At 63.7% G+C, this 57,671-nt stretch carries 51 protein-coding genes, 1 tRNA gene and 1 rRNA gene (1 of these 53 running past the window's edge); 19 read left to right on the top strand and 34 right to left on the bottom strand.

The features are described from left to right. The 3 genes from BUA41_RS15865 to ilvC all read right to left on the bottom strand — a co-directional run. Window positions 1-148 (bottom strand): 16S ribosomal RNA (locus BUA41_RS15865); the annotation flags it as partial. 248 nt (window positions 149-396) lie between these two features. After that, complete coding sequence (gene pssA / locus BUA41_RS15870) at window positions 397-1,236, bottom strand: CDP-diacylglycerol--serine O-phosphatidyltransferase (protein ID WP_072824641.1); 840 nt, start codon at window positions 1,234-1,236, stop codon at window positions 397-399. A gap of 159 nt (window positions 1,237-1,395) precedes the next feature. Further along, a complete protein-coding gene (gene ilvC / locus BUA41_RS15875; protein WP_072824643.1) occupies window positions 1,396-2,412 on the bottom strand; it encodes a ketol-acid reductoisomerase in 1,017 nt (338 codons plus the stop codon). Between the two features lie 165 nt (window positions 2,413-2,577). On the opposite strand from ilvC, the gene ilvY reads away from it, so the two are divergent. Next, entirely contained in the window at window positions 2,578-3,459 is an 882-nt protein-coding gene (gene ilvY, locus BUA41_RS15880; RefSeq protein ID WP_072824645.1) for an HTH-type transcriptional activator IlvY, read from the top strand. Window positions 3,460-3,524: 65 nt separating this feature from the next. On the opposite strand, the gene ilvN is transcribed toward ilvY, so the two are convergent. The 5 genes from ilvN to rluD all read right to left on the bottom strand — a co-directional run bounded on the left by ilvN (window position 3,525) and on the right by rluD (window position 10,649). Continuing rightward, a complete protein-coding gene (ilvN, locus tag BUA41_RS15885; RefSeq protein ID WP_072824647.1) occupies window positions 3,525-4,016 on the bottom strand; it encodes an acetolactate synthase small subunit in 492 nt (163 codons plus the stop codon). Then, window positions 4,016-5,740, bottom strand: a complete 1,725-nt coding sequence (locus tag BUA41_RS15890) for an acetolactate synthase 3 large subunit (RefSeq protein ID WP_072824649.1) — start codon at window positions 5,738-5,740, stop codon at window positions 4,016-4,018. Before BUA41_RS15890 ends, ilvN begins: the two co-directional genes overlap by 1 nt. Before the next feature lie 448 nt (window positions 5,741-6,188). Continuing rightward, window positions 6,189-8,774: an ATP-dependent chaperone ClpB gene (clpB, locus tag BUA41_RS15895; RefSeq protein WP_072824651.1), complete on the bottom strand. Its 2,586-nt coding sequence runs from the start codon at window positions 8,772-8,774 to the stop codon at window positions 6,189-6,191. Window positions 8,775-8,937: 163 nt separating this feature from the next. Next, window positions 8,938-9,693 carry a peptidoglycan editing factor PgeF gene (gene pgeF / locus BUA41_RS15900; RefSeq protein WP_072824653.1) on the bottom strand — a complete coding sequence of 252 codons (756 nt, stop codon included), beginning with the start codon at window positions 9,691-9,693 and terminating at the stop codon, window positions 8,938-8,940. Next, window positions 9,690-10,649 (bottom strand): 23S rRNA pseudouridine(1911/1915/1917) synthase RluD, encoded by a 960-nt coding sequence (gene rluD, locus BUA41_RS15905; RefSeq protein ID WP_072824655.1) that lies wholly within the window; start codon window positions 10,647-10,649, stop codon window positions 9,690-9,692. The genes pgeF and rluD overlap by 4 nt, the downstream gene beginning before the upstream one ends. A 110-nt stretch (window positions 10,650-10,759) precedes the next feature. On the opposite strand from rluD, the gene BUA41_RS15910 reads away from it, so the two are divergent. After that, complete coding sequence (locus BUA41_RS15910; RefSeq protein WP_084671714.1) at window positions 10,760-11,557, top strand: outer membrane protein assembly factor BamD; 798 nt, start codon at window positions 10,760-10,762, stop codon at window positions 11,555-11,557. A 60-nt stretch (window positions 11,558-11,617) separates the two neighbouring features. Here the strand turns inward: BUA41_RS15910 and BUA41_RS15915 are convergent, their stop codons facing one another. Then, a complete protein-coding gene (locus BUA41_RS15915; protein ID WP_072824659.1) occupies window positions 11,618-13,249 on the bottom strand; it encodes an NAD+ synthase in 1,632 nt (543 codons plus the stop codon). A gap of 123 nt (window positions 13,250-13,372) precedes the next feature. Here BUA41_RS15915 and BUA41_RS15920 point away from each other — a divergent pair, with 123 nt between their 5' ends. Both BUA41_RS15920 and BUA41_RS15925 read left to right on the top strand, forming a co-directional pair. Then, window positions 13,373-13,633: a PP0621 family protein gene (locus BUA41_RS15920; RefSeq protein WP_072824661.1), complete on the top strand. Its 261-nt coding sequence runs from the start codon at window positions 13,373-13,375 to the stop codon at window positions 13,631-13,633. A 95-nt stretch (window positions 13,634-13,728) separates the two neighbouring features. After that, window positions 13,729-14,220 carry a GspH/FimT family pseudopilin gene (locus tag BUA41_RS15925; RefSeq protein WP_072824662.1) on the top strand — a complete coding sequence of 164 codons (492 nt, stop codon included), beginning with the start codon at window positions 13,729-13,731 and terminating at the stop codon, window positions 14,218-14,220. A gap of 325 nt (window positions 14,221-14,545) precedes the next feature. Here BUA41_RS15925 and BUA41_RS15930 read toward each other — a convergent pair whose 3' ends face one another. From BUA41_RS15930 to rplU, 16 genes are all read right to left on the bottom strand, one after another. Continuing rightward, window positions 14,546-14,956 (bottom strand): type IV pilin protein, encoded by a 411-nt coding sequence (locus tag BUA41_RS15930; protein WP_072824664.1) that lies wholly within the window; start codon window positions 14,954-14,956, stop codon window positions 14,546-14,548. A gap of 1 nt (window position 14,957) precedes the next feature. After that, entirely contained in the window at window positions 14,958-19,214 is a 4,257-nt protein-coding gene (locus tag BUA41_RS15935; protein WP_175546995.1) for a pilus assembly protein, read from the bottom strand. 4 nt (window positions 19,215-19,218) lie between these two features. Next, the gene (locus tag BUA41_RS15940) at window positions 19,219-19,722 is read right to left on the bottom strand and encodes a pilus assembly PilX family protein (protein WP_072824668.1); all 504 of its coding nucleotides are present in this window, start codon (window positions 19,720-19,722) and stop codon (window positions 19,219-19,221) included. A 41-nt stretch (window positions 19,723-19,763) separates the two neighbouring features. Then, window positions 19,764-20,492 carry a PilW family protein gene (locus BUA41_RS15945; protein WP_175546996.1) on the bottom strand — a complete coding sequence of 243 codons (729 nt, stop codon included), beginning with the start codon at window positions 20,490-20,492 and terminating at the stop codon, window positions 19,764-19,766. Window positions 20,493-20,521: 29 nt separating this feature from the next. Continuing rightward, a complete protein-coding gene (locus BUA41_RS15950) occupies window positions 20,522-20,980 on the bottom strand; it encodes a type IV pilus modification PilV family protein (protein ID WP_072824673.1) in 459 nt (152 codons plus the stop codon). 126 nt (window positions 20,981-21,106) lie between these two features. Continuing rightward, on the bottom strand, window positions 21,107-22,060 hold the full coding sequence (gene ispH / locus BUA41_RS15955; protein WP_072824675.1) for a 4-hydroxy-3-methylbut-2-enyl diphosphate reductase: 954 nt from the start codon (window positions 22,058-22,060) through the stop codon (window positions 21,107-21,109). A 62-nt stretch (window positions 22,061-22,122) separates the two neighbouring features. After that, entirely contained in the window at window positions 22,123-22,569 is a 447-nt protein-coding gene (gene fkpB / locus BUA41_RS15960; protein WP_072824677.1) for an FKBP-type peptidyl-prolyl cis-trans isomerase, read from the bottom strand. A gap of 24 nt (window positions 22,570-22,593) precedes the next feature. Next, a complete protein-coding gene (lspA, locus tag BUA41_RS15965; protein WP_072824754.1) occupies window positions 22,594-23,118 on the bottom strand; it encodes a signal peptidase II in 525 nt (174 codons plus the stop codon). A gap of 46 nt (window positions 23,119-23,164) precedes the next feature. Next, window positions 23,165-26,017 carry an isoleucine--tRNA ligase gene (gene ileS / locus BUA41_RS15970; protein WP_072824678.1) on the bottom strand — a complete coding sequence of 951 codons (2,853 nt, stop codon included), beginning with the start codon at window positions 26,015-26,017 and terminating at the stop codon, window positions 23,165-23,167. After that, window positions 26,014-27,063 carry a bifunctional riboflavin kinase/FAD synthetase gene (gene ribF, locus BUA41_RS15975; protein WP_072824680.1) on the bottom strand — a complete coding sequence of 350 codons (1,050 nt, stop codon included), beginning with the start codon at window positions 27,061-27,063 and terminating at the stop codon, window positions 26,014-26,016. Before ribF ends, ileS begins: the two co-directional genes overlap by 4 nt. Window positions 27,064-27,133: 70 nt before the next feature. Further along, window positions 27,134-28,657 carry a murein biosynthesis integral membrane protein MurJ gene (gene murJ / locus BUA41_RS15980; protein WP_281247858.1) on the bottom strand — a complete coding sequence of 508 codons (1,524 nt, stop codon included), beginning with the start codon at window positions 28,655-28,657 and terminating at the stop codon, window positions 27,134-27,136. Between the two features lie 266 nt (window positions 28,658-28,923). After that, entirely contained in the window at window positions 28,924-29,190 is a 267-nt protein-coding gene (rpsT, locus tag BUA41_RS15985) for a 30S ribosomal protein S20 (protein ID WP_072824682.1), read from the bottom strand. 188 nt (window positions 29,191-29,378) lie between these two features. Further along, window positions 29,379-30,515 carry a glutamate 5-kinase gene (gene proB, locus BUA41_RS15990; protein ID WP_072824684.1) on the bottom strand — a complete coding sequence of 379 codons (1,137 nt, stop codon included), beginning with the start codon at window positions 30,513-30,515 and terminating at the stop codon, window positions 29,379-29,381. A 193-nt stretch (window positions 30,516-30,708) separates the two neighbouring features. Beyond that, entirely contained in the window at window positions 30,709-31,902 is a 1,194-nt protein-coding gene (cgtA, locus tag BUA41_RS15995; protein WP_072824686.1) for an Obg family GTPase CgtA, read from the bottom strand. Between the two features lie 85 nt (window positions 31,903-31,987). Continuing rightward, window positions 31,988-32,245 carry a 50S ribosomal protein L27 gene (gene rpmA, locus BUA41_RS16000; RefSeq protein ID WP_072824688.1) on the bottom strand — a complete coding sequence of 86 codons (258 nt, stop codon included), beginning with the start codon at window positions 32,243-32,245 and terminating at the stop codon, window positions 31,988-31,990. Between the two features lie 34 nt (window positions 32,246-32,279). Further along, on the bottom strand, window positions 32,280-32,591 hold the full coding sequence (rplU, locus tag BUA41_RS16005) for a 50S ribosomal protein L21 (RefSeq protein WP_072824690.1): 312 nt from the start codon (window positions 32,589-32,591) through the stop codon (window positions 32,280-32,282). Between the two features lie 274 nt (window positions 32,592-32,865). Here rplU and ispB point away from each other — a divergent pair, with 274 nt between their 5' ends. Together ispB and BUA41_RS16015 are read left to right on the top strand one after the other, a co-directional pair. Next, window positions 32,866-33,840, top strand: a complete 975-nt coding sequence (gene ispB / locus BUA41_RS16010; protein WP_072824692.1) for an octaprenyl diphosphate synthase — start codon at window positions 32,866-32,868, stop codon at window positions 33,838-33,840. 72 nt (window positions 33,841-33,912) lie between these two features. Continuing rightward, window positions 33,913-33,989: transfer RNA gene (locus BUA41_RS16015), tRNA-Pro, on the top strand. 140 nt (window positions 33,990-34,129) lie between these two features. Here the strand turns inward: BUA41_RS16015 and BUA41_RS16020 are convergent. The 3 genes from BUA41_RS16020 to BUA41_RS16030 form a co-directional block, all read right to left on the bottom strand. Continuing rightward, window positions 34,130-34,534, bottom strand: coding sequence for a DUF2177 family protein (locus BUA41_RS16020; RefSeq protein ID WP_072824694.1), 405 nt, complete (start codon window positions 34,532-34,534; stop codon window positions 34,130-34,132). A gap of 126 nt (window positions 34,535-34,660) precedes the next feature. Next, window positions 34,661-36,703 carry a CocE/NonD family hydrolase gene (locus BUA41_RS16025; RefSeq protein ID WP_072824696.1) on the bottom strand — a complete coding sequence of 681 codons (2,043 nt, stop codon included), beginning with the start codon at window positions 36,701-36,703 and terminating at the stop codon, window positions 34,661-34,663. 61 nt (window positions 36,704-36,764) lie between these two features. Then, window positions 36,765-38,066, bottom strand: coding sequence for an ATP-grasp domain-containing protein (locus tag BUA41_RS16030; RefSeq protein WP_072824698.1), 1,302 nt, complete (start codon window positions 38,064-38,066; stop codon window positions 36,765-36,767). A gap of 264 nt (window positions 38,067-38,330) precedes the next feature. Here BUA41_RS16030 and BUA41_RS16035 point away from each other — a divergent pair, with 264 nt between their 5' ends. Next, window positions 38,331-38,729 (top strand): VOC family protein, encoded by a 399-nt coding sequence (locus BUA41_RS16035; RefSeq protein ID WP_072824700.1) that lies wholly within the window; start codon window positions 38,331-38,333, stop codon window positions 38,727-38,729. A gap of 32 nt (window positions 38,730-38,761) precedes the next feature. Here BUA41_RS16035 and BUA41_RS16040 read toward each other — a convergent pair whose 3' ends face one another. Beyond that, entirely contained in the window at window positions 38,762-38,998 is a 237-nt protein-coding gene (locus BUA41_RS16040) for a hypothetical protein (RefSeq protein WP_072824702.1), read from the bottom strand. 183 nt (window positions 38,999-39,181) lie between these two features. Here BUA41_RS16040 and BUA41_RS16045 point away from each other — a divergent pair, with 183 nt between their 5' ends. Beyond that, window positions 39,182-39,931, top strand: a complete 750-nt coding sequence (locus tag BUA41_RS16045) for a FadR/GntR family transcriptional regulator (protein WP_072824704.1) — start codon at window positions 39,182-39,184, stop codon at window positions 39,929-39,931. Between the two features lie 25 nt (window positions 39,932-39,956). On the opposite strand, the gene BUA41_RS16050 is transcribed toward BUA41_RS16045, so the two are convergent. Genes BUA41_RS16050 through BUA41_RS16060 form a run of 3 tightly spaced genes read right to left on the bottom strand, consistent with a single transcriptional unit; the run spans window position 39,957 to window position 43,344 of the window. Next, on the bottom strand, window positions 39,957-41,201 hold the full coding sequence (locus tag BUA41_RS16050) for an allantoate amidohydrolase (protein WP_072824706.1): 1,245 nt from the start codon (window positions 41,199-41,201) through the stop codon (window positions 39,957-39,959). 30 nt (window positions 41,202-41,231) lie between these two features. After that, entirely contained in the window at window positions 41,232-41,936 is a 705-nt protein-coding gene (locus BUA41_RS16055; RefSeq protein ID WP_072824708.1) for a DUF1028 domain-containing protein, read from the bottom strand. Between the two features lie 13 nt (window positions 41,937-41,949). Further along, entirely contained in the window at window positions 41,950-43,344 is a 1,395-nt protein-coding gene (locus BUA41_RS16060; protein WP_072824710.1) for a YfcC family protein, read from the bottom strand. Between the two features lie 329 nt (window positions 43,345-43,673). Here BUA41_RS16060 and BUA41_RS16065 point away from each other — a divergent pair, with 329 nt between their 5' ends. Both BUA41_RS16065 and rapA read left to right on the top strand, forming a co-directional pair. Beyond that, on the top strand, window positions 43,674-44,471 hold the full coding sequence (locus BUA41_RS16065; RefSeq protein WP_072824756.1) for a TlpA disulfide reductase family protein: 798 nt from the start codon (window positions 43,674-43,676) through the stop codon (window positions 44,469-44,471). Between the two features lie 108 nt (window positions 44,472-44,579). After that, window positions 44,580-47,516: an RNA polymerase-associated protein RapA gene (gene rapA / locus BUA41_RS16070; RefSeq protein WP_072824712.1), complete on the top strand. Its 2,937-nt coding sequence runs from the start codon at window positions 44,580-44,582 to the stop codon at window positions 47,514-47,516. A 3-nt stretch (window positions 47,517-47,519) separates the two neighbouring features. On the opposite strand, the gene BUA41_RS16075 is transcribed toward rapA, so the two are convergent. Then, window positions 47,520-48,416 carry a TIGR01777 family oxidoreductase gene (locus tag BUA41_RS16075; RefSeq protein WP_072824714.1) on the bottom strand — a complete coding sequence of 299 codons (897 nt, stop codon included), beginning with the start codon at window positions 48,414-48,416 and terminating at the stop codon, window positions 47,520-47,522. A 111-nt stretch (window positions 48,417-48,527) separates the two neighbouring features. Between BUA41_RS16075 and BUA41_RS16080 the strand changes: the two genes are divergently transcribed. The 9 genes from BUA41_RS16080 (at window position 48,528) to BUA41_RS16120 (ending at window position 57,377) form a co-directional block, all read left to right on the top strand. Further along, the gene (locus BUA41_RS16080) at window positions 48,528-49,562 is read left to right on the top strand and encodes an NAD(P)/FAD-dependent oxidoreductase (protein ID WP_072824716.1); all 1,035 of its coding nucleotides are present in this window, start codon (window positions 48,528-48,530) and stop codon (window positions 49,560-49,562) included. Beyond that, entirely contained in the window at window positions 49,559-49,939 is a 381-nt protein-coding gene (locus BUA41_RS16085; RefSeq protein ID WP_072824718.1) for a sirohydrochlorin chelatase, read from the top strand. The genes BUA41_RS16080 and BUA41_RS16085 overlap by 4 nt, the downstream gene beginning before the upstream one ends. Before the next feature lie 149 nt (window positions 49,940-50,088). Next, window positions 50,089-51,000, top strand: a complete 912-nt coding sequence (locus BUA41_RS16090) for a MerR family transcriptional regulator (protein WP_072824720.1) — start codon at window positions 50,089-50,091, stop codon at window positions 50,998-51,000. Window positions 51,001-51,020: 20 nt separating this feature from the next. Beyond that, window positions 51,021-52,442 (top strand): deoxyribodipyrimidine photo-lyase, encoded by a 1,422-nt coding sequence (phrB, locus tag BUA41_RS16095; RefSeq protein ID WP_072824722.1) that lies wholly within the window; start codon window positions 51,021-51,023, stop codon window positions 52,440-52,442. Between the two features lie 224 nt (window positions 52,443-52,666). Continuing rightward, window positions 52,667-53,449: an SDR family NAD(P)-dependent oxidoreductase gene (locus BUA41_RS16100; protein WP_072824724.1), complete on the top strand. Its 783-nt coding sequence runs from the start codon at window positions 52,667-52,669 to the stop codon at window positions 53,447-53,449. A gap of 13 nt (window positions 53,450-53,462) precedes the next feature. Then, window positions 53,463-54,821: an NAD(P)/FAD-dependent oxidoreductase gene (locus BUA41_RS16105; protein ID WP_072824726.1), complete on the top strand. Its 1,359-nt coding sequence runs from the start codon at window positions 53,463-53,465 to the stop codon at window positions 54,819-54,821. After that, window positions 54,818-55,594: a DUF1365 domain-containing protein gene (locus BUA41_RS16110; RefSeq protein ID WP_072824728.1), complete on the top strand. Its 777-nt coding sequence runs from the start codon at window positions 54,818-54,820 to the stop codon at window positions 55,592-55,594. The genes BUA41_RS16105 and BUA41_RS16110 overlap by 4 nt, the downstream gene beginning before the upstream one ends. Next, on the top strand, window positions 55,591-56,859 hold the full coding sequence (locus BUA41_RS16115) for an SAM-dependent methyltransferase (protein WP_072824730.1): 1,269 nt from the start codon (window positions 55,591-55,593) through the stop codon (window positions 56,857-56,859). The genes BUA41_RS16110 and BUA41_RS16115 overlap by 4 nt, the downstream gene beginning before the upstream one ends. Window positions 56,860-56,864: 5 nt before the next feature. Beyond that, entirely contained in the window at window positions 56,865-57,377 is a 513-nt protein-coding gene (locus BUA41_RS16120; protein ID WP_072824732.1) for a DUF2878 domain-containing protein, read from the top strand. Here the strand turns inward: BUA41_RS16120 and BUA41_RS16125 are convergent. Next, a protein-coding gene (locus BUA41_RS16125) for a putative bifunctional diguanylate cyclase/phosphodiesterase (RefSeq protein WP_072824734.1) crosses the window boundary here: on the bottom strand, window positions 57,347-57,671 show its final stretch. 1,508 nt of this gene lie beyond the right edge of the window; the window shows 325 of its 1,833 coding nt (coding positions 1,509-1,833); its start codon lies beyond the right edge, outside the window; the stop codon is at window positions 57,347-57,349. The genes BUA41_RS16120 and BUA41_RS16125 overlap by 31 nt on opposite strands.

A 57,671-nucleotide genomic window follows, 5' to 3' on the forward strand; every position in this document is an offset into this window, starting at 1 on the left:
ATCCCCCACTACCGGGCAGATTCCTATGCATTACTCACCCGTCCGCCGCTCGCCACCAGGGAGCAAGCTCCCCGTGCTGCCGCTCGACTTGCATGTGTTAAGCCTGCCGCCAGCGTTCAATCTGAGCCATGATCAAACTCTTCAGTTAAAGTCTGATAGTCCTTGTCCTGCAATACAGGCAGCGGACCAAACTGGTCCAAGGTCAAACGTGCTTGACGCGTCGCTTGCCTCGAGTTAGGTGACTGCGTCACCCCTCGCCGACAAGCGCCCACATGAATTACCTGATCGATTGTTAAAGAGCGATGCGGGGCCTGGGAAGCGTGTCCTCGTCGGCGCCAGCGGATGCGTACTTTACGGATCTCGGCGGACGCTGACAAGCCCCCGCGGTGAAAAAATTCATCCTGCCGGCTTGTTGTCACGACGCATCTTGCGCATCAGCGCCATGACTGGCCCCGAAGCCACATAGCAGCCGAAAAGGGTCAGCAGCATGACCGAGGGCTCGAGCGAGATGACCACGAAACCCAGCACGATGATCAACAGGGTCACGAAAGGCACTGGCCCTTTCACATCGACATCCTTGAAGCTGTAGTAGCGGATATTGCTGACCATCAACACACCGGCAGCAGCCACAACCAGCGTCATGAGCACCTTGAAACCAAAAGCTTCGGCATCGAAGTTGTGGAAGACCCAGACACAGCCGGCTACCAGTGCAGCTGCGGAGGGGCTGGGCAGGCCGATGAACCACTTCTTGTCGACCGAGCCGATCTGCACGTTGAAACGCGCCAACCGAAGCGCCGAACAGGCAACATAGACGAAGGCGGCGATCCATCCGATCTTGCCGATGTCCTGCAGTATCCAGGCAAACGCCACGACGGCCGGAGCCACTCCGAAGGAGAGCATGTCGGCCAGGCTGTCGTACTGGGCGCCGAACTCGCTCTGGGTGTTGGTCAGTCGAGCAACTCGACCGTCCAGTCCGTCAAGCACCATCGAGACGAACACGGCGATGGCCGCCGCAGCGAAATCGCCATTGATCGAGGCGACGACGGCAAAAAAGCCGGAAAACAGGGCCGAGGTGGTAAACAGGTTGGGCAGCAGGTAAATGCCACGTCGGCGGGTTTTCTTGCCGTCCTCGATCGTCTCTTCGACGATATCGGTCTCCCGGGCGAAGTCGGAGAACTCGGAGCCGGGCGTCGTCGATGCCGAGGATGGTTCTTCCTGATTGGGGTGTTGAGTCATAGACCTCGTTCCATTGCCGTAGGGCATGAGCCATCATTCTACATCGTGTCATCGGTAACGATAGGCATACACCCGAGGCGATTGCCAGCGCCGAAACGTCAAAGGCGCGGAAAACCGCGCCTTTGACGTGCTGGACATTGCCGTTTTCGATCGAGCCGATCAGTTCTTGCTCTTGTCGACCAGCTGGTTGGCGGCGATCCACGGCATCATGCCGCGCAGCTTGGCGCCGACCTGCTCGATCTCGTGCTCGGCGTTGAGGCGGCGACGCGCGGTCATCGACGGATAGTTGGTGTTGCCTTCCTGGATGAACATCTTGGCGTACTCGCCGGTCTGGATGCGCTTCAGGGCGTTGCGCATCGCCTCGCGCGACTGCTCGTTGATCACCTCGGGGCCGGTCACGTACTCGCCATACTCCGCGTTGTTGGAGATGGAGTAGTTCATGTTGGCGATGCCGCCCTCGTACATCAGGTCGACGATCAGCTTGAGCTCGTGGAGGCACTCGAAGTAGGCCATCTCCGGGGCATAGCCGGCCTCCGTCAGAGTCTCGAAACCGGCCTTGACCAGCTCCACGGCGCCGCCGCACAGCACGGTCTGCTCGCCGAAGAGGTCGGTCTCGGTCTCGTCCTTGAAGGTGGTCTCGATGATGCCGCTGCGCCCGCCGCCAATGGCTGCCGCGTAGGAGAGCGCGATCTCCTTGGCCTGGCTGGAGGCGTCCTGCTGAATGGCAATCAGGTCGGGAATGCCACCCCCTCTGACGAACTCGGAACGCACGGTGTGGCCGGGCGCCTTGGGGGCAATCATGATCACGTCCAGGTCTTCCCGAGGCATGATCTGGTTGTAGTGGATATTGAAACCGTGGGCGAAGGCCAGGGTCGCGCCCTGCTTGAGGTTGGGCTCGATGTCACGCTCGTAGATGGCCTTCTGGTTTTCGTCCGGCGCCAGCACCATGACCACATCCGCTTCCTTGCTGGCCTCGGCCACAGAAGCCACCTGGAGGCCAGCGGCCTCGGCCTTGGCCGCGGAGGAGGAACCCTTGCGCAGCGCCACCGTCACGTCCACGCCGGACTCCTTGAGGTTGTTGGCGTGTGCATGGCCCTGGGAGCCGTAGCCGACGATGGCGACCTTCTTGGCCTGGATCAGGGAAAGGTCACAATCCTTATCGTAATAAACGCGCATGTTGAACTCCGTCATTGAGGGTGAGAGTGGTCGTGACGGCCTTGATGGCCACAGGTGCTGGGCAGCATTGTCGATTCGTCATGTTGGCAGCCAAGATACGCCAGGCGAGACGTTGCGTAAAACGCTATATTTGCAACACCATAATTCACCAGATGAAATGCGCACATGGACTTCAGGCCCCTGAAACACTTTCTTGCCCTTGCCGAGACCCTGCATTTCGGGCGTGCCAGCGATAGCTGTCACGTGAGTCCCTCGACCCTGAGCCGCACGATCCAGCAACTGGAGGCGAGCCTCGGCGTCAGGCTTTTCGTGCGAGACAACCGCAGCGTCCATCTCACCCGAGAAGGCCGTTTATTCCAGCGCTATGCCCGGGATGCCCTGGAGCAGTGGGAGCTGATGCGACACTCCCTGATGAGCGAAGCCGGTGAACTAGCAGGGGAGATCAGCATCTACTGCTCGGTCACCGCCAGCTACAGCTTCCTCTACGAGCTGCTCAGTGAATTTCGTCTACGCCACCCGCGCATCGAACTCAAGCTGCATACCGGCGATCCGGCGGACGCCATCCACCGGGTACTCGGGGGCGATGAGGACATAGCGATCACGGCGCGCCCCGAAACGCTGCCTCGGCAACTCGCCTTCAAGCCCATCGCCCGATCGCCTCTGGTCTTCATTGCCCCGGACGAACCGGCGGGCTGGGTGCCTTCCACGGCCTTTCCACCTCAAGCGAGCGAATGGGCGCGGGCTCCGATGATCCTCTCCGAGACGGGGCTGGCCCGGGAACGCACCGATGCCTGGTTTGGCGCGCTGGGCATCAAGCCGCACATCTATGCCCAGGTGGGAGGCAACGAAGCCATCGTCAGCATGGTCGGACTGGGTTTCGGCATCGGCGTGGTGCCCAAGATCGTGCTCGACAACAGCCCCCTGGCCGACCGCGTGCGACTGCTGGACATACAGCCCGCGCTGTCGCCCTTCGACGTGGGGTTATGCGTCACGGAAAGGAAGCTCAGGAATCCGTTGATCCATGCGTTATGGGGTCAGGCTCACTGAACGGCCACAAGAGCAGGCAAGAGAAAGCCGCTCCGGGGAGCGGCTTGGAGGGTGCCAATAGACGCTCACAGGCTGAGCATCTTGTCGCCGCGGGCGATGCCCGACACACCGGTACGGGCGACTTCCAGAATGCCGATCGGCGCCATGGCCTGGACGAAGGCGTCCAGCTTGCCGGCATCGCCGGTAATCTGGACAGTGTAGACACTGGGGGTGACATCGACCACCTGGGCTCGGAAGATGTCCGCCGTGCGCTTGACCTCGTCACGCTGCGCACCCAGAGCCTTGACCTTGACCAGCATCAGCTCCCTTTCGATGTGGTTGCCTTCGGTCAGGTCCACCAGCTTGACCACGTCGATCAACTTGTTGAGCTGCTTGGTGATCTGCTCGATGATCCGGTCGTCGCCTATCGTGGTCACGGTCAGCCGCGACAGGGTTTCGTCCTCCGTCGGCGCCACGTTGAGCGACTCGATGTTGAAGTTGCGCTGGGAGAATAGCCCGACCACCCGGGACAGGGCACCGGGTTCGTTTTCCAGCAGGATCGAAATGATATGGCGCATCAGGTCCGCTCCGTCTTCGAAAGCAGCATGTCACGCATGGAGCCGAGAGGCACATGCATCGGATAGACGTGTTCGCGCGGATCGACATAGACGTCCAGGAACACCAGCTCGTTCTTGTTCGCGAAGGTCCGCTCGAGCGCCGGCTCCAGGTCCTCGTAGCGTTCCACCCTGAGCGCGGTGAAGCCGTAGGCCTCGATCAACTGCTGAAAGTCCGGCAATGACTCCATGTAGGAGTGGGCATGGCGCGACTTGTAGTTCAGGTCCTGCCACTGGCGCACCATGCCCAGCGAGCCGTTGTTGAGATTGACGATCTTGACGCCGATGCCGTACTGCTTACAGGTCGACAGCTCCTGCATCATCATCTGGAAGCTGCCTTCCCCGGTGACGCAGATCACGTCGTCGTTCGGGTAGCTCTGCTTGATGCCCATGGCCGCCGGGAAACCGAAGCCCATGGTACCCAGCCCCCCGGAGGTGATGAAACGGTTGGGCTTGTCGAACTTGTAGTACTGACCGGCGAACATCTGGTGCTGACCGACATCGGTGGTGACGAAGGCCTCGCCGCGCGTCATCCGGCAGATCTCCTCGATCACCTGCTGGGGCTTGATCGGCTCGCCTGGCTCCGCGGGTTCGTACAGCTTGCCACGACGCTCCTCTCGCCAGCCGTCGATCTTTTCCCACCACTCGGCGAGCGCCTCCGGGTTGCCCGGTTCGCGTCCCTGGACCAGGCTGATCATCTCGTTGATGACGCTGCCGGCGGGCCCCACGATCGGCACATCGGCCCGCACGGTCTTGGAAATCGAACTGGGGTCGATGTCCACATGCACGATCTTCGCCGTGGGGCAGAACTTCGAGGTACTGTTGGTCACGCGATCGTCGAAGCGCGCGCCGATGGCGATGATCAGGTCGGCATGGTGCATGGCCATGTTGGATTCATAGGAACCGTGCATGCCCAACCAGCCCAGGGATTGGCGATCGCTCTGCGGATAGGCGCCGATCCCCATCAGGGTGGTGGTGATCGGGTGGCCGAGGCGACGCACCAGATCGGTCAATGCCTCGCACGCCTGGCCGGTCACCACCCCGCCGCCGGTATAGAACACCGGACGACGCGCCTTGAGGATCAACTCCACGGCCTTCTTGATCTGTCCGGAATGCCCCCGGGTGACCGGGTTGTAGGAGCGCATCTTGACCTTCTTCGGGTAGACGTACTCGTAGCGCTCGGTGGGCGAGGTCATGTCCTTGGGGATGTCCACGACGACCGGCCCCGGGCGGCCCGAGGAAGCCAGGTAGTAGGCCTTCTTGAGCACCGCCGGTATCTCGGCGGGATGACGGATCGAGAAGCTGTGCTTCACGATCGGACGGGTCACCCCGATGATGTCGGTCTCCTGGAAGGCGTCTTCGCCGATCAGGTGGCTGGCCACCTGACCACACAGCACCACCATCGGGATCGAGTCCATGTAGGCGGTGGCGATGCCTGTCACGGCATTGGTCGCGCCGGGACCGGAGGTCACCAGCACCGTGCCCGGCTTGCCGGAGGCCCGCGCATAACCGTCGGCGGCATGGGTCGCGGCCTGCTCATGGCGGACAAGAATGTGTTTGACAATATCCTGGCGGAACAGCGCGTCGTAGATATGCAGCGCGGCCCCCCCCGGATACCCATAGATGTACTCAACGCCCTCATCCTGCAGGAAGCGGGCGATCATATCGGCGCCGGAAAGCAATTCCACTGTTGTTTCTCCCCTGGAGGTCTCGAGTGCCATTTCGCCCTCTCGAATGGACGACGAAAATCGAGTGCGGCAATGCGCCGCTGCCGGTCACGCCGGCACCTGATGCCAAACCCTGGCGTTATACGGCCCGGATAGGGCCTGCACTCTATATCGCGACGGGTCGCCGCGTCGGGGTTGGGCCAGGCCGGGCGGTAGGCCCATACCTGGAATCCTTGCAAGGCGGGTAGAGGTCTCGCACCTACCCTTCGCGTAGCGCCCGGGGATCGCCCGATATTGCCACGCCCACGATCAGGAACCGTCAAGATTCCATTAGCCGGGTGAAGCTGTCAACCACCCGGCTCGCCGGGAGGTAGTGCATCGGGAGCGAAAACGCAAGGCGCGAAGTCGCGTGCGACGAAAAGGCCCGCCGGAACGGCGGGCCGAAAGGTTACCGATTTCTCGGGAAGCGTTACTTGTCGAAGACCAGGTGGTCGCCCTCGGTGCTCACCCGAATGGTATCGCCGGGGGAGAAACGGCCGGCCAGCAGGTCCTGGGCCAGCGGGTTCTCGATGCGGCTCTGGATGGCACGCTTGAGCGGCCGGGCACCGAACACCGGATCGAAGCCCACCACCGCCAGCTGCGCCATGGCATCGTCGCTGACCTCGAGCCCGAGATCGTGCTCCGCCAACCGCTGACGCAAGCGGTCGAGCTGGATGCTGGCGATGGCCTGGATCTGCTCCTGACCGAGGGCGTGGAACACCACCACCTCATCGATGCGGTTGAGCAGTTCGGGGCGGAAGTGATTGCCCACCACTTCCATGACCGATTCTCGCATCAGGGCGTAATCCGCATCGTCGCCGCCCAGGCGCTGGATGATGTCGGAGCCCATGTTGGAGGTCATGACGATCACCGTATTGCGGAAATCCACCGTGCGGCCCTGGCCATCGGTGAGCCGCCCATCCTCCAGTACCTGCAGCAGGATATTGAAGACGTCCGGATGGGCCTTCTCGACCTCGTCCAGCAGCAGCACCGAATAGGGCTTGCGGCGCACCGCCTCGGTCAGGTAGCCGCCCTCCTCGTAGCCGACATAGCCGGGAGGTGCCCCGATCAGCCTCGCCACGGAGTGCTTCTCCATGAACTCGGACATGTCGATGCGCACCATGGCCTCCTCGGTGTCGAAGAGGAAGCTGGCCAGGGACTTGCACAGCTCGGTCTTGCCCACCCCGGTCGGGCCGAGGAACAGGAAGGAACCGTTGGGCCGATTGGGATCCGCCAGCCCTGCCCGGGAACGACGTACCGCGTTGGCCACGGCATTGACCGCCTCGTCCTGACCGATGACCCGTTCGTGCAGCGCCTCTTCCATGCGCAACAGCTTGTCGCGTTCGCCTTCGAGCATCTTGGAGACGGGGATGCCGGTCCAGCGCGACACCACCTCGGCGATCTCCTCCTCGGTGACATTGGAACGCAGCAGCACATGCTTGGAGGTATCCGCCGCCTCCCCCTCGCCGGATTCGGCAATCTTCTTCTCCAGCGTCGGGATGACTCCGTATTGCAGCTCGGACATGCGCCCCAGGTCGCCCTGGCGCCGCGCCGCCTCGAGATCGATGCGCGCCTGCTCGAGTTCGGCCTTGAACTGGGCCGCCCCCTGGATGCTGGCCTTCTCGGACTTCCAGACCTCCTCGAGATCGGCATACTCGCGCTCGAGTTCGGCGATCTGCCCCTCAAGCCCTTCCAGGCGCTTGCGCGACGCCTCGTCGGTCTCTTTCTTGAGGGCCTCGCGTTCCATCTTGAGCTGGATCAGCCGGCGGTCGAGACGATCCATCTCCTCGGGCTTGGAGTCCAGCTCCATGCGAATGCGCGAGGCCGCCTCGTCGACCAGGTCGATGGCCTTGTCGGGCAGCTGGCGATCGGTGATGTAGCGGGTCGACAGCTTGGCGGCGGCGATGATCGCCGAGTCGGTGATGTCGACACCATGGTGCACCTCGTAGCGCTCCTTGAGGCCACGCAGGATGGCAACGGTGTCCTCCTCGGTCGGCTCGTCGACCAGCACCTTCTGGAAACGCCGCTCCAGGGCGGCATCCTTCTCGATGTACTTGCGATACTCGTCCAGGGTGGTGGCGCCCACACAGTGCAGTTCACCACGGGCCAGGGCCGGCTTGAGCATGTTCCCGGCATCCATCGCGCCCTCGGCCTTGCCGGCGCCGACCATGGTGTGCAGCTCGTCGATGAACAGGATCACCCGGCCCTCCTCCTGGGCCAGCTCCTTGAGCACCGCCTTCAGGCGCTCCTCGAATTCGCCCCGGAACTTCGCCCCGGCCAGCAGCGCCCCCATGTCGAGCGCCAGCACCCGCTTATCCTTGAGACCTTCCGGCACCTCACCGTTGATGATGCGCTGGGCCAGGCCCTCGACGATGGCGGTCTTGCCCACCCCCGGCTCGCCGATCAGCACCGGATTGTTCTTGGTGCGCCGCTGCAGCACCTGAATCGTGCGCCGGATCTCGTCATCCCGACCGATCACCGGGTCGAGCTTGCCCTCGGTGGCCCGGGCGGTAAGATCCAGGGTGTACTTGTCCAGCGCCTCGCGGTTCTCCTCGGCATTGGCATCGTCGACCTTGGCACCGCCGCGCAGGCTGTCGATGGCGGCGAGTACCGCCTTCCTGGTCAGGCCCGCCTGGGTCAACACCCGGGTGATGGCGTGATTCATTTCCAGCGCCGCGAGCAGCACCAGCTCGCTGGCGATGTACTGGTCGCCACGCTTCTGGGCCTCGCGGTCGGCCAGATTGAAAAGCCGTGCCAGGTCCTGGCTCATGTTGACGTTGCCGTCGAACTGCCCTACCTCGGGCAGGTTGTCCAGGTAGTCGGCCAGACCATCGCGCAGCTTCGCCATGTCACCCCCGGCCTTCTGCACCAACCCCTTGATACCGCTATCCTGGGCATCGAGCAGTGCGACCAGCAGATGGCCCGGGTCGAGCTGGTTGTGGCCTCGGCCCACGGCCAGCGACTGGGCCTCGGCCAGTGCGTTCTGCAACTTGCTTGTCATGCGGTCGATTCGCATCGAATTCCTCCTAAGGGGCAGGGCACGTTCGGACGCGCCCTGCGGCCTCTATTGACGTTGACATATTCAATGGAGGTATGTTGGGAGGCTTTCAAGCCGGCGGGTAGCGAAAGCAGCAGCGCAATTGATCGAGATCAATCTGGAGGGCGGCGCACGATTTCGATCATCTGAGCCAGATCACGCTGGCCATTCTCCCCGTGACGCCATCATCCCGGCGGTGGGAATAGAAGCGCGGTTCGCAGGCGGTGCAGAAATGCCCGCCGCTTATGTGGGATATGCCCAGGCGTTCCAGGCGCAGCCGCGCCAGACGATACAGATCGCCCATGTAGTGCCCGAGACGATAGGGGCTGGGCTCGAAGGCGCCGGCGGCTTCGGGCTGGACCGCGACGAAGGCCTCGAAGACCTCCTTGCCCACCTCGAACTGGGCGTTGGAGATGGCCGGGCCCAGCCAGGCCATCAAGTCGTCCGGGGCACATCTCAGTGCCGCGACGCTGGCTTCGAGCACCCCACCGGCCAGGCTGCGCCATCCGGCGTGAGCCAGCCCGACGCGGCTGCCCTGTCGGTCGCACAGGAACACCGGCAGGCAGTCCGCGGTGAGAATCACGCACGCATGCCCCTTGTCGAAGGCCACCGCGGCATCGCCCTGGGGCGGCGCTTCGGCGAACTCCGGGCGGTACTCCTGAACGACGCTGGCGCCATGCACCTGATCGAGCCACAGCAGCGGGCGTTCATCATCGATCTGTGTCGCCAGAAGATCGCGGCAACGAGCGACCGTGGCCGGGTCGTCGCCGACGTGGAGCGCCGGGTTGAAGGCCGCATAGGGCCCCTGGCTGGGCCCGGTTTCCCGGGTCGTGATGAAGGCGCCGACGGTGCTCGGCGCCGGCCAGTCGGGTAGCAGCAGGGTCGGTTGGTCGCTCACGTGCGCTCCTCCGAATCGACCCTCAGGTAGTCGAGCAGCATCAACAGGTCGTCCGGCAGGTCGGCGCGGAACTCCATCGACTTGCCATGACGCGGATGAAGGAAGGCCAGCTTGCGGGCGTGCAGTGCCTGGCGCGGAAATTCGCGCAGGATCTCCTTGAGGGTATCGGACGCCCCGGCAGGCACCTTGAAGCGACCACTGTAGAGGGCGTCCCCGATCAGGGGGAAGCGCCGATAGGCCATGTGCACGCGAATCTGATGGGTACGCCCGGTCTCCAGCTTGCAACGCACGTGGGTATGGCCGCGAAAGCGCTCGACGACCCGGTAGTGAGTCACCGCCGACTTGCCCGAGGCGGTGACCGCCTGACGCTTGCGATCCTTGGGATGGCGTCCGATCGGCGCATCCACCGTGCCACCGGCGGTCATCACGCCGATGACCACCGCGTCGTATTCGCGAGACACGCTGCGCGCCTGAAGCTGTTCGACCAGCGAGGTCTGGGCCGCCAGGGTCTTGGCGATGACCATCAGTCCGCTGGTGTCCTTGTCGAGACGATGCACGATGCCGGCCCGGGGAATGGCGGCCAGCCCCGGGCAATGATGCAGCACCGCATTGAGCAGGGTACCGTCCGGGTTGCCCGCGGCGGGGTGCACCACCAGCCCCGGCGGCTTGTCGATGACCAGCACATCCTCGTCCTCGAAGACGATCTCCAGGGCGATGGCCTGGGGCTCCCAGCGCGCCTCCTCCTCGAGCACCGCGTGCAGCGTCAGGCGTTCGCCCCCGTAGATCTTGTCCTTGGGCCTGGCCTGGGCGCCATCCAGGATCAAGGCACCCTGCTTGATCCAGGTCTTGAGTCGCTCGCGGGAAAAATCGGGAAACAGCTCCGCGGCGGCCTGGTCGAGACGCATGCCGACCATGGCCTCGGGAATGGATTCGTCGCGATCGATGGTCTCTGACATGGCGTGCGTGGGCCTGTGGCGTTTCGCCCGTGCAGGGCTTTGCTTTATAGTGAGCCGAATTTGGCCAATTCTAGCATGGCCGACATGGATTGCCCGACATGAGGACGACGATGCGCGCTATTTCCCTGGCCGCCCTATCGCTGGCCGCCGCCCTGCTGACCGGCTGCGCCAGCAACGAGGCCGCTCCCGATCTTCAGGAACAGGAGCTTTACCAAAAGGCTCAGACATCGCTGGACGCGGGACGCTACAGTACGGCCGTCACCCAGCTCGAGGCGCTGGACACCCGTTTCCCCTTCGGCAGCTATGCACAGCAGGCCCAGCTGGAACTGATCTATGCCTACTACAAGGTGGACAACTGGGAAGCCGCCCGGGCCGCCGCCAGTCGCTTCATCCGCCTGCATCCGGATCATCCGCAGGTCGATTACGCCTACTACATGCGCGGCCTGGCCGCCTATCAGGCGGGGCGTTTCAGCCTGGAGGGCCTGGAGCTGATCGACATTTCCAAGCGTGACCTGGGGGCCTCCCGGGACGCCTACGTCGATTTCGGCGAACTGGTACGGCGCTACCCCGACAGCCCCTACGCCGCCGATGCCCGCCAACGCATCGTCTACCTGCGCAACGTGCTGGCCCGCAGCGAACTGCAGGTGGCCGACTTCTATCTGCGCAAGGGTGCCTACGTGGCGGCCATCGAGCGAGGCCGCTGGGTCATCGAGCACTACCCGCAGTCCACCGCGACCCGGGACGCCCTGGCGGTCATGGTGGAAGGCTATCTCGGCATGGACATGCGCGATCGTGCCCGTGACGTGCTGGCGACCCTGATCGAGAACGACCCGGACAACCAGCGCCTGGAAGGTCGCACCTTCGAGCCGGTGTACGTCGATGCCCGGCCCCTTCGCCTCGACGGCTGACGCTTTCGTTTATTGCACGACCCCAAGCGACCTCGCCGGTCGGCGAGGCCGCCTTTTGGCTCAGGCGCCCGGCTGCCAGCCGTTGACGACCGGGTAGCGTCGATCGCGCCCGAAGCCGCGCACCGTGACCCGCACCCCGAGAGGCGCCTGACGACGCTTGTATTCGCTGCGATCGACCAGCTTCACCACCCGATAGACATCCTCGGCAGCGAACCCCGCCTCGATGATCGCCTCGGCACTCATGTCGCCCTCGATGTAGCGCTCGAGAATCGCATCGAGCACGTCGTAACCCGGCAGGGAGTCGCTATCCTGCTGGTCCGGCGCCAGCTCCGCCGAAGGCGGGCGCGCGATGACCCGCTCGGGAATCGCCAGGCCTTGGGTATTGCGCCACCTGGCCAGGCGATAGACCCAGGTCTTGTAGACATCCTTCAAGGCGTTGTAGCCCCCGACCATGTCGCCATAAAGCGTGGCGTAGCCGACCGCCATCTCGCTCTTGTTGCCGGTGGTCAGCACCATCAGGCCCTTCTTGTTGGAGAGCGCCATGAGCAGCACGCCACGACAGCGCGACTGCAGGTTCTCCTCGGTGGTATCCCGCTCGGTTCCGGCAAAGCTCTCGGCCAGGGTCTCGGTGAACGCTTCGACCATCGGCGCGATGGGCATCACCTCGTAGCGCACCCCGAGCAGGCGCGCCTGCTCGGCGGCGTCCTCCCGGGAGATGTCGGCGGTATAGTGATAGGGCATCATCACCGCCTGGACCCGCTCCGGCCCCAGGGCATCCACGGCAATGGCCAGCGACAGGGCGGAGTCGATGCCCCCGGAGAGTCCCAGCACCACGCCCTGGAAACCGCTCTTGTTGACGTAGTCGCGCAACCCCGTGACCAGGGCGCAGTAGAGGTTGTCCTCATCGTCGCCCAGCGGCTCGCACTCCCCCGCCTCGGGCTCCCAGCCTCCATCGCGCTGGACGAAGCGCACCGGCATCAACCCCACCTGCCAATGCGGGGCGCGCACCCGTAGCTCGCCCTCGGCACTGACCACCAGGGAGCCACCATCGAACACCAGATCGTCCTGGCCACCGATCTGGTTGACATAGACCAGCGGGCGCCGAACGGCCTGGGCCCGTTCGGCAAACAGCGAGAGTCGCTCGGCCGGCTTGTTCTGATGAAAAGGCGATGCATTCAGGGTCACCAGGATGTCGGCGCCGGCCTCGCGGGCCTGGCGGACCGGCTGGCCTTCCCAGAGGTCCTCGCACACCAGAATGCCCAGACGCGCGCCACGATGCTCGACCACCAAGGGCCGCGTGCCCGGCGTGAAGTAGCGGTGCTCGTCGAAGACCAGATAGTTGGGCAGTGCCTGCTTGGCGTACTCGCCCAACCACTCGCCGTTGTAGAGCACGCCGGCCAGGTTGTAGTAACCGTTTTCGCGCCATCCGGGATAGCCGACGATCACCATCACGTCGCGGGCCATCCTCTTGGCCATGCGTGCCCGCGCCTCTTCCAGCCGCGCCTCCATGGAGGGGCGCAGCAGCAGATCCTCGGGCGGATAGCCGGTAAGAAACAGCTCGGGCAGCACGACGACATCCGCCTTGTGCTCGATGCAGGCCTCGCGCACCGTCTCGACGGCAAGCTCGGCGTTGCCGGGAATATCGCCCACCAGAGGGTCCAGTTGGGCCATGACCAGCGTCAGGTCTTGCATGGGGAATCGCTTCCTCGAATTGGCTGGAACGGATAGGGGCTTTACACTAGCGCTCTTACACGCATTGTCCCGCAAGGTCTGCGCTGAGGCAAAGCGCCTGCCGGCCATCAAGGGAGTCAGAGGATGAATCTGTTGATCATACGCCTGATCATTTTCGCCGTGCTGTTCTGGGCGGGTCTCAAGCTGTATCGCATGTACCGGGAATGGAAGCTGGAGCACGGCGCCGATCAGCCTCGGCACCTCGATGATGCCCGGATGGTGCGTTGCAGCCAGTGCCGCGTGCACCTGCCCGAGGACGAAGCCCTGCGCCAGGGCGATCGGTGGTTCTGCAGCCACGAGCATCGCGACAAGTTTCTCGAGCAGCAACGCCCCCCTGAAGACTGACGCTCCCTGCCACGACCCTCACGTTTTGTCCAGCCTGCCCGATATTGATAGAAAGCCATTCGAATAACCAAGATTCAAAGACGGGTATCGCTGGTATGAACGCATCGACACAGAAGGGATTTACGCTGATCGAGGTGATGGTGGTGGTCGCGGTGATCGCCATACTATCGACCTGGGCCGTGCCGAATTTCAGGAACCTGATGGCAGGCAACGAACTGGATCGCCAGGCCGACCGGTTGTGGCAGGCAATCACCGTCACTCGCGCCGAGGCGGCGGAACGCAGGGCCACCGTACGGCTATGCCCGGGCGACCCGGCCAACGGCTGCAATGCCAACTGGCAAGGGGCACTGATGATCTTCGAGGATGCCAACGAGGATAGCGTGCTTCAGGCCGGAGAAACCGTCATTCGCCTGTTCGATGCACCCAATAACGGGGCTGTTGTCAACACTAACAACCCCGCTACTGGTCTAAGCTACGAAGCTGATGGCTTCACCACCAACTGGGGAACCTACACGATAAGTCATCCTCAGCTCGCGGGTCAGGATCGACGGATCGTCATCGCTCAGGGGCGGGTACGCCGCCTTTAGACCGGCGTCCTTGTGAGTACCTCATCAGCCCCACTCAGGGAATCGCTGAATCAATAGCCGAGCGGAATGAAGGACAAGGCGCACGGAACACAAAAGACGAGACATGACGTGGAGTGAGGCGAGTCTTTGAGTACCGCGCAACGCAGTAATTCATCCGTGCAGGCATTTGTACAGTGATTCCTCAGAGGGTGTTTACAAAACAGGCGAACGAAGGCAAGACAAGGCGAAATTGAACGAAAAAGCGCAGTTTACACGGAGTAAATGAGCATTTTGAGGTCAATTTCAACGCTGTATTGTCGAGTGCAGGCATTTTGTAAACACCCTCTCAGGAGCCCCAGCACCCTTGGGTGACAGGCAAGCGCGCACCATTCTGATCCAGCGACAGCGCACCGCAACCATCACCGGCCTGGCCCGCATCGGGCAAGGCCCGGATCACGAAGCTGTTCCCCCCATTGGTGATATCGATCGCGAACTGATAGCGCGGCGCAGCGTTCTGATCCATGGGCAGATTAAGATTGGCAGGCGTGTAACCGTTACCGTCCGCACCGTAACTGAAGGTCTGGCTGTAGCGCCGTTCCAGGCGCTGGGCGAACTCGTTCATCAGCGCCTGGGCCTCGGTGCGGTTGGCCCGCTCCGTGTAGCGCTGGTAGGACGGCACAGCGATCGCCGCCAGGATTCCCACGATCGCCACCGTGATCATCATCTCCATCAGCGTAAAGCCTTTTTGCCTGCGCATGTCAGTTCTCCAGTTCTCGCCAGGCCACACGCCCCAGAGCGGGTGAACTATTGCACTCGCCACCGAGCACCCCTTGCTCGCCCTGGTCATTGACCGTCAAGATAGTGTCTTTATCACCACAGTCGTCGCCACTGCCAGAGCCAGAGCCGCCAGAGTCGCCGCCACTTCCATCGCCGTCGCCAGGACCGTCACTGGAGCCGTCACCAGAACCATTATCACCACCACTATCGCCATCATCACCTTTCTGATGGTTGTCGATAACAGGAGTAAACAGGGCGCCATCGGTGCGTATCCCCACGGGGGTTTCACCATTGGTCTGGTCCTGGCCATCCACTGCACCGTCGTTGTTGGCATCCAGGACTGGCTTGATAATCGCCCTCCCCTCGACGGCCGATATCTGGTAGAAGAACCCGCCATTCTCGGCACCACAGGTCCCATTTCCCGGAATCAGGGTCGTTATCAGAACACGATCACGATAGAGCAAGGAGTCGTTGACCACCCGCTCCTCACCGGGGAAGTCGATGAACCATCCATCACCGGCATCGGTGCCTTCCGCGATCTCTTCGAAGAGGCGTAAATCCCCCGTACCGGTTTGGAACTTGCGCTCGGCCAGATCGGCCCGGCCCAACGGGTTCAGGCTCATCGAAACCACCGTGGTCTTGTCGCGAACGGCGTAGAAGGAGCCCATCGCACTGCGAGGCTCAGCGCCCACGACTGGCAATTCAGGGCGGCTGCCGGTACCGAAGAAGACCATCGTCCCACCTTGGGGGTGACGAGCCACCTCGACGGCGGTGGTGATGACCTGGTTCATTCCACCCTTTGCTGCAGAGAAGAGAAGCTTGGGCTGAGCGCTGATGGACAAGTTATCCGAGAGTGCGAAACGCCAGAGGTTGCCTTGCAGATCGCCACCATAGGCGGTATCGACCCGCCCGTTGCCATCGAAATCGATCAGAGACACTGTCGAAAGGCCGTTGGCACCGCTCGTTTCCGGCGCCACCAGGCGGGTGACATCGCCCACCTCGATCGTTCCATCACTAGCCCCATCTAGCATCACGATGTAGAGCACGGCTCTACCTGAAGCGCTGTAGTAACCGTTACCGAAGATCACCGCATGTTTGCCATTTTCCAGCTGTGCCAGACTCGGGTTGCCGTAGATATGGCCAAGATGATGCTCCGATACTGCTGCACCGAACAGGCCCTGCTCCGTGGAGGGGGTGTACTCAAACAAGGCGATGTCATCCGCACTGGTTCCACTGAACAGTTCCGGCTGGGTAACATCCAGGGCGAACAAGCCGCGCCCGCCATGACCCAGACCGCTCGCCAGCACGGTGCGCCAGTCGCCATTGACGAGCACATCCAGCGCGGTCGGGCTACCGTCAACGTAAAAACGATGGATATAGTTCGGATCCATCAATTCCTCTACATAACCCTTCAACATGCCAGGAATGTAGGCCAGCCTCTCCTCACCGGTTTGGGCATCGAAGGCATGCAGCATGCCGTCGTTGGCGCCAACATAGACCATCGGGGGGCGGTCTTTCATTGCGGCCTTGAAGTCGGAGTAAGAGGTATCGGTCGGCCCGGTGGGCACGTAGTAGCTATTGGGTTTGCCGACGACGAAGGGTCGCGAGCCGATCATGTCGCCCAGAGGCGCATTGCGCAGATGACTCATCACCTCGCCAGGCAGCCCACTCGAGCCAAGTGAAACACCATTTCCAGCGTCGAACGTGATGATCCTGCGTGCGGACGCGACGGGCAATTGGTCCTGGGCATTCCAAAGCAGATCACCGATACCCTCCGCGTCCGTATCGAAGGCAAGGAGATCACCCACCCAACCTTCGGTGTTGTCATATAGCGTCTGGAATACCCGATCATTGCCGCTGGCACTGAAGCCAAGCCCCGACCCGGTCCTCTTGCCGCTGTTCTGTACCTGGGTGAACACGCTACGCAAGGCCCCGACCAGCTGATCGACCTGGTTGACCTCGAAGTAGGCTCCAGATGAGTCCTTATCCGAAATATTGCCATACTTGGCAGCGTAATAAAGCGGCGGCTTGAGCTCTGATGCACTGCCCCCCGCGGCGATCCGGTAACGCTGAGTACTAGGCTTATCGCTCACTTCACACTTGTCGCAGAGAGAACCGTCGTAACCCTCGATACCGGAATGCGCGATGAAACCACTGCTATAAGTGGTGGTGGTCTTGCTACCGGGGTCTTTGGGATCTTCGAAGCGAGCATCGGTACCGCTCAGCACATAGCCAACCCCCATCCTTGCACTCGCCGATTCATGAACGACATCGGTAGTGATCGTCAGCTCATTCTTGCGGGTATCGAGTTCGTAGCTGAAACGCATCTCGAGATCCGAGTCGTAATCCCCGCCGAACTCTGAGTCTTCCCAGGTAATATCGAAACTTCCCGATTCCGAACCGATGGTAATCGGGCGAAAATCCACGATAGCACAGCGCCCACCGCTATCTTTATTCTCGCAGGCAGGCACGATCTTCACCGCTCCCAGATCGATGACCGGTGTATTGGCACTCAGGCGTACAGCATAGGTACTGATGGTATTCCCTTGACTGTCATCTTCCGGGTTTTTGACGATGGGATTTTTGAAAGCATAATGAGCAAGTCCAGCGATATTGTAACTGCCTTTCAATCCCGGCGATGCCGGGCAAAGTCCCTGCAAGTCATCAAAATTGGAATCGCTGACATTCTTGGCACTACAGAGCCTATCAGTGTCAGTCCCATTTTCACCAACGAAATACTTGCCTGATAGATTCTCTTGCTGGGCAACGCGGTTCGTCCATTCGGCAATGTCACTCCCGCTGATCAGATCGCTACCCAGCTCGTCCGCATCGAAGGAGGCTTCACTGGAATTGATGATGACCATGGATTGGGCGGCACACCAATCAGCACCTACGTCATTATTCCAGGAAGGCGAAGTAAGACCTTTGACATAGCCGGTTTCTACCTTGTCCTCACTAGTCGATTCTGTTCTGACCTGAAAGTCTTCATTCGGTGATTTACCAGCCAGGTAGCGTAGTGCTTCCTGGGTCATTTCCGCCAACGGGTTGCCCCAGCTGGAGCATTCTCCATTATCCAGCTCGGAGAGCTTCTTTTCCCATCTGCAGTCGTCGGTACTATTGTAGGTGCCATCGCTATAACTGTAGCGCGAAACACGGAAGGCATTTATATTGCTGACGATACCCGTAAAATCAGATATGAAGACCCCGCTACCGGCATCGAACTCTTCGCTAAACTTCTTCGTATTCGCACGTAATACGCCACCACTCAGATTCTTTTCATAGGATCCGGAGAAAAGCCCGAAATCGACCCCATCGGCGAACTCGTGCAAAAGGCCTGTGGGCTTTGGGTAAACAGAACCTGAATAGAGTGTGCATTCATCGGTGCTGGTGACCGCCTCCGTGCATACCTCGATTCTTACTCGATATTCATCACCGTCATCCTCTTCCGGGCGCTTTCCCTGTTCGCCCTGTCTCCTTTCATTCTTCCACAGGCACTGCCACCGCTCGTTGGAGGCCCAGTTATCCCACTTGCCTTCCGCCACGCGCAATAGAGGCGGCTTATCGATATCCTTCGATTGTTTATTCCCGGTATAACCGGTGGTATTGCAGAAAGAGAAAGAGCTTTCTCCATTCAAGGGAGTGTTCTTGTTCAGTATATTTTGATCACTGACCACCTTGACGAAAGAGTGTGCATCGTAGGGTAGGTAGGCCCTTTCCAGAATGGTGGTATCCGCAACCGTATCACGCAGACGCTTGCCGCCATAGAGCACCTTGCGCAGGATATCCATGCGCGTCATGGAGACCCAGTTCAGAAAATTGCCACTCCAGTGCTTGTTCCCGGGACAGGTATAGTCGTCGTTTGTTGCCTTCACTCTCTTGAAGGCGCCATTTTCGAGAGCATCGCTATACTCATAACAGGACTGGCTGTCGAAGTAGCCATAGTAGTTGATAGAGCTCTTGTAGGTATCGTCGATGATGCCGTCGTTGTCGATATCGCTCCAATCCGTGTAGGCCTTGAAGAACAACTGATGATCTCGGGACATCACGATCATGCTTCTCGGATCGACATTCGCCTTGGCGTTCGGCGGTATCCTGTAGGGTACATCGGAGTGGTAATCCGTGCTGCCAAAAGCCAGTGAATAACCATCGCTCCAGACGATACCCGCCGACAGAACAGGAAGAAATGACAGCGAGACCACGGCCAATAAAAAACTGTTCCAGCGCCCTGGGTGGTTCATCTTCTTATTCCTCGAATACATAATGAGCCTCGATCGTTCGGGAAATGCGACCCTGGGGCCCAAACCCTTGCGCGTATACTCGAAAGAACTTGTACTCAGGCTGTTTTTCTTCGGTCCCCACCGTGAGATCCTCGAGCAGGTTATAATCTGGTATCGCACTCTTATCGACACAGGCGATGACATAGCGGGGACTTCGAGCGAGATTGATCCCGCTCAGGGCAAGCGGAACATCTGTCCAGTTCGCCACGCCTCTGAAGTCGTCATTATCCAGGGCAATGGTAGTGTCGATGTCGTAACGCTCGGCAACCCCATTGCAGAAGTTGATGCGATGAGGTGCCTGATTGAAGGTATTAAAGGCCTCGCTGATCGCTGCCTCCGCCGCCTGGAAGGCGATCTGGCCGACGTGGTCGTTGGTTGCCAGTCGCTGCTGCAGGCGGATCGTGTCACTGCCGGCAAAGGCGAGTAGCGCCATGAGCGCCACCAGGATCAGCGTCACCAGCAATGCCATGCCGGATTGTCTCCGCGTTACGTCTCTTTTCATTGGATGCCTCACAGGTTACGAAGCGCCACCACCCGGGCTACCCGAGCGCGCATCCGGTTGTCGTTGAACGCGAGATTCCCAGCCACGTTCGGCCAGTCGAAGCTCTGGGGCGTGGGAGTGTCGAAGGTCAGGGAGGCGGAGCGCAGGATCAGGTTGAGACGCACGGCGCGAACGGATGCCCAGTTCATTACCGCAGCGGCGGGCTGAAAGGTGCCGGAATCGTCCAGGTATTCGAAGGCGATCGCCTCGACACCATCGAGCAGCGGTACCTTAGCGCCCCCGTTATCGATACGCTGACAGAAGAGTTCTTGATCGTCATCGACGCCGAGCTGCACCACGACGATTTTATCGATGTCCTCGGTAATCGCTTGATTGTTGCAGCCGATGATTTCCTGATTCTGCAAGGCAGCCGGCCGAAAGCGGATCCAGATGTCGTCCGACCCGGCTTTGCTGGCCACTATCTGTCCGTCCGCGAATGCAGGCGCGGATCCGTTCGCCGGGAGCGCCAGGAATTCGGTCTGGCTGAACCAGTAGTCTCTGTAGCCGGCCAGCAGCAGTTGCTTCGTGATCAGCCGCACGGCATAGCGTTGGCTGTCGGTGACTTCGCTGGAAACGACGGTGGATTGATAGCTCTGGCGACTCGACAGGTAATAACTGCTCACCAGTACCACCAGAATCAGGCCAATGGCGATGGAGATCATCAACTCGATGAGCCCCACACCGCGTTGCCGGGCCAAGCGCCCCTTTTGAGCAAGAGTCGAGAGTTTCATAGGCGAGTATCCAGCATGACGCAGCCACCCGATGCCGCGTCTGCGCCGCAGGCAGGTAGAGGGTTCGCTGCGTCAGGGGGTTGCTGCCTCCAGCGCAACGAGATGGCCACCCGATCGACATCGTTCACCTGGGCGACACTGACGGTAGCCACCGCATTGGGCAGCGTCTGGGCTACATCCGCGAGCCAGGCATCCCGGAGGCACGCGCCTGGCTCGGAGGGACCGCAGGCGGGCGATGCAGCATCCAACGGTAGCGTGAAGGCCGCCGCCTCATCGGCATCGGTCCGCATCAGCTCGAGCATACCGTTGGCAAGCGAGATGGCCTCCACGCGCCAGCGCGCATCCCGGGCGTCCTGCAGGCTCGTCAATTGCAGGCCTGCCACGCCGAGCAGCGCGATGCTGATGAGCAAGAGAGCGATCAAGGATTCGATCAGTGAAACCCCCGTCTGACGCACGGCCTTACCCCACGCTAGTTACATTTTTGTATCATCCTGTATCGATTCTACAAGCATCTCATCATTTCAAAACATAAAAAAGTCGGGCAAAAGCCCGACTTTTCAACTTAATGAAAACGGTTTTTCTCACCCGCTGGCGATGACCTGCTCCCTCAACTCCTTGGGCATCGAAAAGGTGATGGTCTCTTCACGGCCTTCCAGCTCCTCGGGTACCTCGGCGCCCAGTTCGCGCAGGCGCTCGATCACGCCGTTGACCAGCACCTCGGGAGCGCTTGCCCCGGCCGTGATGCCGATGCGCTCGGCGTCACGCAGCCAGGCCTCGTCGATCAGGCTGGCGTCATCGATCAGCTTGGCAACGGTTCCCATCCGTTCGGCCAACTCGCGCAGGCGGTTGGAGTTGGAGCTGTTGACGCTACCCACCACCAGCACCAGGTCGCTTTCGGCCGCCAGCTGACGCACGGCGTCCTGGCGGTTCTGGGTGGCGTAGCAGATGTCGTCCTTGCGAGGCCCGTCGATGCTCGGAAACTTTGCGCGCAGGGCGTCGATGACCCGAGCGGTATCGTCCATGGAAAGGGTCGTCTGGGTGACGAAGGCCAGTGCCTCGGGGTCGTTCACCTCGAGAGCCCGAACATCGGCCTCGTCCTCGACCAGGTAGATGGCGCCACCATGGGAGCTGTCGTAACGGCCCATGGTGCCTTCCACCTCGGGATGGCCGGCGTGGCCGATGAGGATGCACTCCTGGCCGCGCTTGGCGTAGCGCAACACCTCCATGTGCACCTTGGTCACCAGCGGGCAGGTGGCATCGAACACCTTGAGCCCGCGGCGTTCCGCCTCCTGCTGCACGGCGCGCGATACCCCGTGGGCGGAGAAGATCACCGTCGCCTCGTCGGGCACTTCGTCGAGTTCCTCGACGAAGATCGCCCCGCGCTCGCGCAGGGTATCCACCACGAAGCGGTTGTGAACGACCTCGTGGCGCACGTAGATCGGCGGTCCCAGCACATCCAGGGCGCGATTGACGATTTCGATGGCACGGTCGACGCCGGCGCAGAAGCCCCGGGGATTGGCCAGCTTGATCTGCATGGTGAGCCTCGCTTGATACGTTCGGGTATCGTGGCGGTGTCAATGAAAGGAAATAACGTTGACTAGTGAGTGGTTGATGGTCGGACCTCGATCACCTCCACCTCGAAGGTCAGGGTACGCCCCGCCAGGGGATGATTGAAGTCCACTTCCACATGCTTGTCGTCGATCTCGGCGATGACGCCGGGCACCTCGCCGCCGGCCGCATCGGCGAAGGACATCACCAGCCCCTCCTCGATCTCGGTTCCCTCGAAGCTGTCTCGCGGGATGCGTTGCACGTTCTGAGGATTGTGCTGGCCGAAGGCATGTTCCGGGGCAATGGTATAGCTGCCGCTGTCGCCATCGGTGAGACCCGTCAGCGGCGACTCGAATCCCGGCGGCAGGTTGCCATCACCCATCTGGAAGGTCGCCGGCTGCTTGTCTCGGGTGGAGTCGACCACGGTGCCGTCCTCGAGCTTGAGGGTGAAATGCAGCGTCACCTCCATGCCCTCGCCGATGCGGTATTCGCTCATATCGTTGAATGTCCTGTTCGAAAGTCAGTGTTCGGAACTCTTCCGGCGACGCTCATGGCGGGCCTCGCGCAACGACTGGAGAATCAACCCGATGGCCCCCAGGGTGATGGCGGTATCCGCAAGATTGAAGGCTGGGAAATAGTGGTCCTGCCAGTGAAAGGAGAGGAAATCCACCACATAGCCATGTACCAGGCGATCATAGAGATTGCCCAGCGCCCCGCCGATGATCAGGGCCAGGGAGACTGCCGTCAGTGTCTCGTTCGCCTTGAGGCGCGTCAGCCAGACGGTCAATCCAATCGTCGCACCGATGGCAATCAGTGCAAACAGCCAACGTTGCCAGCCATCGTGCGTGGCCAGGAAGCTGAAGGCGGCGCCGGTATTGTGCAGCAGGGTCAGGTTGAATACCGGCAGCAACTCCACGGGCTGGGCATAGTAGAGCATGCTGCTGGCCAACGCCTTGGACCCCAGGTCCAGCATCACGACCAGCACCGACAGCCACAACCAGCGCAGCGGCCTGGCCATGGGTCTCGCTTGCGTAGGTGCGGCCATCGCGTCGACCCCGGCACGCTTGGTTTCGGCGCTCTTCGTTTCGGCCTTAGGCATAGTGGCGTTCTTCCCCCGGCCCTTCCGGCAGGTTGCTGATGCACCGCCCGCAGAGGTCCGGGTAGTCATTGTGCTGACCGACATCGGGACGATGGTGCCAGCAGCGCTCGCACTTGGCGTGCGGGCTGGCGACGACCGCCACCCTGAGGCCGTCGAGCTCGGTGGCCTCGGCGGCTTGGCCACCCTCGGCGTCGAAGGAGGTCAGATGCACCTCGCTGGTCAGCATCACGAAACGCAGCTCGTCGCCCAGCCGGCCCAGGGTCTCGCGCAGGCCATCGCTGACGTAGAGCGTTACCTCGGCAGCCAGGCCACTCTTGATCACCTTGGCGTTGCGGGCATCCTCGAGGCACTTGTTGACCGCCTGCTTGACCTCCAGCACCTGCTCCCAGAAATCCCGGTCGAAGGTGGCGCCGTCATCCAGGGTCTGCAGTTCGCCATAGAAGGTCTCCAGCAGCACGCTGGCCCGGCGCTCGCCGGGAATGTGCTCGTAGATCTCCTCGGCGGTGAAGGAGAGGATCGGCGCCACCCAGCGCGCCAGCGCCTCGACCACACGATAGAGCGCGGTCTGGCAACTGCGCCGCGCCAGGGAGTCGGCCTGGGTGGTGTACTGGCGATCCTTGATGATGTCCAGATAGAAGCCGCCCAGTTCCCGGGCACAGAAGGTATGCACCTGCTGATGGACATCGAGGAAGCGATATTCGGCGTAGGCGGTCTCGATGCGCTTCTGCAACTGGGCGGCGCGATCCACCACCCACTGATCCAGGGCCAGCATCTCCTCGAAGGCCACGGCGTCACGCTCGACCTCGAAGCCGTTGAGGTTGGCCAGCAGGAAGCGTGACGTATTGCGAATGCGCCGGTAGACGTCGGCGGTACGCTTCAGGATTTCGTCGGAGACCGCCATCTCTCCGGAGTAGTCCGTGGAGGCGACCCACAGGCGTAGTATGTCGGCACCGAGCTTGTCCATGACCTCCTGGGGGGCAACCACGTTGCCCACCGACTTGGACATCTTGCGCCCCTGGGCATCGACGGTGAAGCCATGGGTCAGCAGGCCCTTGTAGGGGGGATGACCGTCGATGGCGCAGCCGGTCAGCAGCGACGAATGGAACCAGCCGCGGTGCTGGTCGGAGCCCTCCAGATAGAGATCCGCCACCGGACCGTCGCGATTCTCGGGATGATCGAAGACCGACGCATGGGAACCGCGCAGCACGTGCCAATGCGTGGTGCCGGAATCGAACCAGACGTCGAGGGTGTCGCCGATCTGCTCGTAGTCCGCCGCCTCGTCGCCCAGCAGTTCGCCGGCATCGAGCCGGAACCAGGCCTCGATGCCCTCGGCCTCGATGCGCTGGGCGACCTCCTCCATCAGTTCCAGGGTACGCGGATGCAGCTCACCACTGACGCGATGCAGGAAGAACGGGATCGGCACCCCCCAGTTGCGTTGACGCGAGATGCACCAGTCCGGGCGATTGGCGATCATGGAGTGCAGTCGCGCCTTGCCCCAGGCGGGCACGAACTGGGTGGTCTCGATGCCTTCCAGCGCCCGCTGGCGCAGGGTCTTGCCATCCGCCCCCTCGATGTCCATGCCGACGAACCACTGGGCGGTCGCTCGGTAGATCACCGGCGACTTGTGGCGCCAGCAGTGCATGTAACTGTGGGTGATCTTCTCGTGGGCCAGCAGCGCGCCGACCTCCTCCAGCTTGGCGACGATCTGCGGGTTGGCCTTCCAGATCATCTGGCCGCCGAAGAACTTGAGATCCTCGGCATAGACGCCGTTGCCCATGACCGGGCTCTTGATCTCCTCGAACTCCATGCCGTAGGCGCGGCAGGTGACGAAATCGTCCACGCCGTAGGCCGGCGCGGAGTGCACGATGCCGGTACCCGCGTCGGTCTCGACATAATCCGCCAGGTAGACCGGCGAGAGACGATCGTAGAACGGATGGCGAAAGTTCAGATGTTCGAGATGGGTGCCCGAGGTGGTCGCCACGATCTCGCCCTGGAGTTCGTAGCGTTCGAGGCAGCTCTCGACCAGGTCCGCCGCCAGCACCAGCAGCCGCTCGCCGGTGTCCACCAGGGCATAGTCGACCTCGGGATGGACATTGAGCGCCTGGTTGGCGGGAACGGTCCAGGGCGTGGTGGTCCAGATCGCCACGATGGCAGGCTTGTCGAGGCGCTCGAGCCCGAAGGCCCGAGCAAGCGCCTCGGCATCGTCGGCCGCGAAGGCGACATCGATGGCATCGGATTTCTTGTCGGCGTATTCGACCTCCGCCTCGGCCAGGGCCGAGCCGCAATCGAAGCACCAGTTGACCGGCTTCAAGCCCTTGAAGACATAGCCCTGCTTGACCATCTCGGCCAAGGCCCGCACCTCTTCGGCCTCGTTGACGTGGTCCATGGTGCGATAGGGGCGCTGCCAGTCGCCGACGATGCCCAGGCGCAGGAAATCCTCGCGCTGAACGTCGATCTGTTCCGCGGCATAACCGCGGCACAGGGCGCGGGTCTCGTCCGGCGGCAGGTGCTTGCCGTGGATCGTCTCGATCTTGTGCTCGATGGGCAGGCCGTGGCAGTCCCAGCCCGGTACGTAGGGCGCATCGAAACCGGCCAGGCCCTTGGCCTTGACGATGATGTCCTTGAGGATCTTGTTGACCGCATGCCCGATATGGATGCTGCCGTTGGCATAGGGAGGGCCATCGTGCAGCACGAAGGTCTCGCGGCCCTGCCCCGCCTCGCGCAGGCGTCCATAGAGGTCGATCTCCTGCCAGCGCTGGAGCCGCGCGGGTTCACGCTTGGGCAGGTTGCCGCGCATGGGAAAATCGGTTTCGGGCAGATTGAGGGTGTGCTTGTAATCGCTCATGGGTTTCCATCGCTATCGCGCCTGGCGGCTCCGGGGCCGGCGTGCCCGGGGGTCGGCGCCAAGGGCGCCGATGCCAGATAGGGTGTCAGATCGCTGCCGCTCTCTTCGTATGCCGGCCAGGCTTGAAAATAGTCGTGCGCTCGGGCCTGATCCGCCTGGATCTGGCCCTTGAGTGCCTCCAGGCCCTCGAAATGCTGTTCGCCGCGAAGGCGGGCACAGGGCAGCACTTCGATGGTCTGGCCGTAGAGATCGCCGTCGAAATCGAACAGGTTGACCTCCAGCACCGGACGCTGCACCCCGCCCACGGTGGGGCGCCAGCCGATATTGGCCACCCCGGGGAACCTCCGCCCATCGCGCAATCGTGTGATGACCGCGTAGACGCCTCGCAACGCCATGGGGCCGGGTAACAGCGGCACGTTGGCGGTGGGCACGCCGAGCGTGCGCCCCAGCTGCTGGTCGGCGACCACCCGGCCCGCATAGGAGTAGGGGCGGCCCAGCATGCGCGCCGCCTGCTGGAAGTTGCCGCTGGCCAGCAGTGTGCGCACCCGGGAACTCGAGACCCGTTCGTCGTCGAGCGTGAAAGTACGGGTATGTTCGACACCGAAGCCCCGCGTCTCGCCGACCCGGGTCAGCAGCATGAAGTCGCCGAGCCGATCGCAACCGAAGCGGAAATCGTCGCCGACCACCAGGTGACGCACCCCCAGCCCGTCGATCAACACCCGCTCGATGAACTCCAGCGCCGTCAGGCTGCGCAGCGCCTCGTTGAACGGCAGGCAGACGATGCGCTCGGCCCCGTGAGCCGCCAGCAGCCGGGTCTTGTCACGCAGGCGGGTCAAGCGCGGCGGCGCCTGATCCCCCGCGAAGAACTCTCGCGGCTGGGGCTCGAACACCACCACCGTCACCGGCAGCGCCAGCGCCTGGGCACGGTCTCGAAGCTGCCCGAGTATCGCCTGATGGCCACGATGCACGCCGTCGAAATTGCCGATGGTCGCCACACAGCCACGATGATGCTCGTTCAGATTGTGTAAGCCGCGAATCAGTTCCATGCGTCGTTCACGCGCCTGTAAAAGAGTCGATTATAACGAAGCCACAAGGCCTTGGCAGCCACGCCCCTGGCTAACTGTTGAGACGGAAATGGCGCAACCGGATGCCACTGGCCACCAGCCAGGCGAAGTACAGCGTCACGCCGCCCACCACCAGGGCCCCGAGGGTCAGCACCCGCTGCTCCACTTCCCAGTGCAACCAGGCCTGCCAGGGAGGAGAGAACCACCACAGCCCGGCCCCCAGCAGGGCACAGCCGCCGCCCAGCTGCCAGGCATAGCGCCCCCAGCCCGGCTGGAAGACAAGCACCCCCTGGCGGCGCAGCCCCCGGGCCAGCAGGCCGGCATTGAGAAACGCCGACAGTGCCGTGGCCAGGGCCAGGCCGGCGTGGGCCAACGGCAGGATCAACGCCAGGTTCAGCGCCATGTTGGCGACCATGGCGATGATGCCGATCTTGACCGGCGTGGCGGTGTCCTGGCGCGCGAAATAGCCCGGCGCCCAGATCTTGATCAGCATGAAGGCGATCAGACCCAGCGCGTAGGCACGCAGGCTCATCGCCGCCATGGCGATATCGCGCTCCGTCATGGCGCCATAGTGGAACAGACTGATCAGCAAGGGCTCGGCCAGCACCACCAGGGCGAGGGCCGACGGCAACCCGATCAACAGCACCGCGCGCAGTGCCCAGTCGAGCATCTGGGCAAAGTGCTCCCGGGACTGCTCGGCGTGACGCTTGGACAAGGCCGGCAGAATCACCGTGCCGATGGCGATGCCGAACACCCCCAGGGGCAGTTCCACCAGGCGATCCGAGTAGTAAAGCCAGGAGACGCTGCCCGCCGCCAATAGCGACGCCAGCACGGTGTCGAGCAGCAGGTTGATCTGGGACACCGAGACACCGAACAAGGCCGGCGTCATCAGCTTCAATATCCGCCGCACCCCCGGGTGCCGAAAACGCGGCCAGGGCCTGGGCATCAGCCCCAGCCGCGCCAGAAACGGCACCTGAAAAACCAGTTGCGCCGCCCCGGCGATCAGCACCCCCCAGGCCAAGGCCAGGGAAGGCGTCTCCATCCAGGGCGTCAGCCACATCGCGGCGCCGATCAGGGCCAGGTTCAACAGCACCGGCGTGAACGCCGGCACGGCGAAGCGGTTCCAGGTATTGAGCACGCTGCCCGAGAAGGCGGTCAGCGAGATCAGCAACAGATAAGGGAAGGTCAGCCGCAGCATCTCGGCGGTCAGCGCCAGCTTCTCGGGATCGCGGCCGAACCCCGGGGCGAACAGCCAGGCCAGCCACGGGGCCAGGACCACGGCGACGGCGGTGATCAGCGTCAGCACCACCGCCAGGCTACCGGAGACGGCATCGAGCAGTTCGCGTACTTCCTGGCGAGAGCGTTTGGTCGCGTACTCCGACAGCACCGGCACGAAGGCCTGGTTGAAGGCCCCCTCGGCGAACAGCCGACGCAGGAAGTTGGGAATCTTGAAGGCGACGAAGAAGGCGTCGGCCCCGCTTCCGGCCCCGAACAGGGTGGCGATGACCATGTCCCGGGCCAGACCCAGTACCCGGGAAAGCATGGTCATCGCACTCACGATCGCCCCGGAGCGCAGCAAGCCCGCTCGCGGTGTCGCGCGTTCGCCGGGCGCCGGATCACCTTGCGCGCCGTCGCCTGCGCCGGGTGCGTCCACCTGGGCATCGTCTCCGGTCACCGCCGGCTTGGCGACAGGTTGAGTCTCTTCGTCCTGCGGGGCACTCACTCCAGGGCACCTTCCTCGATCAGAAGCCATGCATAAAAAAACCGGCCGAAGCCGGTTTCTTCCCGAGCACCTGACACTCTAGCCCGCGTGGCGGGTGTCGGGCTCAGCGAGCGTCCGGCTTACGCAGCCAGCGCCTTGATTCGCTTGTTCAGGCGGCTCTTGAGGCGCGCGGCCTTCTTCTTGGAGAGCGCGTCCTTGTCGGCGATACGGTCGATGACCGGCTGGGCCGTACGGAACTCTTCCATGGCCTTGCCATGATCGCCACCCTGAATCGCCTTGATCACGCGCTTGATGTAAGTGCGGACCATGGAACGCTGACTGGCGTTGTGCTGACGGCGCTGTTCCGCCTGACGTGCGCGCTTGCGCGCTTGCTTGCTATTCGCCACCGTAATCTCCTTGGAGAACCATAAAATGCGGTGTAAGTGTTTGATCCGACTTGGTAATCGAACGTTTCCAAACCGGTCTGGCCATGCAGCATCACAGGCTGATCACGGGCCACATCTGAGAGGATGCGAAATCCTATCACAATGCCCCAGGCCTTGCCACACATGGCCCTGCCGGTTTTCGAGCACGCCTACAGGATCACCAGGTTGTCGCGATGGATCAGTTCGGGCGCCTCCATGTAGCCGAGCAGCCCTTCGATGCGGTGGCTCGGCTGACCGAGGATGCGTGCAGTCTCGTCGCTGCCGTAGTTGACCAACCCCTTGGCCACCCGTTCGCCCTGCTCGTCGAGACACACCACCATATCACCGCGGACGAAGCGCCCCGACGAGGCCTTGACCCCGACCGGCAACAGGCTGGAACCGCGCTCGCGCAATACCCCGACGGCCCCGGCATCCAGGGTCAGGCTGCCGCGCACCTGCAACTGGCCGGCCAGCCAGCGCTTGCGCGCCGCCAACGGTGCATGCTCGGGACGTAGCAGCGTGCCCAGGCGTTCGCCCTCGATCAGGCGAGTAAGCACGTCGGCCTGGCGCCCGCTGGCGATCGCCGTGACCGCACCGGAGCGCGCCGCCAGCCGTGCCGCGCGCATCTTGGTGGTCATGCCGCCACGCCCCAGCGCACCGCCCCCGCCGGCCATCGCGATCAGCCGTGGATCATCGGCTCGGCCCTCGTGGATCAGTTGCGCCCCCGGATGCAGGCGGGGATCGGCATCGAACAGGCCTTCCTGGTCGGTGAGGATCAGCAGTGCCTCGGCCTCGAGCAAGTTGGCGACCAGAGCCCCCAGGGTATCGTTGTCGCCGAAGCGTATCTCGTCGGTGACCACGGTATCGTTCTCGTTGATCACCGGCACCACGCGCAGGGCCACCAAGGTACGCAGCGCCGAGCGCGCGTTCAGATAGCGCTTGCGATTGGAGAGATCGTCATGGGTGAGCAGGATCTGCGCGCTACGCAGGCCATGGCGGGTGAAATGCCCTTCATAGCATTGTCCCAGGACGGTCTGGCCGACCGCGGCAGCGGCCTGCAGTTCGTGCACCGCCGAAGGGCGCGCACTCCACCCCAGGCGCACCATACCGGCGGCCACCGCACCGGACGACACCAGCACCACCTCGATGCCCCGGCCATGCAGCGCGGCAATCTGATCGACCCAGCCACCGATGGCGGACTCGTCGAGGCCACGCCCGTCATTGGTCAGCAAGGCACTACCGATCTTCACCACCACCCGACGCGCACTGGTCAGCGCCTCGCGTCCCGGCACCCGCTCGTTGCTCATCTCACGATTATCTCCACCATGATTCGACCGATCATCGAACAGCGCCCAGCTCGATCGGTGATATCAAAGCGTCACGAGCGACGGTGAGGCAAGGCGAAAGCCGTCGAGGAAGCGCAGTTTACAAGTGGTAAATGAGCATTCCGAGATGGCTTTCAACACGGCATCACCGAGCGCAGCCGCTTTGAGACACCGATCAGGGGACGTACTCGACCTCGACATCATACTCACCATCGTCGAAGTCGTCGTCATCATCCTCCTCGCCGGCCCGCTTGCGCTTGCGACTCAGCCGCGCCTCGGCCCGGGCCACCGCCTCGGCCTCCATGCGCCGCCGCATGTCGGCTTCGCGCGCCGCGGCCTCTTCGTCCTCGGTCTCGAGCCGGCGCTGCTCGGTCAGCCAGCGGTGGGCCGCTTGCACGAGGGCATCGGTTCCCTCGTTGCCGATCGCCGAGATACGGAACACCGGCCCGCTCCAGCCAAGACGGGAAACGATCTCGTCGATGCGCGCCTCGCGCTCCTCTTCCGGCAGCAGGTCGAGCTTGTTGAGCACCAGCCAGCGCGGTCGCTCGGCCAGGGTGGCGGAGAACTGCTCCAATTCATGGGTGATGGCCCGGGCGGCCTCCACCGGATCGGAATCGTCGAAGGGCGCCACATCGACCACATGCAGCAACAGCCGCGTGCGGGTCAGATGCTTGAGGAAGCGCAGTCCCAGTCCGGCGCCGTCGGACGCCCCTTCGATCAGGCCAGGCACGTCGGCCATCACGAAGTGCTCATGGGTACCCAGCTTGACCACGCCGAGATTGGGCACCAGCGTGGTGAACGGGTAGTTGGCCACCTTGGGCTTGGCCGCGGAGACGGCACGAATCAGCGTCGACTTGCCGGCATTGGGCATGCCCAGCAGGCCGACGTCGGCCATCACCTTCATTTCAAGACGCAGGTTGCGCCGCTCGCCCTCGGTACCGGGGGTCGTTCGGCGTGGCGCCCGGTTGGTGGACGACTTGAAATGAATGTTGCCCAGGCCGCGGCGTCCGCCCTGGGCGACCAGCACCACCTGCCCCACCTCGGTCACATCGGCAATCACTTCCAGGGTGTCCTCATCGATCACCGTGGTGCCCACCGGTACCTTGACGTGCAGGTCGTCGCCGGCCTTGCCGCTCATCTGCCGGCCCTGGCCGGGCTGGCCGTTGCGCGCCTTGTAGAAGCGCTGATACTTGAAATCGATCAGCGTGTTCAGGGCGTCATCGCCGATCAGGTAGACGCTGCCGCCATGGCCGCCGTCGCCGCCATCGGGGCCACCCTTGGGAACGTACTTCTCGCGGCGAAAGCTCAGGCAACCGTTACCGCCGTTGCCGGCTTCCGCGATGATCGACGCTTCATCGACGAACTGCATGGGTCATTCTCCCGACGGCAATACCGTCCTGATACAGGAAGGCCCCGCCTGGGCGGGGCCTTCTCGGTGCAACGTGCGCGGTGCCTCAGGCGGAGACGACACTCACGAACTTGCGATTCTTCGGCCCTTTGGTCTCGAACTTGACGACACCGTCATTCAGGGCGAACAGGGTGTGATCCCTGCCGATGCCGACACCGGTTCCGGCATGGAACCTGGTGCCGCGCTGACGCACGATGATGTTACCCGGCACGACGGCCTGGCCACCGAACAACTTGACGCCAAGGCGCTTGGATTCGGAATCGCGACCGTTACGGGAACTACCGGCTGCCTTCTTGTGAGCCATTGCAAATACCTCGCTCGTTGAGGGGTGACGCCGTTTAGGCGGAAATCCCGGTGATCTTGACTTCGGTGAACCACTGGCGGTGGCCCTGGCGCCGCATGGAGTGCTTGCGACGACGGAACTTGATGATGCGAACCTTCTCGCCGCGACCGTGGGACACGATCTCGGCGGACACCTTCGCACCATCGACCAGCGGTGCGCCGACCTTGATGTCATCGCCATCGGCAACCAGCAGGACCTGGTCGAAATCCAGCGTCTCGCCGGTAGCCACTTCAAGCTTCTCGAGCTTCAGGGTCTGGCCTTCCTGGACGCGGTACTGCTTACCGCCACTCTTGATAACTGCGTACATAACGTTCTCCAGACACTCATCCAAGGTGGGCTCTTCATCGACCTGCGGCGAGTGGCGCCCCTTTCGGCAGCCATCTGACAGGGAGCATGATGAGTAGGGTCGCGGATTATAACCGCCCCCCGGCGCCATCACAAGAGCCTTTGGGCGCGTCGCCCCTGGGATGCGCCTTGCCTTGACGCCTTGCGGAGGGCCTCATAGCATGACGACAGCCCAAGGTCGGCCCAGGTGCTGCGAACGAGCCCGAAGCGGCCCAACCCCTTTACAGATAAATGCCATGCAGCCCAACGCATCGCCCATTCATGCGGCGGTGGTGGAAGATTTCGCCGCCGTCGACCGTACCATCCTCGCCCAGCTCGGCTCCCGGGTCCCGCTCGTCGAGAGCATCGGCCATTACATCATCGACAGCGGCGGCAAGCGCCTGCGCCCCTTGCTGGTGCTGCTGGCCGCACGCTCCCTGGGCTACAGCGGCGAGCGGCACATCACCCTGGCCACCCTGATCGAGTTCATGCACACCTCGACGCTGCTTCACGACGACGTGGTCGACGAGTCGAGCATGCGCCGCGGCAAGCAGACCGCCAACGAGCACTGGGGCAACGCCCCGTCGGTGCTGGTCGGCGACTTCCTCTACTCGCGCTCCTTCCAGATGATGGTCGAGGTGGGCTCGATGCGGGTCATGGAGATTCTCTCGGCGGCCACCTGCACCATCGCCGAGGGCGAGGTGCTGCAGCTGACCAACATCGGCAATCCGGATATCGACGAAGCCGCCTATTTCGAGACCATCCAGGGCAAGACGGCGATGCTCTTCGAGGCGGCCTCCCACAGCGGCGCGGTGCTCGCCGACGCCTCTACCGAGCAGGAAGAAGCCCTCAGGCTCTATGGACGCTACCTGGGCCTGGCCTTCCAGTTGATCGACGACCTGCTGGACTATCAGGGCGACGCCGGCACCATGGGCAAGAACGTCGGCGACGATCTTGCCGAAGGCAAGCCGACCCTGCCGCTGATCGAGGCGATGAACCGTGGCAGTGCCGAACAGACCCAGCTGATTCGCCGGGTGATTCGCAAGGGTGGCCTGGATCAGCTCGACGAGGTCATGGCCATCGTCAACGACACCGGAGCGCTGGACTACACGCGTCGTCGCGCCGAGGAAATGGCCGACCTGGCCCTGGCCCAGCTCGACCTCCTGCCCGAGAGCCGCTACCGCGAGACCATGGCGGAACTGGCACGCCTGGCGGTGGATCGCCAGGCATGACAGCCGGCAGGGTTGCGTGTGGCGGCGCGATGGGTATAATGCAGCCCCGTTGAGGCTCATGCTCAACCGCAACGGAGTATAGCTCAGCTTGGTAGAGCGCTGCCTTCGGGAGGCAGAGGTCGTAGGTTCGAATCCTGCTACTCCGACCAGAAAAGACATTGAAAACCGCCACTTACGGAAACATTCGGGTGGCGGTTTTTTGTTGTCCTGGATACTCGGCAGCAAGCGGTGTGGAATCGGACGCGGAGTGTCGGGTTCCGGCCGATCGATGCGCCTGATGCTGCACACCTCAGCCAGGCATGACCCAGCGTGTCAGCATGACCCCTGCCCAGGCGGATACTGCCGTCAACGCCGCGCCCCAGGCCACGTCCGTGGCGACCATCTGCCAATGCCAGCCCTTGAGCACCGAGAATGCCGTGAACTCGAAGGTGCCATAGGCAAGCGCGCCGAGGATTGCGCCATTGAACAGCGCCATCGCCGGGGCATTGTCCCGCAGCGCCGGCACCGAGACGAAGTAGAGCAGCCCCGCCACATAAATCAGATAGAACACGCCCGCCGCCACGAACTGAACGTCCTCGCGCAGCATATTCGGTATATGGGTCTCGAAGAGCGGGCGCATGATCTTGCTCAACCCGAGCGCATCCAGTCCGAGAAAAACCACGGCGGTGATGACGTAAAGAACAAGGATCTGCATCGGGGCCGGCCTCGATTATCGATGTCGGCACAGGATGCTGCAATGCGCTCAACGGCGCAATGCCGGACCGGGCCGTGGCGTCGTGAAACGACGATAGCCAACGCAAGGCGATGCCGTTAACACCGCTTACACCAGATCCCGCGGAATCTCCTCGTCCCAGGTCTTGGCGAATATACGTGCCTCCCCCTCGTAGGCATCGAGCGTGGCACGCAGGCGAAAGCTCTCAGCATTCGAGGTCATCAGCGTACGGGTCACGGTATGCACCTGCCAGTCGCCACGTCGGAAGGTACGCTTCCACTCGGTCCACCCGCTCAGGCTGTCGTAGTTGCCATAGGCATAGCTGTAGCGCTCGGTCACCCTGACCGCGATGGTGAGATCGATGTCGTCGAGACGGTAGCTGCCTTCATCATTGATCACCTCGAGGGTCGTCCTGTCGTTGGCCAGGTCACGAATCACGCGCCACTCCTCCTGGCTGGGCTGGATCAGGGTGCGCGCAAGCGCCGGCGCGCCCTCCGGCTCACCGAAGTCGGGCAGTGCCGCTTCTTCCTCGGGCTGGGGCGTGCGACAAGGGAGCAAAAGACGGCTAGCGGCGGGATGAATGGTCAGCTTGACCGGTTCCGGCGCCGGCCAGGCCAAGGGCCAGTAACTGGTGGACAGCGACAGGCGAATGGCATGGCCGGCGGCGAACTGCTGGGCGATGTGCTTGAGCTTGACGCGCACACGATACCGCTTGCCAGGCTCCAATGCCCCGGGAAACTCGTCACTGTCGCGATGGGTCAGGTTGAGCAGCCCGTAGGAAACCCGCGTGGCCTTGTCGTCTTCGGCGATATCGGAAAGACGCAGGGCAACCATCGCCACCGGTTGGTCGGCCTCGATATCGAGCTCGACCTCGGGCTGCCCGCAGATCTCGATCGCCTCTTCCAGCCGCGCCGTCTGGAAGATCAGCGAGCCACCGTCCTCGTCGCGTTGATCATGGGGCAGGTCCGGCGGCGCGTTGTAGGAGCACCACTTGCCGGCGTACAGCCCGACGGAAAGCGGCGAGCGAATCGTCAACGGCACGTCGTCGGCGGGCTGCATGGCCGGTGCCTCGGCGGCTTCGGGCAACAGGTCGTGACCGCTGGTCAGGCGAAAGGCCTGGGCCGTGATGCGCTGCGAGGGCCAGCTCGGCTCGCTGACCCAGCGCCCCGGACGGCTGTCGTAACGCGCCGAGGGCGGTACACTGTCCTGCATCCAGACCCGCAGCATCGGCTCGTCCATGATGCCGGTCTCCTTTCCCTTCAGCCACTGGTCCCACCAGCGCAGCGATTCCTGCAGGAAGCCGATCGCCGGCCCCGGCACCCCGAGGTGCGGGTACTTGTGCGCCCAGGGACCGACCAGCCCCTTGCGCGGTACCTCGAGCCCGTCCAGCAGTCGGAACACGGCGTTGCAGTAGCCGTCCGCCCAGCCGCTGATGGCGTACACCGGGCACTGGATGCGCGAGAAGTCCTCGCACACCGAGCCGTGCTTCCAGTAGGCGTCACGCCGCTGATGCTCGAGCCAGGTGGCCAGCCACAGGCCGCTGCCGTCGAGGCGCTCGAGCCACATCTCGCGCCAGCGCTCGCCGACCAGCGCCGGATCGGGCGGGCAGGCATTGCCATCGAACATGGTCGAGGCCCAGGAAAGATTGTCCCCCAGCAGGCACCCCCCCATGTGGTGGATGTCATCGGCGTAGCGATCGTCCGTGGAGCATAGCGTGATCACCGCCTTCAGTTCCGGCGGTTGCAGGGCGGCGATCTGCAGGCCGTTGAAGCCGCCCCAGGAGATGCCCACCATGCCGACGTCGCCGGTGCACCAGGGCTGCTCGCCCAGCCAACGCAGGATCTCGACGCCGTCATCCAGCTCCTGCTGCAGGTATTCGTCGGTCAGCACCCCATCCGACTCGCCGCTGCCGCGAATGTCCACCCGCACCCCGGCGTAGCCGTGTCCCGCCCAATAGGGGTGCGTCTGGGCATCGCGCAGCGCGGTCAGGTCGCGCTTGCGATAGGGCAGGTATTCGAGAATGGCCGGCACCGGGTCACGCTCCGCGTCTGCCGGCCGCCAGATGCGTGCCGCAAGTCGGCAACCGTCGGCCAGGGTGATCCAGGTTTCCTCTTCGATCACCTGGCGCGGAAATTCACTGACGATACGCATAGGCCGGCCTTTCCTCTCAGACTTGGCAAACAGTAGTCACACACCATCGCGCCAGAGGCGCCTAGCCGATGACGTCCTCGAACTCGAAGGCCAATCGATCGGCGAGACGCCGGTAGTTCTCTTCCAGTGCCTCGTCGCTGTCCGCCCCCATCCAGACGTACGCCAGGGCGAAACTGTAGCTGTCCTGCTCCGGGAGCGACGAGAGCCGGATGCCGGCTTCGACCTGCAGGGCGATCACGGTGCCGGGGAATTCCTGCTGCAGGGCCTCGACCTCCTCGTCACTGGGCACCCGGCTGACCACGGCATCGACGAAGAACACCCGGTAGAAGAACTTGCCGGCTACCGCGAACTCGCCGTGCCGCCGCGGCATGTCCGGCAACAGGCCCAGCGCCAGGTCGACGGTGACCTGCTGGTTGCTGACCCCGTCGACCTTCTCGAACAGGTCGCAGTGCGACTGCGAGATGCGCGTATTGATCTCCAGCAGCCAGATGCGGTTCTGCACCTCGTCCCAGAAATACTCGACGTTGAAGGCCGCATCGTCGTAACCGATATGGCTCATGATGGTGCTGGTCAACTCGCGCATCTTGTTCTGGATGTGCTTCGGCAGCCGCGAGGGGTAACGGTAGTAGAAGAAGCTCAGCACCTGCGGGTAACGGATCGAGTCGACGATGCCGTAGGACACCACCTCCCCCTGATAGACGTACCCCTCGACGGTGCACTGCCAGCCGCCGATGATCTCCTCGGCCATGCAGTAGCCACCATCCACATCGCGTACCGTCGCGGGGAGATTGGCCTGATCGAGAACGTAGTTGAACGGTTCGGAGATCAGGCCGATCTCGTCGCGCAGCCGGGCAGTCGCGGCGACGAAGTCCTCGGGACTGTCGATGCGAAAGCCCAGCCGCGACCCGGAGGACTTGATCGGCTTGACGAAGAACGGGAAATAGAGACCCGCCGCGCCGATGCGGCTCAGGGCATCGTCGTCGAAGGGGTTGAAGGCGGTGAAGCGTGGAATGTAGTTGCCGATCACCTCGCGCTGCATCAGGCGGCTCCAGTACTTGTGCTCGCACTTGAGCAGGCTCTCGAGACTGGTCGTGCGCAGGCCGAAGCGGTTGCACAGGATCGGCAACATGGTCGAGACGGGAAAGTCCATGTACCCGACGATGGCATCGATGGGCTTGCCGAAGTCGTGCAATTGGGTCTCCGCCCGATTGAGCATGTCCTCGATGGGAAAGTACTCCGTGTCGTAGACTTCCTCTGGCTCGATGACGCCATGAAAACGATAGTTCTCTGCCCCTCTCAGGCTTTCGAGGCGTTCGCGATTGAACGCATTGAGACCGACGACGAAGATGTTGCGATGCCCCATGACTCCCTCCCTGGCGCCTTCCTTGCTACTGCAAGCCCGCGCCTCAACGGCAAGGCACGCTGACGGCAACGAGCGTACCCCACCCAATGAACCCGCTTCGGGTTCCCGACACATGAAGCATAGTCGCTTCCCTCCATGATGCGGCATGCAACGGCGTGCATGCGGCGATAGCCAGAAGCGATCAGGGCGGTGGGAAAGATTTAGCAGCGCTCGGCAGGCGGCGGAGGCATTCTATTGGCAACAACTACAACGCGGGAGGCCCTCATGCAACGCCTGTCTCTCGACAAGGCCGTCATTCGCGTGCGAGACATCGCCCGCATGTGCCGCTTCTGCGACGAGGTGCTGGGGCTGCCCCTGCTGCTCGGCACTCCCGCCTCGGCCATCTTCGAACTGGGTACCGATGCCCGGGGGCATACACAGGTCGTCATGCTGATCGCCAGCGACCTCCCGGAGGCCCCACGCCATCTGATGCTGGAAGCCAGTGCGATGGAATTTGCGGGGACATGCCCCAAGCTATGCCGGCATGGCGCTCGTCTCTTCGACGACAGGACGCGCAGTGCGCCGGATTGCGGCTGGCGGATCCTGAGCTGCACGATACCCGAAGGGCACCGGCTGCAGGTGGTCAGCATCGACCCCGGCCGCTGCCTGAGGCCCTGTTCATGAGCGGCTGCCACCGGGCATGCGCCGCGGCTCGATCACTCGTCCCCCGCCGAGTCGTGGGCCCGCGCGTCTGCTCTCTTGCGCCGGCGGTTGCGCCGGTAGAGACGCACCACGGCAATCCCCAGGGCCGCCGCCAGCATCGCCGCCAGGGTCATGCCCTGCCAGGGCCGTGCCGCATCGCCGAGCCAGGTTTCCAATGCGATGATCAGGATGAACCCCGTGGCCTGGCTGGCGATCGCCAGGACGCGCAGAGAGTCGGTGGATCGAGCCATGGGTGAAACTCCGCCTCGGGCAAGGATGACAGGATAGGGTCGGGACAGTAGGCTGCAGCATTGTGCCCGGTGGCGACCATCGCGAGCAATCTCAGCCCCTTTCCCACTTTACGCTGGACACCGCAGCCCGATACGACCTCATGTTACCCTTTTGCCACATCATTCATCGGGGGGACATGGTCAATGGCAGTACGCGGTTCGCAACGACGTCCCTACCAGGTAGCAGAGATCATCAAGGGCTGGATCGTCGATCGCCAGCTGAAACCGGGTGACAGATTGCCCAGCGAAATAGAGTTGATGGAGCGCCTGAAGGTTTCCAAGGGAACGGTGCGAGAAAGCACTCGGGTATTGGAAGCCCAGGGTCTGGTGGAGACGCGCACCGGACCGGGGGGTGGCGCCTTCGTGCGTGAGATGAGCGAGGCCAAAGCCATCTCATTGTTGAGTCATTACCTCTACTTCAAGGACATCTCGATCCGCGACATCTACCAGATCCGCATCGCCCTGGAGCCGGAACTGGCCGCCTCCCTGGCCGGCCGGGTCAGCGCCGAGGACCTTGCCCGGCTGCGCGAGAGCCTCGCCAGCTACGCCGAACGCGCGCCGACCCTGGAAGCTGAACGTCAGCAGCATATCGACTCACTGAATTTTCACGAGATGCTCGCCGAGTTGCCCGGCGGCAACCCGCTACTGGCCTTCATCATTCGCTTTACCGCTCAAGTGCTCTCCGATCTGACGATTTACCGTCGACTCTACGAGCCTGGCGATCACCATATCGGGCCGGCGGGCTGTCAATATCACGCCGAAGTCCTGGATGCCATCGAGGCCGGCGATGCCGAACGTGCCCGTGCGCTGATGCACGAGCACATGATCGCGGCCCAGGCGGTGATGAACGACAATGAAGCCCAAGTCCGAAGAGGCTTTCTCTCCGAAACATGAAAACCTGTTCACCCTGCTCCACTACCTACCCTGGGCACTTACCCAACTCGGCCAGGAAGCGCATCAGCACTCGGGTGGCAGCCTCGGCATCACTGGCCGAAATGGCCTCGTCGGGGTGGTGACTAAGACCATCCGTGCAGCGCACGAACAGCATGCCGATATCGGTCAGATCACACATGGCCAGGCCGTCATGGCCGGCACCACTGAATAGCCGTTCGGCCGGCTCCTCGCAAGCGCGACAGGCATCCTCCAGGGCGTCGACCAACCAGTCGGCGCAATCCACCGCCTCGGCCTCGTAGGTGAGCTCGATGTCGAGCTCGAGCCCCCGCGCCGCGGCCAGCCGTCGACAGGCGGCAAGAATCCCATCGCGGCCATGACGTCGCACCTCGGCATCGGGCGAGCGCAGTTCCAGGGTAAACTCCACTGCTGCGGGGATCACGTTGACCGCGTTGGGCCGCACCTCGAGCTTGCCTACCACGCCGACGAAGTCATCGGTGGCATTCAGTACCCGATCCACCTCGACGATCATTTCGGCGGCACCCACCAGGGCATCACGTCGGCCCGGCATCGGCGTGGTGCCGGCGTGACCGGCCTTGCCGGTGACGATCAGACGATGGCGCTCGATACCGGTAAGGGCCGTCACCACCCCCACGGCATGATCACGCTGTTCCAGCACCGGCCCCTGCTCGATATGCACCTCGACGAAACCGAGTATCGAATCCGGATCTCGGGCCAATCCGGGAATGGCCTCGGGATCACCGCCGAAGGCCTCGAGCGCCTGGCCCAGGCTAACACTCTCGGCATCACGGGCCTCGAGGCTCGCGGGATCGAAAGTGCCGGCGAGCGCCCGGCTGCCGATCAGGGTGGACTGGAATCGCGTGCCCTCCTCGTCGCCGAAGGCCACCACCTCGATGCCGTAGGGTAGCTCTACTCCCTCTTCTTTCAGCGCCTGAAGGGCCATCAGCGGCAGTGCCACCCCGAGCATGCCGTCGTACTTGCCACCCTCTACCACGGTGTCCTGGTGGGAGCCCATTATCAGGGTCTTCTCACCGGCTCGCGCGCGCTCGTTTCGCCCCACCAGGGTGCCGGAGGCATCCAGTTCCGCCGTGAGGCCAGCCTTGGACATCCACTCCTTGATGACCTCGAGCACGGCGCGATGCTCATCGGAACAGAACAGTCGTGTGACCCCTGGGCCCGGCTCGGAGTGGCGAGCGGCCTCATCGAGGCGCTGGAGTAGCGTCTGGCCCAGGGTGAGTATAGGAGTTGTCATGGAACCTCCAGATAGTTGGAGAAGATGCACTCAACGCCGCGGCAGAGAGGCTAGAAAATCGGCAAACGCGGGAGCGCGCACCTTGTCGGCCAATGTGCGTAGCTGACCGATCAAATCGTGCTCGGCCCAGTCGACACGCAGATCCAGCGGGGCGGCCTGGAAGGACTCGATACGCAGCGCCACCGAGTAGGTACCACGCACGTCACCACCGGCTACCAGCGCCGCCTCCAGGGCATCGATCAGCACTTCGAGCAGTCGAGCCTCGTAGCCATCGCGGTAGGCGGGAAACGCGCCCTTGGTCATCACGTCACCAGCATTATCGCAAGTGGCCGTCAAAAAGGACCTAAGCAGCGCCTCGGCCACCGAGACGTCGAAGAGCAGGTTACCGGCCACCGCCACCGTGGGCCGCAGCACCTCGGCGACTCGGGGCAGATTGTCCTGTCCCGAATGTACTGCTGCCGTGCCTTGTGCAGCCATCACCAGGCACTGGCGACGGCTTGCCCCCGGATCGGCATCGACCACCGCGCGCAGGGCTGCTTCGGCCTCGAGACCTGCTTCCAGCCGTCGTCGCACGCCATCGGGATACCAGGGGTTGGTCGAAAGGCCCTGAGTGACGCAGGCCCCCAGCCCTCGCCAGCAATGGGGAACATAGCCTCCTACCGCGACCCCGCCTGTGGCGGTCAAGGTGGCGACGGTGCCGCTTGCAGGATTGACGTGAACCAGTGACAGGGTCATGGATGACGTCGCCTCAGTAGCCGGTCATATGGCCGATGATCAGGCCAATCCAGGACAAGCCATAGACCAGCACCATGAACGGCAGAATCGCCTTCAGCCACTTCTCGTAGGACACTCGGCCCAGCGCCAGCATGGCCAGCGTCCCCCCGGAGGTAGGCACGATCAGGTTGGTCAGGCCATCACCGACCTGGAAGGCGGTGATCATCAGTTGACGACTCATTCCCACCAGATCGGCCACCGGTATCAGGATCGGCATGGTGACCAGCGCCTGGCCCGACCCCGAAGGTACGAACAGGTTGATCACCCCCTGTACCACGCTGGCCATGATCGCCGAAAAGGCCAGAGGAATATCCTGGATCATGCCACTCAGCGCGTAGACGATGGTGTCGATGATCCGGGCCTCCTGGAGAATGACCTGGATCGAGGCGGCCAGCCCGATCACCAGGGCGCCGGCGGTGACCTTGGAGGCACCCTCCATCATCTGCTTGACGATCTCATTGGCCGACAGGCGGTTGACGATGCCGATCAGGATCGCGATCAGCAGGAACATGCCGGCGATTTCGTTGATGTACCAGCCCCGGGTGAAGACCCCGACCAGCATGGCCACCAGGCCACCGACGAAAACCGCCAGGGTCAGCTTGTCACGTTTCTCGAGGTGGTATTCGTTCAGCTCCTTGCTCATCGCCTTGGTGTCATCGGGCTCCTGAAAGTCCATCTTCACCACCCATCTGCAGATGTAGAAGGACAGCAGCCCCAAGGAAGACAGCACCAGCAGGGTGCGCAACCAGGCGCCGGAGAAGGTGGGCAGCTCGGCGATGCCCTGGGCCACCCCCACGGTATAGGGGTTGATCGGCGACAAGGCAAAACCGATTCCAATCCCTCCCACCGCCATGGTGGTGCCCACCAGACTGGAGCAACCGATGGCGCTGGCGATCAGCACGGCGATCGGTACCAGGGCGATATTGTTCTCGAACCCCACGGCGACGCCGAAGAAGCCATAGATGAAGGTACCGGCGGTGATGATCACATTGCGGCGCTCGACGCCGACCCGGTTCACCGCCACGCCGATGGCGTTCTCCAACGCCCCGCTCTTCTGCAGGATGTGGAACAACCCGCCGGCGATGAACACGATGAACAGATACAGCGATGCCTCATTCAGCCCCTTGGGCACGGCCACGAAGATATCGAAGGGGGGGATCGCCGCCACGTCGGTCAGATACTGGAAGGAGCCCGGCACGACTCGAGTGCGCCCGTCTTGCATCACCCGCTCGAACTCGCCGGCCGGCACCACGAAGGTCAGGGCATAGGTCGCCAATAGAATCAGGAAGATCAGCACCATCGGGTCGGGCACCGTCTGATACCACTTCTTGCCCTTGCGCTCGGCAAGCGTCTGCTCTCGAATGCTCATGTCGTTGTCCTTGTTGGCTAGGATCGAGCAGTTCCGGGAGGCTAGGGTCGCACCTCATGCTCCACCTCCCGCCCTGGCCCCAGGCGAGAGACGCTGACGTCAAACGGCGAGGCCTGGATGCTGGTGTCAAGCATCAGGGCCAATTTATCATGATAAATTGACCGGTCAAGGAAAGTCAGGGCCGGCGGCAGCCAGCGGGCGACGATGCTGACGCTTGCCAGGGTGACAGGAGAGGACCGGGACAGTAGGCTGCAGCATGTAGCCCGGTGGCGGCCCCGTCGGGCAGCCACCGCCCCCTCAGCTGCTCTCTGCGGATGCCCCTGTACGCCATGAATGCCATCGCCCTCGGCCCCTTGTTGATCGCCCTGCCCCGTCTGTACGCCTTCATCGCGGCGCTGGTTCTGCTGCTGCTCAGCCTGGCGGTGTTGCGTCTGGACAAGGCCCAGCGTGCGGGATGGTTCAATGGCCTGATGCTGGCCTGGCTGCTCGGTGCCCGCCTGGGCTACGTGATGATGCATGCCGACAGCTATCTCGCCGCGCCACTGGACATCCTCAAGCTGTGGCAACCTGGTTACAGCCCCGTCTGGGGGCTGCTCGCCGCCGCGGTCTGGAGTTCCTGGAAACTGCGCGATCACCTGACCACGTTGATCAAGGCCAAGGTGCTGCTGGCCGCCAGCGTCGCGCTCTGGCTGGGCCTGGTGGCCTGGAACCCCCTGGGTCACGATACCGGCCTGGACGAACTGCCCGATCTGGTCCTTGAAGATCTCGAGGGCAATGAAGTCAATCTGCACGACATGCAGGGCGAGCCCCTGGTACTCAATCTCTGGGCGACCTGGTGCCCCCCCTGCCGGCGCGAGATGCCGCTGCTGGCCGAGGCGGACGACCGGGAAGGGGTTCGCGTGGTGGTGGTCAATCAGGGGGAGACCCTGCTCGCCGCGACTCGCTACCTGGACAGCCAGGGGCTGGATTTCGATCAGGCGCTGCTCGATCCCGAGCAGCGCCTGATGGTCATGGTCGAGTCGCCGGGACTGCCCACTTCGCTGCTGTTCGACGCCCAGGGCAGGCTCGTCGAGCGCCATGTGGGGGAACTGACCCGCGCCCAGCTCGATGCCTGGCTGGAACGCTGACAGCCGGACCTTAAGCCAACCCCCGCTTTGCGTTAGACTACCGCGCCCCAGCGGCCCCCGACGTGACAGTGGGCCGGCAAAGGCATCGTTTCCAGCAGTCGAGGCAGCATGAGCGTTTTTACACCGGGTCAACGTTGGATCAGTGACGGCGAAGCCGAGCTGGGTCTAGGCACCATATTGAATTGCGATCAGCGCAGCGTGACCGTGCTGTTCGCGGCCAGCCAGGAGACACGCACCTACAGCGTGCGCCAGGCGCCGTTGACCCGGGTGGCCTTCGGCAGTGGTGATCGCATCGCCGCTGCCGAAGGCTGGCATCTGATCGTCGACGACATCGAAGAGGTCGACGGCCTGCTCGTCTACCGCGGCGAAACCGATACTGGCGAACCCGCCGAGCTTCCCGAGGCACGCATCGCCGACGGCATGCAGTTCAACCAGGCTCGCGACCGGCTGCTCACCGGCCAGATCGATCGCAACGACTGGTTCGACCTGCGCTTTCGTACCCTTCACCACCACCATCGCACCGAGCAGAACCCGGCCCTGGGCCTGGCCGGTCCCAAGATCGACCTGATCCCTCATCAGCTGTACATCGCCGACGAGGTATCACGGCGGCATGCGCCACGGGTGCTGCTGGCCGACGAGGTGGGGCTGGGCAAGACCATCGAGGCCGGCCTGGTCCTGCATCGCCTGCTGCTCAGCGGCCGCGCCGAACGGGCGCTGATACTCGTGCCCGACAACCTGACCCACCAGTGGCTGGTCGAACTGCTGCGACGCTTTGCCCTCGAGGTGACGCTGCTCGACGAGCAGCAGAGCCAGGCCCACGGCGAGGCCAATCCCTTCGAGTCGGGGCAGCTGATCCTGGCCAGCCAGCAATGGCTGTTCGCCAACCCGCATCGCCAGGCCCAGGCCACCGCCTGCGACTGGGATCTGTTGATCGTCGACGAAGCCCATCATCTCGACTGGACTCCCTCGGCCAGTGGTCCCGGCTACGCCTGCGTCGAGCGGCTCGCCGGCCGGATCCCGGGGCTGCTCCTGGTCACCGCCACGCCGGAACAGATGGGCCTCGAGAGTCACTTCGCCCGGCTGCGACTGCTCGACCCGGACCGCTATCATGACCTGTCACGCTTTCGCCTCGAGGAAGCCGGCTACGTGCAAGTCGCCGCCGCCATCGACGCCCTGGACAGGCTGCCCGATGACAACGAGGCGACCGACATCGTGGCCGCCGAGATCGACGATGCCGACAGCCAGGCGCTGCTCGCCACCCTGAGCGACCCGGAGAGCGCCGACACCCAGCGCGACAAGGCGCGTCGCCAGCTGCGCGAGCACCTGCTTGACCGGCACGGTACCGGCCGGGTGATGTTCCGCAACAGCCGTCGTCACGTGGGCGGCTTCCCCGAGCGTCATCTGCACGCGACGCGGCTCGAGCTACCCTCGGCCTATCGACGCCTGCTGCATACCTTCCTCCATGGCGACGACGCCCTGGATGAACTGCTGGTCGACACCGGCCTCGACTATCCCGACGTGCTGCTCTATCTGGAGGCCACCTATCGCGCCCTCGGCGACGACCCTCGCCATGCCGAGCCCTGGTGGCAGATCGACCCGCGCGTCACCTGGCTGCTGGAGCTGCTGACCGGTGCCGGGCGCGACAAGCTGCTGGTCATCACTCACGACCGCGATACCGCTGTCGATCTGGCCGAGGCGCTGCGGGTGCTGGGTGGCGTGTTCGCGCCGGTGTTCCACGAAGGCATGAGCCTGGTCGAACGCGACCGAGCCGCCGCCGCCTTTGCCGACGAGGAGTATGGCAGCCAGCTCATGGTGTGTTCGGAGATCGGTTCCGAGGGGCGCAACTTCCAGTTCTGCAGGCACCTGGTGATGTTCGACCTGCCCCAGCATCCCGATCAGCTCGAACAACGCATCGGCCGCCTCGACCGCATCGGTCAGCATCATGCCATCGAGATCCATGTCCCGGTGTTCGCCGCCAGCCCCATGGAACAGCTGCTGCGCTGGTATCGCCAAGGCATGGATGCCTTCAGCGCGCCGCACGGGGTGGGCAGCAGCCTTTACGATGCCTTCGGCGACGCCCTGGCGGATGCCTTCCTCGATGCCGAGAGCCTCGATGAGATCATCGTCGAGACCCGGGCGCTGTTCGAGACGCGGCTCGCGGAGCGCGATGCCGGACGCAACCGCCTGCTCGAACTCAACGCCTGTCGCCCCGATCGCGCCGAGGCCGTGATCGCGGCGATTCGCGAACTCGACGATGATCCGGCGCTGAAGCGCTATCTCGATCAAGCCCTCGACATCTTCGGTGTGGACAGTCAGGACCTGGACGAGGGGCTGATGCACCTGCGGGCCGGGCCCCACATGCTCGACGGCCTGCCGGGCCTGGCAAAGGGCGAGGAGGGCTTCACCGCCACGTCGTCGAGGCAGCGGGCACTGGTCCGCGACGACGTCCAGCACCTCTCCTGGGAGCATCCCCTGGTGCGGGAGATGATGGGACGCATCCTCGACGGCGCCATGGGCAACACGGCCCTGGCCCTGCTCAATCACCCGTCGATCCCCGCCGGGCGACTGATGGTCGAACTGGTCTTTCGCACCTACTGCCCGGCACCCCGGCGCCTGCACGTCAATCGCTTCCTGCCCCCCACGGCGATCCGCGTGCTGCTCGACGAGTCCGGCGCCAACCTGTCGTCCAGGGTTTCCTTCACCGGGCTCGCCAAGAACCTGCGCAAGGTCAAGAAGGCCGTGGCCCGGGACCTGATCAAGTCGCGCCACGATCAGCTGCGGGAGTTGCTGACCCAGGGCGAGGGCGAAGCCGAGCGTGAATTGCCGACGATCATCGAGGTCGCCCAGCAGCGCATGCGAGCGGAACTCGACGACGAATTGACCCGGCTGAAGGCGTTGGCCCGGCACAACCCGGCGGTGCGCGACGATGAAGTGCAGGCCTTGCAGGACGAGCGCGCGGCGCTGGATGCCGCCATCGACGGCACGCGATTGCGCCTGGACGCGGTGCGGGTGATCGTGACCGTGGATGACAGCACGAAACGCTGAGGGTCAGCGGCCCAGGATGTCGGACAGGGCCTCGTCCAGGGTCGGGTAGTGGAACGTGAACCCCGCCTCTTCCAGACGCCTGGGCTGCATGGCGGCGCCGGTCAGCAGCAGACGCGACATCTCGCCCAGGGCGATCTTGAGTGCCGTGGCCGGCATCGGGATCATCGCCGGGCGATGCAGGTGACGGGCCAGGGTGTGCACGAATTCGTCGTTGGTCACCGGGTTCGGGGCCGAGCAGTTGAAGGGTCCGTTCAGCACTTCCTGGTCGAGCAGGAACTCGATGATGCGGACCATGTCCAGGCGATGGATCCAGGGCATGTACTGACGACCGTCGCCGATGCGTCCGCCCAGCCCCATCTTGAAGGGCGGCAGCATCTGCTTGAGGGCTCCCCCGTTCCTGTCGAGCACCAGCCCGGTACGCAGCAGCGCTACCCGCACCCCATAGGCCTCGGCCTCGCGAGCCGTGGCCTCCCACCCGGCGCACAGCCGATGGTTGAACTCGTCGTGGGGGGGCGTGTCCTCATCGACCGGCCGCTGCCCCTGGGCACCGTAATAGCCCATGGCCGACCCGGACACCAGCGCCCGAGGCGGTGTGTCGAGCTTGCCGCACAGTGTCACCAGATCACCGGTGATGGCCAGCCGCGATTCGACCAGCTTCTTCTTCTGGGCTTCGCTCCAGCGCTTGCCAGCGATCGACTCGCCGGCCAGATTGACCATGGCATCGACCCGGGTGCCGGTGAAATCGAGCACCTTGGCGCGAACGTCGCTACCCGCCGGCAGCAGGCGCTCGGTCTTGTCCGGCGAACGCGATACCACCAGCAGGGTGTGCCCCTGATCGTGCAGCCGCTGACAGAGCAGTTGGCCGATGAATCCGCTGCCGCCGGTGATCAGAATGCGCATCGACTCCCTCCTGAACGCATCACGAGTTATACAAATATTGTACCAAGCTGCTATCCTAATGAAGTCTAGTCGTTAATCCATCCTCCTGCCTACCGGTGAGGCGATGCATCCATGAAAACCCTTGACTGCGCCATCATCGGCGGTGGTATTGCCGGCCTGGCCTGCGGCAGAGCGCTCACGGCCGGCGGCCATGCCGTGGAGCTGTTCGAGAAAAGCCGAGGCCCAGGGGGGAGGCTGGCGAGCCGCCGCACGCCAGAGGCTGTCTTCGACATCGGCGCGCAATACCTCACCGCCCGCAACCCGGAATTCCAGGCCGAGGTGCGCCACTGGCACCAGGCCGGCATCGTCGATCGCTGGCCGGAATCCCTGTGGGTCTGCGACGCCGAAGGCTGGCAGCGCAAGCCGGACGACCCGCCGCGCTGGGTCGGCACCCCACGCATGAGCGCCGTGACCCGCCATCTTTCCCGAGGCTTGAAGCTTCACAGCCAGCGACGCATCGAGCGCCTGAGCGGCACGGCGCAGAACTGGTGGCTCCAGGATAGCCAGGACGTGCGTCATGGCCCGTTCACCCGGGTGGTGATCGCCCTGCCGCTGCCCCAGGCGGAACGCCTCCTGGCCCCTCAGGGTGGGCTCCTGGCTCGGGCCTGCCAGCGTGTCGGGATGCGTCCCTGCTGGACGGCCTATGCCCTTTTCGACAGGCCTCTGACACACCTGGCATCCCCTTCCCCGGACTGGCAGGCGGCCTTCATCAACCAGGGGCCGTTGCGCTTCGTGACGCGCAATCACAGCAAGCCGGGGCGTGGCGGCCAGGGCGAGAGCCTTTCGTTGTTGGCGAGCCCCGAGTGGAGCCAGGCGAACCTCGAGCAGGACCCTCAATGGGTCGCCACTCGCCTGCTGGAGGCCTTTGCCGAGCACTACCCGGCGAGACTCCCCGGGACACGCCTGGTGTCCGCCCACCGCTGGCGCTATGCCCAGCCCGAGGCCCGGAAAGAAGGCGATGAGACCCGGGAGTTTCTGATAGATTCCAGGGGGCTCGCCCTGTGCGGAGACGGCCTGAGCGAAGGCCGCGTCGAGGCGGCCTGGCTCTCCGGCCACCGCCTGGGCACCCATCTGAACCTGAATGACCTCGAGGAGACCCTCTCATGAGCGATCCGTTGATTCTGCTTGCCCACGGCTCCCGCGATCCCCGTTGGCGGGCCCCTTTCGACGCCTTGGCCGAGTCGCTTGCCGGCCGGCTCGATACGCCGCTGCGACTGGCCTACATGGAGCTCTGCGAGCCCTCGCTCGAGAGCGTCGCCGCCGAGCTTGCTGCCGCAGGCTATCGCCGGGCGGACGTATTGCCGCTGTTCTTCGCGGCGGGCCGCCATCTGCGCGAGGATGTTCCACGCCAGATCGAGGCCTTGTGCAGCCAGCACGAGACGCTGACCATCGAGCTCCTGGCGCCGGTGGGAGAGCATCCCGCCTTCATCGACGCCCTGGCCGGCATCATCGAGGGACGCGCGCAGCATGTGGAGCAGCAGTGAGGCCCTGCTACCTGCTAGTTGTACAAGGCTGTTGCCCTGTACAATATTTCCTCCCATGCTTGGAGGGGCAACCATGATGCAGATGAACAGCGACGCGCCCGGACAACAGCGGCGCCGAGCACTGACCCAACAGGGAGGCTCGAGTACGCATGAGTGACAAGGCGATAGACCCGGCTTGCGCGCCGCTCTATCCGATCCGCGAGGTGTCCCGCCTCACCGGCGTCAATTCGGTGACACTGCGGGCCTGGGAGCGGCGCTACGGGCTCATCCGCCCCCAGCGCACCCCCAAGGGACATCGACTCTATGCCCAGGAAGATATCGAGCGTATCGAACTGATTCTTCAATGGCTCAATCGAGGCGTTCCCGTCAGCCAGGTTCACGACCTGCTGGAGCAACCCGAGAGAATCGAGGTGCCGACGCCCGAGGCCGGGGACTGGCCTTGCCAGCGCGAGCAATTGGTCATGGCGGTCGAGGCGCTCGATCTGACACGCCTGGAGACGCTTTACAACCAGAGTCTGGCGCTCTATCCGGTGAACACCTGCCTGAACGAGTTGTGGCAACCGGCGGTGACGCAACTCGAGGAGCGCTGGAGCGATCAACTCGGTGCGGCATTGCAACGACGACTGCTCGAATCGTTTCTGCGCACCCGTATCGGCACCCGCCTCTATCACAGCAACCTGGCCTCTCGTGGCCCCCAGTTGATGATCGCCCCTCTCTCCGAGGAGAGTGGCGCATTGTGGCCGCTGCTGTTCGTCCTGGCCGCCGCGGATGCGGGCTATCGCAGCCTGCTGCTGGACGCCCCCCTGGCTCAGGGGGAGCTCGCCCTGGCAGTCAATCGCCTGCGTCTCTCGGGACTGGTGCTCGCCAGCGGCCAGGCCGAGCGAACCGAGCAGGTTCGGCGCCAGTTGCCGCGTCTCGCCGAACAGCTCTCGGTGCCGGTCTGTCTGGCTGGACCGGTGGCAAGGATCCGCGCCGGGGAGCTCGCCGACAGCGGCGTAGAACTGCTCAGCGACGATCTCGTGCAATCGGTCAGCCGGCTTCGCCCACTGCTCAACCAATAGCCATCCGCTAGAGGACGACCATGGAACGGCAACTCGTCTGGTTCCGCAGCGACCTGCGCACTCTCGACAACACCGCCCTGGCGGCGGCGGCCCGACGCGGCCCAGTCATCGGTGTGTTCCTGCGTAGCGTGGAGCAGTGGCAAGCCCACGATCACGGTGCCAACAAGATCGATTTCTGGCATCGCGGCGCACGTGCGCTGGGAGATGCGTTGAGTGGACTCAACATCCCCTTGCTCCACCGCGAGATCGATACCTTCGATGAGGCCCCCGAGGCCTTGCTGAAGATCGCCCGAGAGTACGACATAAGCGGCGGGCTGCATTTCAATCGGGAATACCCGCTCGACGAGTGGCGTCGCGACGAAGGAGTGATGGATTGCTTCAAGCGGGCCGGACTGCCGGTGAATGGCTACACCGATGCCGTCGCCTTCGCCCCGGGCGAACTACTGACCGGCCAGGGTGACTACTACAGCGTCTTCACCCCTTTCGCCAAGGCCTGGCAGCGGGAGGTGGATGCCGAGCGCCTGGCGTTGCGCGATACCCCTTCCGCCCAGACGCGTCTGCCCATCGACAACGACCGTATCCCCGCCTTGCCCGAAGCCGCGGGAAAACCCATCGACGCCAAGCGTTGGCCCGCCGGCCAGGACGCCGCCGCCGATCGACTCGAGCGCTTCCTCCGCTATCGGGCGCGCCATTACAAGAAGCAACGCGACTTCCCCGCCGTCCGTGGCACCAGCGAGCTCTCGCCCTATCTCTCCCTGGGCATGATCTCCCATCGTCAATGCCTGCAGGCGGTGATGAACGAGAACGGCGGCAGCCTGGCGGATGGCGATGCCGGCCTGACCAGCTGGGTCAACGAACTCATCTGGCGGGAGTTCTATCAGCACATCGCCTTCGGCTACCCGGACGTCTGTCGCCACAAGCCCTTCCAGCGGCATACCGAGAACCTGGCCTGGCGCGATGACGACGGCGCCTTTGCCGCCTGGTGCGAAGGGCGCACCGGCTACCCCCTGGTGGATGCCGCCATGCGCCAACTAGTGCAGTGCGGCTGGATGCACAACCGGCTCCGCATGGTCACCGCCATGTTCCTCAGCAAGCACCTGTTGCTCGACTGGCGACGCGGCGAGGCCTTCTTCATGCAGTACCTCGTCGATGGCGAGTTCGGCTCCAACAATGGTGGCTGGCAGTGGGCCGCCTCCACCGGCACGGACGCGGCCCCCTATTTCCGCATCTTCAATCCGACCACCCAGTCCCGCCGCTTCGACCCCTCCGGCGAGTTCATCGCCGCCTTCCTGCCCGAGCTGGCCAGCCTGCCCGAGAAGGCACGCCATGCCCCACCCAGGGACCTGCTCGACGAGATCGACTACCCGGCGCCCATTGTCGATCACAAGACAGCGCGCACCCGGGCACTCGATGCCTTCAAGTCCCTGAAAGACAACCACTGACCTCCTCGTCGCCCCGGGCGGACCTGCTATCTGCCCCCCGGGGAAGTCATATCCTTGCAGCAAGTTAGACAAATATTGTACAAAACATCCATTCAAGGTTTACACTAAGAGCGATTCGCTCATCGCGCCCTCGAACTGTCGCCTCGCGCGGGATCGCCGACAATCCAGGCGAGACGGCAGAAAGGAAACGCGCAAAGGGCGCCTGGCAAGGGAGACGCACGCCCATGGCATCACTGGCGGGAAAGCAACGCATCTGGTTGATCGGTGCCACCTCGGGCATCGGCCTGGCCCTCGCAAGGCGGCTGCTGGACGACGGTCATCGCGTCGCCCTGAGCGCCCGCCGGCGCGAGGCGCTCGAGGAACTGACTCATGGGCATGACCAGGCCCTGGCCGTGCCCCTCGACCTGACCGATCGTCAATCGGTACGCGAGGCCGGACAGCAGATCGACGACGCCTTCGCAGGCCTCGACCTGGTGATTCACAACGCCGGTACCTGCGAGTATCTCGATGCCCGACGGTTCGATGTCGATCTGATCGAACGCGTCTTCGCCACCAACTTCCAGGGTGCCCTCTACGCGATCGATGCGGCTCTGCCATTGCTGCGGCGCGCCAGAGACAGCGATGGCAGTCAACCGCTTTTCGCGGCGGTCTCGAGTGCCTCGGCGTACCTGCCCCTGCCCCGCGCCGAAGCCTACGGCGCCTCGAAGGCGGCCCTCAGCCACTTCCTCGAGTCGCTGCGCCTCGATCTGGCCGGCGAGAAGATCGACGTCAGCATCATCCACCCGGGCTTCGTCAAGACGCCATTGACGGATCGCAACGACTTTTCGATGCCGATGCGGGTGAGCACCGACTTCGCGGTGGAGGCCATTCTCAAGGGCCTGGAAAAGCGTGCGCTGGACATCCACTTTCCCCGGCGCTTCACCTACGGCGTCAAGCTGATGGGCATCCTGCCCCCGGGGCTGCGCCGGCGCATCGGCCTGGCCATGACACGTAAGCGCAATGACTAGACAACGACAAGACATGCCCGACTCGACCTCCTCTCCATCATCGGCCCAACGCATCGCCGTGATCGGCAGCGGCATCAGCGGCATGAGCGCGGCTTATCTGCTCTCGCAACGTCACCGGGTGACGCTGTTCGAAGCGAACCATCGCCTGGGCGGGCACACGGCCACGGTGGACGTGCGGCTCGACGGCCGGGAATACGCCGTGGATACCGGGTTCATCGTCTTCAACGACTGGACCTATCCGCTGTTCCAGAGCCTGATGGCCCACCTCGGTGTCGCCTCGCAACCCACCGAGATGAGTTTCTCGGTGCATGACGCCCACCGCGACTTCGAGTACAACGGCCACACCCTGACGACGCTGTTCGCCCAGCGTCGCAACCTGCTACGTCCCCGTTTCCACCGAATGCTGGCAGATATCCTGCGCTTCAATCGGCGGGCCCGGGCGGACCTCGATGCCGATCGACTCGACACGACCATCACGCTGGGCGACTACCTGGACAGCCAACGCTTCGGCAGGGACTTTCGAAAACGCTACCTGCTGCCCATGGGGGCCGCCATCTGGTCGGCGAGCCTAGCCGATCTGCAAGGCTTTCCGGCGCTTTTCTTCTTGCGCTTCTTCCACAATCACGGCCTGCTCTCCGTCGATCATCGCCCCCAGTGGTACACCCTGATCGGCGGTTCACGCAGCTATATTCCCGCCCTGACGCGCCCCTACGCCGAGCGCATTCACCTGAACTGTCCGGTACGCGGCATCCGCCGCCATGGCAGCGAAATCGTCATACACTCGCCACGCGGCGAGGAGCGCTTCGACCAGGTCGTGCTGGCCTGCCACGCCGACCAGGCGCTGGAGATGCTCGACGATGCCAGTGACACCGAGCGTGCCATCCTCGGCGCCCTGCCCTACCAGGACAACGAGGTGGTCCTGCACACGGACACGGCATTGCTGCCGCGTCGACGCCGCGCCTGGGCCAGCTGGAACTACCGTCTGGATGGCCGGGGGGCCGAGGCACGCGTCTCGGTCACCTACGACATGAACATCCTCCAGCGCCTCGAGGCACCACATACCTTCTGCGTCACCCTCAACGACAGCGATGCCATCGACCCCGCCAAGGTCATCGAGCGTTTTCGCTACGCCCACCCCTGTTTCACACCCCAGGGACAGTCGGCTCAGGCCCGCCATGCCGAGATCTCCGGCCCCGGGCATCGCACGCACTTCTGCGGCGCCTACTGGCGCAACGGCTTCCACGAGGATGGCGTGTGGAGTGCCCTGCGAGTCGCCGAATCGCTGGACTGCAGGGAGTGGCCGGCTGTCGCCGGATGGCGCGACGAGATCGAGACGGGTGTCGAGGGTGAACTCGAGGAGTCGATGCCATGATCGCCGCGCCGCGCAGCCGAATCTATCGGGGCACGTTGCGTCACCGGCGTTTCCTGCCTCGTGTGCATCGATTCCGCTATGGGCTGTGGATGGCCTGGCTCGACCTCGACGAACTGCCTGGGCTGTTCGAGGGTGTTCCCGGCTTCAGTGCCCGGCGCCCTGCCCTGGCACGCTTTCGTCGCGAGGACTACCTGGCCCCCCACGACATGCCGCTCAAGGAGGCAGTGCATGATCGCCTGAGCCGGGAGCTGGGCCCCGAGGCGGCGGCCCGGGCCGATGGTGCGGTCCGCATGCTCACCCAGCTGCGCCTCTGCGGAATCGTCTTCAACCCCATCACCCTCTACTATGCCTACGACCGCGACGAGCGGTTGCAGGCGGTGCTCGGCGAGGTCAGCAACACCCCCTGGGGCGAACGTCATTGCTATGCCTGTCGCGTCGAGCCGGCACGCCACCGTCACCGCGCCACCTTCACCAAGGCGATGCACGTCTCGCCCTTCAATCCCATGGACATGACCTACCGCTGGCGCTTCAACACCCCGGGGGAGCACCTCTACCTGCACATGGAAAACTGGAAGGACGAGCGGCGTCATTTCGATGCCACCCTGACTCTGACCGCGCGTCCCGCGACCCGCGGCGTCCTGCTTGCCAGCCTGGCGCGCCAGCCCTGGCTGAGCCTCAAGACCCTGGCCGCCATCCACTTCGAGGCACTGCGCCTATGGCTGAAGCGCATTCCGGTCTTCGATCATCCCAAGCGCGAGGAGACCCCGTCGTGACCACACTCCGCTCTGCCACCTCTCGCGGCCCCTCGGCATGCGGTGACCGCCTGTCCCGCTGGCTGAGGCCGCGACTCATCGCTCAGCTCGACCGCCTGCAAGGAGGCAAGATCACCTTGATCGAGGGCGATCGGAGGCTCTGCCTGGGCCAGGGGGGCGCATTGCAGGTCCGCGTGATCCTTCATCACGAGCGTGCCTGGCGGCGCCTCGCCCTGGGCGGTACGGTGGGTGCCGCAGAGGCCTACATGGATGGCGACTGGGAAACCGACGATCTGGTCACCCTGACTCGGCTGTTCGCCACCAACATGGAACAGGTCAACAGCGAGGTGGAAAACGGCAGCGCCCGGCTGGCTCGTTGGCTGCTGACCGCACTCTATTCCCTGCAGCGCAACACCCAGCGTGGTTCGCGGCGCAACATCGGTGCACACTACGACATCGGCAACGAGCTGTTCGCGACCTTCATCGACAGCGAGCACTGGATGTATTCCAGTGCCGTCTTTCCCCGCAGCGATGCCAGCCTGGAAGAAGCCTCGACCTACAAGCTCGAACGCCTGCTCGACAAGCTCGACATCGGTCCCGAGCACCACCTGCTGGAGATCGGCACGGGCTGGGGCGGGCTGGCGATCCATGCCGCCAAGACCCGAGGCTGCAGGGTGACCACCACGACGATTTCCGAGGCCCAGCATGCGCATGCCGCGCGGCGTATCGAGGAAGAGGGGCTGGGCGATCGCATCACCCTGCTCAAGCAGGACTATCGCGACCTGGAAGGGCAATACGATCGGCTGATTTCGGTGGAGATGGTCGAGGCCGTGGGCCACCAGTACCTGGGCACCTACCTGGAAACCCTGGATCGCCTGCTCACCGAGGACGGCCTGGCCGTGCTGCAGGCGATCACCATTCGCGATCAGCGTTTCGAGTCAGCCAAGCGGGAGATGGACTTCATCAAGCGCTACATCTTTCCCGGCGGCTTCCTGCCCTCCCACACTGCCATCCTCCGCGACATGACGCGCAGGACGTCGCTGAACCTGCTCTCCCTCGACGAGATCGGACTGCATTACGCCCGCACGCTGCGCGAGTGGCGCAGCCGTTTCGAGGCAAACCTGGAGCGCGTGCGCCGGCTCGGGTACGACGAACGCTTCATCCGCATGTGGCGCTACTACCTGAGCTACTGCGAAGGCGGCTTCCTGGAGCGCTCGATCGGCACCTGCCACCTGCTGCTGGCCAAGCCCGGGGCCCGGCCGGCACCCTTAATCGGCGCGGTGTAGTCTCGATGCCGCGCCTGCTCTTCAACCTGATCGCCTTCGAGGTCGGCTGGCTCGCCTGCGTGCTGGGGGGCTCGCTGATCGGCATCCTGAGCGCCGGCATGATCATCGCCGTGCACCTGGCCTGGCTGGCACGCCCGGGGGAGTGGCGTTGGCTGGCGGGGTTCGTGGCGCTGGGATTGATCGTCGATGGCGGGTTGGCCCTGGCCGGCGGGTTCACGTTCGCGCCTCCCCTCGAGGGGCCGCTCCCCCTGCCCCTGTGGCTCTGGACGCTGTGGCCACTGTTCGCGACACTGCTGCACCACTCGCTCGCCTGGCTGTGGCGCTATCCTGCGCTCGCCACGCTGGCCGGCGCCGTCGGGGGCCCTCTGTCCTACTTCGGCGGGTCCCAGCTTGCCGGGATCGACCTGGCATTCTGGCTGCTGCCCACCCAGGCAGTGATCTGGGCCCTGCTTTGCCTGGGGCTGAGCTTGCGCCTGGGCGACCGGCCTCATCCCGTCGATCGCGATGTCGCCGGGTAACGCGCCTCGATGGCCGCGGCAGGCTCGGGGCTCGAGAACAGGAACCCCTGGCACTGCTGACAACCGTTTTCTATCAGGAAGTCTCGCTGGGCGGCATTCTCCACGCCTTCGGCGATGACCTCCAGCTTCAGTCCTCGCGCCATGGCCAGCACCGCCGCCACGATGGACGCATCGCCACGGTCCCTGGGCAGGGCACGAGTGAACATGCGATCCAGCTTGAGCTTGTCGACGGGCAACCTCTTGAGGTAGGCCAGGGAGGAGTAGCCGGTACCGAAGTCGTCGATGGCAATGGGA

The sequence above is a fragment of the Modicisalibacter ilicicola DSM 19980 genome (genome assembly GCF_900128925.1).
In the GTDB taxonomy this organism is placed as follows: Bacteria; Pseudomonadota; Gammaproteobacteria; order Pseudomonadales; family Halomonadaceae; genus Modicisalibacter; species Modicisalibacter ilicicola.

Coding starts and splice junctions, on each gene's coding strand:
- rplU (WP_072824690.1), bottom strand. CDS start 32,591: ATGTACGCAGTTATCAAGAGTGGCGGTAAGCAGTACCGCGTCCAGGAA.
- BUA41_RS16020 (WP_072824694.1), bottom strand. CDS start 34,534: ATGCAGATCCTTGTTCTTTACGTCATCACCGCCGTGGTTTTTCTCGGA.
- BUA41_RS15930 (WP_072824664.1), bottom strand. CDS start 14,956: ATGCGCAGGCAAAAAGGCTTTACGCTGATGGAGATGATGATCACGGTG.
- BUA41_RS15915 (WP_072824659.1), bottom strand. CDS start 13,249: ATGCAAGACCTGACGCTGGTCATGGCCCAACTGGACCCTCTGGTGGGC.
- ispB (WP_072824692.1), top strand. CDS start 32,866: ATGCAGCCCAACGCATCGCCCATTCATGCGGCGGTGGTGGAAGATTTC.
- BUA41_RS16085 (WP_072824718.1), top strand. CDS start 49,559: ATGAGCGATCCGTTGATTCTGCTTGCCCACGGCTCCCGCGATCCCCGT.
- rpmA (WP_072824688.1), bottom strand. CDS start 32,245: ATGGCTCACAAGAAGGCAGCCGGTAGTTCCCGTAACGGTCGCGATTCC.
- ilvY (WP_072824645.1), top strand. CDS start 2,578: ATGGACTTCAGGCCCCTGAAACACTTTCTTGCCCTTGCCGAGACCCTG.
- BUA41_RS16035 (WP_072824700.1), top strand. CDS start 38,331: ATGCAACGCCTGTCTCTCGACAAGGCCGTCATTCGCGTGCGAGACATC.
- ileS (WP_072824678.1), bottom strand. CDS start 26,017: ATGAGCGATTACAAGCACACCCTCAATCTGCCCGAAACCGATTTTCCC.
- BUA41_RS15910 (WP_084671714.1), top strand. CDS start 10,760: ATGCGCGCTATTTCCCTGGCCGCCCTATCGCTGGCCGCCGCCCTGCTG.
- pssA (WP_072824641.1), bottom strand. CDS start 1,236: ATGACTCAACACCCCAATCAGGAAGAACCATCCTCGGCATCGACGACG.
- clpB (WP_072824651.1), bottom strand. CDS start 8,774: ATGCGAATCGACCGCATGACAAGCAAGTTGCAGAACGCACTGGCCGAG.
- ilvN (WP_072824647.1), bottom strand. CDS start 4,016: ATGCGCCATATCATTTCGATCCTGCTGGAAAACGAACCCGGTGCCCTG.
- rluD (WP_072824655.1), bottom strand. CDS start 10,649: ATGTCAGAGACCATCGATCGCGACGAATCCATTCCCGAGGCCATGGTC.
- BUA41_RS16045 (WP_072824704.1), top strand. CDS start 39,182: ATGGCAGTACGCGGTTCGCAACGACGTCCCTACCAGGTAGCAGAGATC.
- BUA41_RS16030 (WP_072824698.1), bottom strand. CDS start 38,066: ATGGGGCATCGCAACATCTTCGTCGTCGGTCTCAATGCGTTCAATCGC.
- BUA41_RS16120 (WP_072824732.1), top strand. CDS start 56,865: ATGCCGCGCCTGCTCTTCAACCTGATCGCCTTCGAGGTCGGCTGGCTC.
- BUA41_RS16065 (WP_072824756.1), top strand. CDS start 43,674: ATGAATGCCATCGCCCTCGGCCCCTTGTTGATCGCCCTGCCCCGTCTG.
- BUA41_RS16025 (WP_072824696.1), bottom strand. CDS start 36,703: ATGCGTATCGTCAGTGAATTTCCGCGCCAGGTGATCGAAGAGGAAACC.
- ispH (WP_072824675.1), bottom strand. CDS start 22,060: ATGCAGATCAAGCTGGCCAATCCCCGGGGCTTCTGCGCCGGCGTCGAC.
- BUA41_RS16110 (WP_072824728.1), top strand. CDS start 54,818: ATGATCGCCGCGCCGCGCAGCCGAATCTATCGGGGCACGTTGCGTCAC.
- BUA41_RS16055 (WP_072824708.1), bottom strand. CDS start 41,936: ATGACCCTGTCACTGGTTCACGTCAATCCTGCAAGCGGCACCGTCGCC.
- BUA41_RS16105 (WP_072824726.1), top strand. CDS start 53,463: ATGCCCGACTCGACCTCCTCTCCATCATCGGCCCAACGCATCGCCGTG.
- cgtA (WP_072824686.1), bottom strand. CDS start 31,902: ATGCAGTTCGTCGATGAAGCGTCGATCATCGCGGAAGCCGGCAACGGC.
- rapA (WP_072824712.1), top strand. CDS start 44,580: ATGAGCGTTTTTACACCGGGTCAACGTTGGATCAGTGACGGCGAAGCC.
- BUA41_RS16100 (WP_072824724.1), top strand. CDS start 52,667: ATGGCATCACTGGCGGGAAAGCAACGCATCTGGTTGATCGGTGCCACC.
- ilvC (WP_072824643.1), bottom strand. CDS start 2,412: ATGCGCGTTTATTACGATAAGGATTGTGACCTTTCCCTGATCCAGGCC.
- BUA41_RS15920 (WP_072824661.1), top strand. CDS start 13,373: ATGAATCTGTTGATCATACGCCTGATCATTTTCGCCGTGCTGTTCTGG.
- lspA (WP_072824754.1), bottom strand. CDS start 23,118: ATGGCCGCACCTACGCAAGCGAGACCCATGGCCAGGCCGCTGCGCTGG.
- proB (WP_072824684.1), bottom strand. CDS start 30,515: ATGAGCAACGAGCGGGTGCCGGGACGCGAGGCGCTGACCAGTGCGCGT.
- BUA41_RS15925 (WP_072824662.1), top strand. CDS start 13,729: ATGAACGCATCGACACAGAAGGGATTTACGCTGATCGAGGTGATGGTG.
- BUA41_RS15940 (WP_072824668.1), bottom strand. CDS start 19,722: ATGGCATTGCTGGTGACGCTGATCCTGGTGGCGCTCATGGCGCTACTC.
- BUA41_RS15935 (WP_175546995.1), bottom strand. CDS start 19,214: ATGAACCACCCAGGGCGCTGGAACAGTTTTTTATTGGCCGTGGTCTCG.
- fkpB (WP_072824677.1), bottom strand. CDS start 22,569: ATGAGCGAATACCGCATCGGCGAGGGCATGGAGGTGACGCTGCATTTC.
- phrB (WP_072824722.1), top strand. CDS start 51,021: ATGGAACGGCAACTCGTCTGGTTCCGCAGCGACCTGCGCACTCTCGAC.
- ribF (WP_072824680.1), bottom strand. CDS start 27,063: ATGGAACTGATTCGCGGCTTACACAATCTGAACGAGCATCATCGTGGC.
- BUA41_RS16040 (WP_072824702.1), bottom strand. CDS start 38,998: ATGGCTCGATCCACCGACTCTCTGCGCGTCCTGGCGATCGCCAGCCAG.
- BUA41_RS16090 (WP_072824720.1), top strand. CDS start 50,089: ATGAGTGACAAGGCGATAGACCCGGCTTGCGCGCCGCTCTATCCGATC.
- BUA41_RS16060 (WP_072824710.1), bottom strand. CDS start 43,344: ATGAGCATTCGAGAGCAGACGCTTGCCGAGCGCAAGGGCAAGAAGTGG.
- BUA41_RS16050 (WP_072824706.1), bottom strand. CDS start 41,201: ATGACAACTCCTATACTCACCCTGGGCCAGACGCTACTCCAGCGCCTC.
- BUA41_RS16080 (WP_072824716.1), top strand. CDS start 48,528: ATGAAAACCCTTGACTGCGCCATCATCGGCGGTGGTATTGCCGGCCTG.
- BUA41_RS16075 (WP_072824714.1), bottom strand. CDS start 48,416: ATGCGCATTCTGATCACCGGCGGCAGCGGATTCATCGGCCAACTGCTC.